The following is a 49135-nucleotide window of genomic DNA, read 5'->3' on the forward strand; positions in this document are numbered from 1 at the left end:
AATACTAAGTGCGATTTCCTTTTCTTTAAAACCATTCCCCATATTTCCAGGATCTTTTCCTCCATGGCCGGCATCTAACACCACTACAAATCGATCTCGCGGTTTATCGTTAAGCGCAAATATGCCTTGCAAGCTTACAAGAAAAATGAAGAAAAATACGAAAAGTTTAAGTAGGTTCGTTCTCATAAAAAGGTAACGCTAAGTTTAGGCTAATTATTTTAATTACTTTTTTCAGGAAATCTCAAATCTAAGCTGAAAAAATATATGTAATTTTGAATTTGCAAAAAGCAAGCCATTCTTTACAAAAATAGCACTTAGAGCATTGCAAACAAACATACCTAATATACTTTTTCGCTGTATTTTTATACTGCTTCCTTTCGTTTGTCTAAACGCTCAGGAAATAGGAAAGAAGCAGGAAATAGATATTGACGCCCGGGAACGCGATTCACTGGTTACTGTTGGCGACTCCTTACCACTCGCCGAGACCATAAGGCTAACCGATAGTATTATTGGAGATTCTTTGCAAACCCCACAACAGGGAAATCAATTAATCACAGATGTGGTTCAATACCAGGCTAAGGATTATATGCGAATTAGCCAGAAAGAAAATCGCATGTACCTTTATAATGAAGCGCAAATTATCTACGGAGATATGCAGATTAATGCCGGCCTGATTATAATGGACAATGAAAAAAATGAAGTTTATGCCTACGGAATCCCAGATTCTACAGGTGCATATTCTCAAAAACCGGTTTTTGTACAGGCAAATCAAACTGTGGAGCCAGATTCTATTCGGTTTAATTTTGATACCGAAAGAGCGCTGGTTTACAACTCCAGAACACAACAAGCAAATTTTAATGTAAGAGGTGAAGTAACCAAGCGGGAAAATGATTCGGTATATTTTATGCAGAATGTTCGTTTTACCACCGATGAAGATTTAGATAACCCAGATTACTACTTCTATGCCCGGAGGATAAAATTTGTTCCAGACAAAAAGATTGTAGCGGGCTTTGTAAATATGTATCTCGCCGATGTTCCTACTCCTTTAGGTCTTCCGTTCGGATATTTTCCCTTAACCGAGGAAGAAACATCAGGTTTTATTATTCCCAGTTTTGGGGATAGCCAGCGTGGTTATTTTCTTCAAAATGGAGGCTATTATTTCGCGATTAGTGATTATGTAGATTTGCTAACCTTAGGAGATTATTATACCAACGGAAGTTATGCGGTAAGATTGGAAAGCAACTATGCTAAACGTTATCGCTATCGCGGAAATGTAAGAATACGTTATGAAAACCTTTTTCAGAGTGAACGCGGTTTCCCTGATTTTGCAGAACAATCGGTTTACAATATTCAGTGGTCACATAACCAGGATGCCAAGGCAAATCCTAATTCCAGGTTTAGTGCCTCGGTAAACTTAGGAAGTAGTACTTATTATCAGAATTCTGTAAATCAAATGAATACAGGTAACTTCTTAACAAATACTTTAAGTTCTTCGGTTTCGTATAGTAAAACCTTTCCCGGTGAACCTCAGATTAATTTAAGCCTTGCAGCACGGCATCAACAAAATACAAGGACGCAAACTATAAATATGAGTTTGCCTACGCTACAGGCAAGTATGACACGTATTTATCCTTTTGCTCCAGGTACCGGAGCGAAAAAAGGTATAATTGAAAATATAAACTTTCAGTATAACATAAGGGCAGAAAATCAAATTAGAACAACAGATTCCTTGTTTTTTAAACCTGAGATGTTTCAAGAAGCAAATTACGGGGCGCAACATTCTATACCGGTATCTACCAACTTTAAATTATTCAATTACTTAAGTGTTAGCGCTAACGCCAATTATGAGGAGAATTGGGTTTTTAAGACTTTTGATCAATCTTACGACGAATTTAATAACGAAGTGGTAATTGATACCGTTAGCGGATTTGATTCTTACCGAACGTATAATTTTGGAGCGAGTGTAGGAACTACCTTATATGGATTAAAGAACTTTGGAAAGGATAAAAAAATTCAGGCCATCAGGCACGTAATGCGCCCGTCCATAAGTTATAATGTTAATCCTGCATTCGATCAGTTTTACGATACCTATGAGCGTATTGATCCGGCAAATCCTATTGAAACCAATATGGTAGATTATTCCAGATTTGATGGGACATTATATGGTGCTCCCGGAAACAGGTTTTCAAGTTCTCTTGGGCTTAGTTTAAGCAATACCCTGGAAGCTAAAGTACGTTCTAAAGACAGTACGGCAACCGAACCTGAAAAAATCACCCTATTAAATAACTTTAGCATGAGTACTGCTTATAATTTGGCGGGAGAAGATGGGCAGCCTAAGCTTTCTCCTATCGCCCTAAGAGGTAGTATTCCCATAGTACGCGATAAACTGGATATTAACGTGGCCGGAAATATGGATATATATGCTTTAGATAATAATAATAGACGAACAGATAAACTGAACATCAATAATGGAGGTAGCTTATTTAGGTTTACCAACGCAAACGTAAGTTTTGGTTATTCTTTTTCCAGTAAAGATTTTGATGATGAGGGCGAAGATGAAAGTGAAGATGAAGTAGACAATGATACCTATCGCGGTGGCGGAAGACGAGACGACCTTTTTGGTAAAGGATCTGACTTGGAAGGGAAATTTTATGATGAAGAAGAAGATCCTTTTGCTGATGAAGATCGCGAAGAAAGAAACGATAACTGGTACAATTACAAAATCCCATGGGATTTGCGAGTATCTTATACCATGACTTATAATAATACTGCTCGACAAAACGAGATTACCTCCCACTCTATTATGTTTTCCGGAGATATAGAACTTTCTCCAAAATGGGCTGTTGGAGCCTCTTCGGGTTACGATTTAAAAGAATTAGGATTTACTTATACCCAATTAAGATTTCAGCGTGATTTAAATACCTGGCGACTAAGTTTTAACTGGGTGCCTTTTAGCGAACGTAGGTCTTGGTATTTCTTTATCGGGATAAAATCGGCTATCTTAAGCGATATCAAGTACGACAAACGTAATGAACCGGATCGTAGATTATAAAATTTAAAAGTTTAAAATGATGAAAAAAATAATTAAAACCGATAAAGCCCCGGCTCCCATTGGGCCTTATAATCAGGCTGTTTTAACCGGAAATATGCTTTATATTTCAGGACAAATAGCGCTGAATCCTGAAACTAACGAGCTGGAAACCGGCGAACTTCAAGCCGAAACCACGAGAGTAATGCAAAATCTAAAAGCGATTCTTGCCGAAGCAGGAATGAATTTCGAAAATGTAATAAAGACGTCAATTTTTATTAGCGATATGAATAATTTCGCTAAAATAAATGAAGTGTACGGATCTTATTTTAATGCAGAGACCGCGCCAGCCAGGGAAACTGTAGAAGTTGCGAATCTTCCTAAATTTGTAAATGTAGAGATTAGCGCAATTGCGGTAAAAGACTAATAATTGCTGAAGAGATAGGCTTCCCGTTCAAAATAATTGGAATAATAACCTTCAAAAGATTGTTGGTCTTGGCCAAAATGTTCCATTTTATATAAACCGGCAAAAATGAAGATATTAAAATCATAATGAAAGATTTTATCCATTTTCTGGAAAAAGCCTGAGCCTTCCTTAAATTTCTCCAGAGGGTTATTTAAATAGGCGTTTAGCACATTAAAATCGTGATATTGAAAAACGTGAATTAATTCGTGCGAAACCGTGTTATAGTTGAATCCGCCGGTGTCAGGATTAAGTAATATGGCGGTGCTTATTGCTCGTCCCAGATAGTAGTCATTACCATCCTCATATCCAAACGTATTGTTTCCGGAAAAAACGAATTCTCCAAGTCTTAAACTTAATTTTGGTTCAAATTTGTTTTGAACGGCGGTGTAGGCAGTTAAAAGAAAAGACACCGGTTGAATTCTGTATTTAACCTGAAAACGATCCCTGGTATGAAACTCTATTCGGTTAAAACCAATATTTAAATTCCATTGTTCCCAGAAATTTCGGTTTGAAGCAGCATTTTCTATAATTGAAGTTCCTGCAGAGTTCATAAATTTTGCCGGCCAGCCATAAGTGAGATTTTTCTGTTTAGAAATTCTCCCGGCAAGAAGCTTACTCTCATAGACCAAATAACCACCAAGAGCGCCCTGTGCCATTCCTTTAAACAGCACTTTCCCTAGTTTTTCCTGCGGTTTTTTATTGATCACTGCGCCAATTCCACTAAAAACAGATCCTATTCCTATATTGAAAATAGTCGCTTCAGTATTATTGTTTTGTGAACGCAACGAGGAAGTTGAGATCAATAAAACAACTATGAATAATAGAAGAAAGCGGGGTGACCAATTCAAGAAAAACAGCTTAAGTTAGATTTAGAAAGCCTGCATCAATAACCTGGCGCTTGCCGGGTTTGTAGCCAGCGGAATATCATGTACATCACATAAACGCATCAACATAAAAATATCGGGTTCGTGAGGGTGCTTATCTAAAGGATCTCTAAAGAAAATTACCATATCTACTTTACCTTCAGCAATACGGGAAGCTATTTGTGCATCTCCACCTAAGGGTCCCGAAAGTAATTTTTCAACTTCAAAACCGGCGGATTCTGTTTTAGCTCCGGTGGTACCCGTGGCAATTAGTGTAATATTTTTAGCCTGAAGGGCTTCCTTATGGTTGTTTAAAAACTGAACCATTTCGGCCTTTTTACCGTTGTGGGCAATAATTGCAACTGTTTTCATAAGTTAGACAGATAATATATCAGAAATGCGAAGCAATTCTTTATTAATAGTTGGTTTTGCTTTTAATGCTTTTTCGAGTTCAATAGGTTGGACTTCATTATTCATCATTCCAACCATAATATCTTGTTGACCATCCAGGGCGAGTTCTACCGCTTTTACACATAATCTACTCGCCAGAACACGATCAAAACAAGTGGGACTTCCTCCCCGCTGAATATGGCCTAAAACAGTAACTTTAGCATCGTAATAGGGTAAATTTTCCTTAACGTAAGCTGCTAATTCAAAAACGTTTTTACCTATTTTATCACCTTCAGAAACAATTACTATACTTGAGGTTTTCCCTGAACGGCGGCTACGCTCCAAAGAATTTAGTAAACGATCTAAACCAAGGTCTTCTTCAGGAATTAAAATCTCTTCTGCACCAGCGCCAATTCCACTGTTTAGAGCAATAAAACCGGCATCCCTTCCCATTACTTCCACAAAAAACAATCTATTGTGGGAACTGGCTGTATCCCGAATTTTATCTACTGCATCAATAACCGTATTTAAAGCGGTATCGTAACCAATGGTATAGTGTGTTCCAAAAATATCGTTATCTATAGTCCCGGGTACACCAATAACAGGAATATTATGTTCTTCACTAAATATTTTTCCGCCTCTAAACGTGCCGTCACCACCAATAAGGATCATCACGTCAACATTTGCCTTTTTTAGATTTGCAGCAGCTTTTTCACGACCTTCCTTAGTGAGAAATTCTTTAGACCTGGCCGATTTCAGGATAGTTCCGCCCAAATTAATGATATTTCTTACGCTACGGGCATTAAGTTCTATATAATCATTTTCTATCATCCCCTGAAAACCCCTCATAAATCCAAGACATTCAACACGGTAATAGGCACTGGCTCTTGCTATGGCTCTAATTGCAGCATTCATTCCGGGGGAATCTCCTCCAGAAGTCATTACTCCAATTTTTTTTATTCTTTTTGTCATATTTTCAATTTCTTGCCTAAAATTACAAACTCAGAAGCTACCTGAAAAGAAAAATGATTAAGTTTTAAAGTTTTCTTTCCAATTTTAGTTTTCATCGGGAAAACGAATATAATCGGGAGAAACGGGGCGTGAAGCCTCGCTATTTTCAGTTTCACTATTTAAAGACTGAATCTCGGTATTTGCAATTTTTCTAATCAATTCTTTAAAAGTATCGAAATCTACAGAATAAGATATACCAATACCCTGGGTAAAGCCTATTTCCTCTCCTATAAACTGAATATTATTTTCCCTGTTAAAAACCTTGGCTCTTAAAGTCCCATCTTCATTTAATAAGAAATCGATTTCCAAGTCACCAACAATAACAGATTCGGTTACTCCGCCAATGGGCACTCCAACCTGGCCGTTTATAATTACCCGATCGCTAATTTGGGTAGAAAGCGTTAATCCAAAACGATCTACGGTTTGTTGATCTGGGGTGCGATCGCCCTGTACATAATTAACACCCACCTGGAACTTACCATCGTCCCCGGCAAAAATATCGTTTACTATACTTGACGCCCTTTCTGCCAAAGTTCCCGTAATCGCATTTTGCCTCAAACCAAATTCACTATAAAAAGCTCCCTGGGTAACCAGGAATAATGCCTGTAATTCTTTACTGGAACGGTCGTCCATTCTATATTCTAATTCAGATCTCACCACAGAACTGGCATTTGGGAAAGCAATATCAAAAGTAATATCTGGTTGTTCTATTTCTCCCTGAAGATTAATAACTACTTCAACAGGGATTTTTCTGTTAATCGATGGGTTTTCCAGTAAAACTGCGGGATTGGCATTTAAAGCATAAATGGCGCTTACATCCAGTTGCGCATCTGTAGGATCCCCATTCCAGTTAATGCTACCCCCAGATTCTACATTAAAAACTTTTTGGACCAGCCCGGCATATTTAAAGTTATACACGCCTTCATAAACAACGAAATCACCCCACATATTAAACTTGCCACTGGTATTAATTTCCAGAAGCAAATTCCCTGAACCACGTCCCCTTAAAGTGCTACCACTGGTTTGGTCTACCACTACTTCTACTTCAGCATCATTTGTGATATCCAGGTCAAAAATAAGTTCTAAACCGGTCACTTCAGGAAGTTCTATGGTTTCTCCGGCTTCACGGGCTGCTTTTTCTTCAGGGCTTAAGAAATGAATGTAAGAGTTATCTCCAACCGATTCAGTATCACTCAAAGGAATTTTAAAAACGGTTCCACGCTCGGTTGTGGCTGTAACATCTATGACTAATTGATCAGTAGGGCCAACGATACTTGCATCGCCGCTAATAAACGCTGTCCCATAATAAAGAGCATCTTCATCCCCTTCAGTATCTAAAACCAGAAGCCTGTCGGTATCAATATTAAGGTCTAAATCCCATTCGGTAAAATTTGTATGACCTATACTACCATTAAGAATTCCGGTTGTTTGGTATTTGGTATCTACGATTTCAACATCATCAAATACAAATTCCTGCTGAGTTAAATTAACTACGGCTTCATCTTTAAAATCCAGGTCAATGTTAAGGTAAGGGACTCTTAAACCTGCATTTTCGAGACTTAACTCTCCCGCGAAATCGGGATTCTTATAATTTCCGGAAACCTGGGCATTTCCCGAAGCAGCACCCCTAATATTGCTAAGTACTTCCCCTCCTAAAGGACTAAAAGCAGCGAGATTTAATTCATCTAAATCAATATCCATATCAATGGTAGGTTCATTTCCGCTAACATTTATACTTCCAATGGCATTTAAAGATTCATTCCCGTTTTTACGCAAATTTGCATTTATAGCGTAATTCGTAAGGTTTTCATTTCCTTCTACCTCAAGAACCAGGTTACCCAGCAAATTATCATTAATATTTAAAGAATCTACCCGTAGGTTTGTATTAGGATAATAGGCCCCGCTTTCCTGTAGTAAATCAAATTTACCATTAAGTGTTCCGGCAAGGTCAAGGCTATCTATATGTGGGGTGATTTTTCCAATATCAACATTGTCAAATTCCATTTTAAAATCCTTATAAGTGGAATCCCGCATCACACCGCTAAGCCTTATTTCCTCATTTTTATGATTCATTACTAAAGAATCTATGGCAAAATCTTTAAAATCGAGGTCAAAGACTATTTTATTGTTTTTGTTGCCTTCTTCATTTATATACCAGGTATTATTTTTAAAAGTAAGATCGGACCGCTGAACACCAACTACCGATTTATTTTCTTCGTTAATCGTGTGAAAGAGATTGAGATTAAAGAAATCTTCATTGTTCTTTCCTCCCTGAAATTCAGATCTTATAAACAGTGTGTCACGCTGTGTTACGTTAATGAAGCTGAATTCTGAAAAATTGTAAAAGTCTGTTGAAACGCTATCAGCATCAAAATAGGTGTTATATATAGGGTTTGTGTTATCTACGTTTAGATTAACGGTTTCCATCATATTTCCGAAGATATCTATCCTGGGCGAACGGAAATTCACTTTAAACTCAGATTCATCTGAAGCTAAATGCCCGCGAATAAAAGTATTTGGTGCCAGGTTAATTTCCGGATAAAAAACTTCTATAATCTTATTATAAATATCAAAATCGAATTCCAGGTATTGGTTATTGGTAATTGTCCTAGGTTGATAATTAGTATAAATACTTCCCAGGGAATTCTCGATTAAAGGTCTTATTTCTGAAAGCTTAAAATCTCCTGTAATTTCCCCGCTTATCACATCGGGAGAGTTAATACTTAAGGTTCTTTCCCTGCCTTCAAAACTTGAAGTAACACTGAAATCATCGAAATAATAAAGATCGTTCTGATTTTGATAAGAAGTATTCAATAATAAAATTTCACCAAAAGCATCATCGATATCAGTTCCTTTCATATTCATAATCACATCACCTTTAAAAATAGAAAGGCTATCGCGAGAAACAAAATTGAGCGCATTAAGATCGGCATAACCTATAGATGCTTCAAAATCGTAGTTATTAATATCTTCAGAAAGGTCGGCTAACCCATTGAATTCCATTTGCAGGTTAGGATCTCTAGCCATTAATAACCCATTAAAAACAGGATTTCTAAGATTCCCTATAACTCTAATACTTTGATAAGTATACCCGTTGAATTGCAATTTAGAAATTTGCCCTTTTAATTCGGCATCCAGGGTTTCAGCGTCAAAACCGGTACCATCTATATCCAGATTGAAACTGGTTTTCCCCAGACTTTCATTATTGGCCAGTTTTCCAATATTTACATCTTCAAAAATTAGTTTTCCCTCGTAGGTAACGTCTCTGGTATTATTAAATCCGCGTAGAACCACATCAGCTTCAGCTGAACCTAATTGGGTATTTATAATCACATCGGCATCTAAATTTGAACTGGTAACTAAGGCGTCTCCCTGCATTCTTAAATTGCCAAATTCGCGAAGGCTTTCAGGTAGTTTTCCCTGAAGGTCACCGGGCAATAAATTCACGAGATCGTAATAATTAGTAGTGAAATCGCTAAAATTTCCGGTAAGTTTAAAATCTTCCCCACCTTTGGAAAAGGCGCCTTCAATATTAACATGTCCAACTACCCTGCTACGATCCATCCCGGTTAGCTCTAGATTTGGAAGAACAAAATCGTTTAAAGTACCATTTATATCGGTATTTAATTGCATAATCTGGTCCTCACCAAAATTGGCATAAAAAGTCTGTAGATCGGTACTAGAAATAATACTTTCAGTAAAAGTTCCTGATATTTCTACTTTATTTACAAAATCAGAAAAATACTCGGTTTCATAATTAAATTCAAGATCTCCTTTAACTAAAGATTGCGGAGTTTGGATAGCGAGATTATCCATTATCATTCGCTGGGGACTATAGAAAAAATTTGTACTCAAATTATCTATTCTTAATCCGCGCTTTTCATAGCCTTTAAGTCCTTCGATATTAACATCTATCTCAGGTCCATTGATTTTTAAATCTGTGGCATAAATATTTAGATCATCCAGGACCACGAATTCAGGGTTTTCACTCTCTTCGTTTATAAAACTGTAATAGCCATTGTTAATTTCAACCCTGTCAACCAAAAGCTCAAACTGCGTAGAATCTCCTGTAGGTTCTGTGCTTAACTGCTGAATAAAATAGGCAAGATTATCCCTGTCTTCTCCTTTATATTTCCGCATATTTAATTCTAAACCATCTAAGTAGGTTTTGCCCAAATGTGGCTTATTGCTAAAGAGATTTGAAATTCCTAAAAGGGAAGTGCGTAATTCTTTTGAAAAAATTAAGGTATCTTTATGATGGTCTTCAATGTAAATTCCGCTAATTTTCACTCTCCCAAAATAAGTTAAACTTACCCGGTCTACAGAAATATTTACATTATTGTTTTCGTTAATAGAAGTAGTAATTCGGCTAGCAACACCTGTTTGAACAGCAGGAATGGAGAAAACGATCAAAATTATGATAAAAAGTAAAACCAGCGCAACCACTGTTCTAGTTAATATTTTCCAGAATTTTTTGATACGCTTTTATATTTTAACTTTGTACACAATATTAACAATTTCTATGCCCCTTATTTCTTAATGGCCTCACAAAATATTTACATATTAGGGATCGAATCTTCCTGCGACGATACGGCTGCTGCTGTACTGCATAACGGCAAAATACTGTCTAACATTGTTGCAACCCAGGAAGTTCATCAAAAATACGGTGGTGTGGTTCCAGAACTCGCTTCCAGAGCTCATCAGCAAAATATAGTTCCTGTGATCCACCAGGCCATAGCCAGGGCAAATATCGGGAAAAAAGATATATCTGCAATTGCTTTTACACGTGGTCCTGGTCTTATGGGATCTTTGCTTGTAGGCACCTCATTCGCAAAATCTTTATCACTTGGTTTAGGTATTCCGCTTATAGAAGTAAATCATATGCAGGCGCATATTCTTGCTCATTTTATTGAAGAAGAAAACTTTAAAAAACCTACTTTTCCATTCCTGGCATTGACTATAAGTGGCGGGCATACCCAAATTGTAAAAGTTTCTAATTATTTTGAAATGGAAGTAATTGGCGAAACTACAGATGACGCCGTAGGCGAAGCTTTCGATAAAAGCGCTAAAATTTTGGGTCTACCCTATCCTGGTGGACCTTTAATCGATAAATATGCGCAGGAAGGTAATCCTAAAGCTTTTCCATTTCCGAATCCAAAAGTGCCCGATTTGAATTTTAGTTTTAGCGGTTTTAAAACTTCTGTGCTTTATTTTGTACAAAAGCAAACCAAAGAGAATCCTGATTTTGTTGCAGAAAATTTAAAGGATATTTGCGCTTCTATTCAGTTTTCTATTGTTAGGATCTTAATGGATAAGCTTAAAAAAGCCGTAAAACAAACCGGCATTAACCAAATTGCTATCGCCGGTGGGGTTTCGGCAAACAGTGGGATTAGGAACGCACTTATGGAAGCTGAAAAGAAATATGGTTGGACCTGTTTTATTCCGAAATTCGAATACACTACAGATAATGCTGCAATGATTGCCATTGCTGGACATTATAAGTTTTTAAAAAAAGATTTTTCAGATTTTGCTATTACCGCACAGGCACGCTACAAATTTTAACCGATGCAACTTTTTTATACCCCGAATATTGAAAAAACTGATAAACAAATTGTCTTTCCCAAAGATGAAAGTCGACATATTGCGAAGGTTTTACGAAAAAATCCGGGTGATACTTTAAAAGTTACTAATGGAAAAGGTTTTCTTTTTACTGCGGAAATCATAACAGCTGACCCAAAACAATGTTTAGCTAAAATAGTTGATGTTGAGGAAGAAAATTCGAAAAAATATCGTTTACACCTTGTGGTTGCACCCACAAAAATGAACGACAGGTACGAGTGGTTCCTGGAAAAAGCAACCGAAATTGGAATTGACGAAATCACACCCATAATTTGCGATCATAGCGAAAGAAAAACAATAAAGCTGAATCGCTACGAAAGGGTTTTGCAAAGCGCGATGAAACAATCCCTGCATTTTAGCCTACCGATTATAAACGAAGCGATTAATTTTTCCGATTTTATAGCAGCTAATACTGAAGGACAAAAATTTATCGCTCATTGCGAGGACGGAATGGAACGCTTTTCATTGAAAAATGAAGCTAAACCAAAAGAGAATATAACTATCCTAATTGGTCCTGAAGGTGATTTTTCTCCTGAAGAAATAAAATTAGCGATGGGAAATAACTGGAAAGCTGTAAGTTTAGGCAAAAGCCGTTTACGAACAGAAACAGCAGCCTTAGTGGGCTGCCATACTGTTGCTCTTATTAATGAGGATTAATCAATTTTTTCACCCTGATGTTGCATTTAAAAAAATATTCTTTTCTATTCCTTTTTTTTGGTTTTTGCCAGTTTTTAACTGCCCAGGAGATTGCACTTTTAAAATACAACGGCGGTGGCGATTGGTATGCAAATCCCACATCGTTACCTAATCTTATAACTTTTGCAAACAATAATATAGGGACCAGTTTAAATGCCAAACCCGTCACTGTCACCCCGGGAAATTCAGATATTTTTCAATATCCATTTGTCCATATGACGGGCCACGGGAATGTGATTTTCAACGACAAAGAAGCTGAAAATCTTAGAAACTACTTGTTAAGCGGTGGTTTTCTTCATATAGACGATAACTACGGAATGCAGCAATATTTAGAAAAGGAATTGCAAAAGGTATTTCCGGAGAAAAAACTGGAAGAACTGCCAGCAAACCATCCTATTTTCAATACTGCTTTTAGTTTTCCTCGCGGTTTACCCAAAATTCACGAGCACGATAATAAACCGCCACAGGCTTTAGGAATTTTTGATAAAAATAGACTGGTACTTTTGTTTACCGTAGAAAGTGATCTTGGCGATGGTTGGGAAAGCCCGGAGGTTCATAACGATCCTGAAGAAGTAAGACTAAAAGCATTACAGATGGGAGCCAATATTTTAAAATATGCATTTGAAAATTAATGGAACAACTCTCCCATTTTGATAAAAAATTCAGCAAAGAAAAATTTCCGGTAATTCTTCTGTTAGACAATATTACCGGTGAAGCCAATATAGGCAGCATCTTTAGACTCGCCGATGCTTTTAATGTAGATAAAATTGTGTTTTCAGGAGTTGAACCAAACCTTAACAGCAGAAGGCTTCAAAAAACTGCCAGAAATACACATAAAACGGTTGCACACGAATTTACCGAGGATGTGATTGCTTTTACTCAAGACTCAAAAATTAACTGCAAGGTTTATGCACTGGAAATTACTTCAGCCAGCATTCCAGTTGAACATTTTCAATATTCCGAAGAGAAAAAAGGTATCGTCTTAATTTTGGGAAATGAAGCGTCAGGAATAAATAAAGAATTATTAAAAATTTCAGATAAACATTTGCATATCAATATGTTTGGGCAAAACAGTAGTATGAACGTTGCACAGGCTGCAGGAATAGCATTATACGAAATATCAAAAACAATATTTGCTTTCGCTAAGAAATAATATATTTACCTCGTGAATTCAAAATCAATTACTTTAGGGATTTTAAGGGCAACAGGAATAATGATTGGTATTATTCTATTGCTGTATTTTTTATGGGAAATCCAATCGGTATTGGTTTATATAGCTATCGCCGCTGTAATTTCCCTGGTTGGGCGGCCTGTGGTTATCTTTTTAAGACAGCGGTTAAAAATACCCAATCAGCTTTCAGTAATTATAGTGCTTATTCTTGTTCTCGCTATATTCGCGGGCATCATCCTTGTTTTCGTACCTATTGTGATTGAGCAAAGTCAATATCTAAGTCGAATAGACATGGAAGCTTTTAGAAGCGACGTTTATGAGCTAAATAATCAGATAAATAATTATTTAGGTGTAGAAGAGATTAATTTAATTGAAGGCTTAAAACAAAGTGAATTTATAAGAAATTTTGATATTGGTGCGGTACCAAGGTTGCTGAACAATCTTTTTAGTATTTTAGGCGCCACTTTAATCGCTATTTTTTCTATACTTTTTATTTCATTTTTCTTGCTAAAAGACAGTAAATTAATGTTGAATAGTATCCTGGTTTTTGCCAACCAGGGAGACGAGAAGAAGTTTCAGCGAGTATTTAATAAAATTAAAATATTATTATCTCGTTATTTTGTGGGGCTAACGCTACAAATCACTGTTTTATTTGTGCTTTACGCTATTTTACTAAGTGTTTTTGAAATAAACAATCCTATCGCGATTGCCTTTATTTGTGCTTTTCTGAATCTCGTACCCTATTTAGGGCCTCTTTTTGCCGGGATTTTAATGGCGCTTTTCGTAATTTCCAGTAATCTTGGAGCCGATTTCCAGTTGATTATTTTGCCTAAATTGGGTTATATTATGCTTGGCTATGCTATTTGCCAACTTATAGATAATATGATTTCTCAACCTATGATTTTTGGTGCGAGCGTGAGATCACATCCTTTAGAAATTTTCCTTATTATTCTTATTGCCGGTATTATGTTTGGCATTACAGGGATGGTTGTCGCTGTTCCTTTCTATACAGCTCTAAAAGTAATCGCCAAAGAATCTTTAAGTGAATACAAGATCGTAAAACGACTTACCCGAGACCTTTAAACTCTGCATTTTGAATAAAGCGCTATTAAATGAAGAGGTTGAGGAGTTCTTAAGGAAAAACCTGAATACAACTCCAGCTGAATTAGCGCTGCGCCGAAGTCCATTTCCTGATATTTCCTCTTCAGAATTGGCACAACAGTTAACCGGATTGCAAAAGGCTGAAAAGAAATTACCAACCTGGTTTAAGCAAGCCCGAATTTACTATCCGGAAAAGCTGAATTTAGAGCAAACTTCCTCTGAAACTACGGCGAAATACAAAGCTTCACTGCTTAAAGGCGATACACTAATCGATTTAACCGGAGGTATGGGAGTAGACGATTACTATTTTGCTGAAAATTTTAAAGAAGTCATTCATTGCGAGCTGAATCGCGAATTATCTGAAATTGCAGCACATAATTTCAAACAATTAGGGCGAAAAAATATTTTTTTTAGAAATGAAGATAGCATTGCGGTTTTAAAAGATTCTGATCAAAGCTTCGATTCTATATATGTAGATCCCGCTCGTCGGGACGATGCGGGAGGAAAAGTCTTTAAGCTAGCAGATTGCTTACCGAATGTCCCGGAAAATATTGATTTGTTATTTAGTAAAAGTGCTGCGATTCTCATTAAAACCTCTCCTCTGCTCGATCTACAGGCTGGAATTTCAGAATTAAAATTCGTAGCTGAAATTCATATCATTGCCGTTAATAATGAAGTAAAAGAATTACTGTGGATGCTAAAAAAAGATGATACTTCAGCAACTAAAATAAAAACGAGGAATTTTACTAAAACCGGCCTTGAAGAATTTGAAGGAATTTTTAAAAAAACTGCTTCTGAAATAAACTATTCCCTACCTAAAAATTTCATTTACGAGCCCAATGCAGCCATAATGAAAAGCGGACTTTTCGAAGAAGTTACGCATCAAACGCAAACTTCAAAACTACATCCCAATTCTCATTTATATACTTCAGAAATGGAAATTAATTTTCCCGGTAGAAAATTTAAACTAAATGATATTCAAGAATATAAACCTGGTATATTAAAGAAAAAGTTTAAGGGAATAAAAGGTAATATTACGGTTAGGAACTTTCCTGAAAGTGTAGAAATTTTAAGAAAAAAGCTAAAAATAAAAGATGGTGGCAAAAACTATTTATTCTTTACCACCAATACTAAAAACGAAAAAATCGTACTATTTTGTGAAAAATGCTAAGCGCGCTCTTGCAACCTATCTTTCACAAATTCTACCTTAGTTTTCCCGTGCGGTGTTGGTTTACCATTTTCATCTAAAGTCACCATAATCACTTTATCTATAGTAATAATAGTATGCCGTGTCATTTTATTTCTAACCTCACATTTTAAAGTTAGTGAGGTAGTACCAAATTTTAGTACTTCAATTCCAATTTCAACAATATCGCCCTGTCTCGCAGAATGCTGAAAATTGATCTCACTCATATATTTAGTGACACACTTTGAATTTTCCAGCTGAATAATGCTATACAAAGCACATTCTTCGTCTATCCAGGCCAATAAATTCCCTCCAAACAAAGTTCCATTTGGGTTTAGGTCTTCAGGTTTAATCCATTTTCTGGTATGAAATCTCATATTTTTATTTTAAAAATAACCATAAATTACGGGCTGGTAAAAGCTTTTCAAAGTTTTACCAACTCCTTAAAATTAATCAGATTATTTTAGATTTTAATAAAAAAGGACTAAGGAATTTTTAATCCTATAAATAATTTTTAGCAGCTTCAATGATTTCAGCGTGATCAAAAGCCAATTCTGGTAAATCCTCAATACTAACCCATTGAGCTTCTGCAGCGTCATCAGCAGCTTTTAATTTTTCCTCATTAAATATTCTGCTTACAAAGGCTATAGATATCGTTCTTCCCCTGGGATCACGACCGGGAGCTCCAAACGCCCTTACCTGCTCCATAGTTTCTACTGCAACGCCCGTTTCTTCTTTCAATTCGCGTTTGGCAGCGGTTACCAAATTTTCTGTTTCTGAAATAAAGCCACCTGGTAATGCCCATTTGCCTCCAAACGGATCGTTTTTTCTTTTTATAAGCAAGACTTTAAATTCATTATTTGCATTGCAAAACACTACACTATCTACGGTTACTGCTACTTCTTGTTGTTTCATTTTAATTTAAGGTTTTAGGTATTTTTATATCTGTTTTAAATCTTTTGTTGAATTTCTCTATAAAGTATGCCGAAAGTAATGGAGATGCTTCCTCTACATTTTGATGCACAAAAAAGTAAACATTCTCCAGGCCTTCTTTATGCCATTCCTCCAGCCTATCCAACCAATCGTCTAATCTTGTATAATCTGAGCTATGATTGGCTCCGTTGTATCTTATAAATGCAGTGGTATTGCTTAATCGCATATGAATTAGATCGCGTCTTCCAGCGGTATCGGTAATTACGTGCGCTACATTTCTTTTTTTAAGGAACTCATAAAGTTCGTTGGCTGCTTTTTCATCTGCATACCACTCTTTGTGTCTCAATTCTGCTGAAAGCGGAATTTCCTTTGGCCAATGGGTAAAAAAATTGTTCAACCTGTCAATAAACTTTGGCGCAAAGTTTCCTGGCATTTGCAGAAAAACCATTCCCAATTTCTCCTTTAACTGAAACAGATTTTTTACAAAATCATCGGTCAGCTCTTCGGTTTCGTTGAGTCGTTTTAAATGGCTTATAAGCCTTGGGACTTTCGGGAAAAACTTAAAATCATCATCGGCTTTTCCATACCATTTTTCAAACTGCTCTTCAGGATACATTCTATAGAAAGAACCATTGAATTCTATACTATTAAACTGCGAAGAGTAGTAAACAAGCTCATCTTTCGTCCCCCTTGGGTAAAAATTCTTTAGGTCCTTCCTACCCCATTTCGCACAGCCTATACGAACATCTTTAAATTCACCTCTATTTTCATTCTTGTTTAGAATTTTAATGGTGTCAGGATGAGTTTCAGGCAGTGTATAATCAATATCCTCGGGGTTTTCTACTTTTCCAAAGTCCATAGTTTCCGACTAATATTTGTTAAAGTAAACGGTTTTTCTATTGGTAAATTCCTGAATTCCGTGATGAGATAATTCCCTTCCGTATCCTGAAATTTTGGTTCCGCCAAATGGTAACCTAGGATCGCTTTTCACAAGCTCGTTTACAAACACAGCCCCATCTTCAAATCGTGGAACTATTTTAAGCGCGAAATCTTCGTCTTCGGTAAAAATGGAAACTCCAAGACCAAAACTTGAGGAATTAACCAGGTCTATCGCTTCTTCTTCATCTTTAAATTCAGTTACGGAAATCGCCGGACCAAAGGTTTCCTCATCAAAAACAGGCATTCCTTCTTTTGCGCCGGTAATTATTGTTGGTTCAAAGTAAGTACCGTCTCTTTTTCCGCCTAAAACAATCTTAGCACCCTTTTTTACCGAATCTTTAACCTGGTCTTCTAAATCTTCTGCCAAACTTTCCTTAGCCATTACACCTATAAAAGTATCTTCATCCATTGGGTCGCCACTTTTCAGTTCGCGCACCTGGCGGGTAAATTCTTCTAAGAAATCTTCAGCTATATCTTTTTGCAGCAGCAAACGTTTCCCGGCAATGCAACTTTGTCCCGTATTTTGAAAACGGGCCTGTACGCAGGTTTTTACGCTTTCAGCAAGGTTGGCATCTTTAAAAACCACCAGCGCATTGCTGCCCCCAAGTTCTAAAACCGATTTCTTGATCTCTTCTCCGGCAATAGAAGCTACACTGCTGCCTGCTCTTTCGCTACCGGTTAAAGTCACGGCTTTTACTTTTTTATTTCGAATTATACTTTCTACTTTCTTGCTACCTATCACAAGATTTTGAAAACAATCGTCTGGGAAACCTGCCTTTTCGAATACTTTCTGAATATTATTAGCAGAAAGCATTACGTTACTGGCGTGTTTTAAAATACCGATATTTCCCGCCATGAGCGCGGGAGCGGCAAACCTGAATACCTGCCAGAAAGGATAATTCCACGGCATTACGGCCAATACTACTCCTAACGGCTCATAAGCAACATAGGAGCTTTTCGCATCGGTTTTTATCTTTTCATCTTTTAATTGAGATTCAGCGTTTTCAGCATAATATTCGCAAACCCAGGCACATTTCTCAACTTCAGCGATGGCCTGGGAAATTGGTTTTCCCATTTCTTTGGTAATCGCTTCAGCGTATTCCCGGGAATTGTCTTTAAGTTCTTTTGCGGCTTTCATCATTAAATTACTTCGCTCTGCAAAAGAAGTTTCCCGCCAGGACTTGAACCTGGAATGAGCTCTTTTTATACATTTTTCAACTTCGGTATCAGTTAATTCGTGGTGGCTGGTGATTTCTTCTCCGGTATATGGATTTCTTGAAACTATCATTGTTTGATTAAAGTTTTTAAATTTTGGTTGATTTAGGCTTCCAACTAAAGATAAAAAGAAGAATAGGCTTAGACAGGGCGATTAAGACGATTTTAACGTGCAGAATGTTTATAAGTAGTTTACAAGTCTTTAAACAGGCTCGAATTTTGAGGTTTAAAGTTTATTAAATTTAAGAAAACTAGTTCTTATGATACCACGTGACCTTCAATTAGTAGCACTTAGGCCAGAAATTCCTTCGGCCAGAGTTTCAGAAAACATGAGTTTAGACGAACAATTTCAGAACAAAACTTTACGGCCTATCGCCAAACTTCAGGATGAACTCCTGCTGGAAGTTTTTAGAAATTACACTAAAAAGCACAAGAACAAATTCTATGAATTAAAACTTGAAAAGCGCTTTATCTACATTGAAAATGCTATCCAAAAGGATATAAAATTTAGAAATAGCTTAAAGGGAATAATAATAGGACAATTCACTTTAAAAGAATATGCTACTTATATCGAGAATTCTTCGGCCTTGAATAAGCGAATGATGAATATTGTTAAAGAGCGCTTACAGAGTAATATTCAACTTTTAGAAGAGGAAGTAGCGTACTAGGATCCCGATTAGGATAGTGATTGCGAAACTCATTAGCGTTCCTATGAGCACGTATTCGGTCTGCTTTCTCGCACTGGCATCGGTTTTATCGCTAAAGCGTAAAATAGATTTTGCGGCGATAAGAAATCCTATTGCCGAAAAATTTTCAGTGAGAATAAAAGTTAGTACCAGAATTCTTTCAAAAATACCTATATACCGGCCTGCAGCTTCCAGGCTATGACTTTGGCCATTAGGTTGAAGTTCGTTATGCCAACGTCGGGTGGCTTTGCCAATTAAAAAACCCGTTGGAAAAATAACCAATAAATATCCTATTATAATTGCTAAAATTACCGGAGTAGAAAAGGCTTCAGCAATAAAAGGAATCAATTCTGAAAAGCCTTCAATGAGATAAATCCAGACCAAAATTATAATGAAAATATGCCAAAACTGATCTATTAAAAACAATTTTAAAGTATCTCTTTTATGCTGAAGTTTCCATAAATCGATAAAAAAGTGACTAACACTAATCACTATTGGTATATACCATAAGTGCCATTCCTGCAGAAAAAGATAGGTAAGAAATCCTGCTAAAAAAGAATGGAAATATAAAAACCAAGAACCCAACTTTTTCTCCCTTTTTTGTTTTACCAGTTTGGTAGGTTGCAGCACAAAATCGGTTAAAATATGTGCCAGGAGGAGTTGAAGCAAGATTAGTGTATTTTCTTCCATAATTAAAAACTCTGGGCAGTTACATTTTTAAAACGTTTCATCAAAACCGAAATTGCTTCCCAGCCACAAGCCTTTTTACGCTGATTTACCGCCGATTGGCTAATTTTCAATATCTCTGCGATCTCGGTTTCTTTCATTCCTTTTAATAAATAATAAACCACTTCTGCAGAAGCCTGGCTCCATTTTTCCATCACGGCATCTAATAAAAATAAACTCGCATTAAATTCAGAATTTAAGGTTTCTAAAGGGGTTTTTAAACGGATTTTCCTGGATTCATTTTTCATTTCATCTAAAGTTCTTCCTGAAAATTGAAAAGCCTGCCCGTTAGATTCAGCCATAGAATTTCCTTTATAATCAAAACTACCAATACCTATAGCTATTTTTACGTCGGCTAAAGGGCTTGCGGGTTTTTGATCTTTCAGTTTCACTTTATTTATTAAACTTTTTAATCTCAATGCGATTTGTAATGAATCCTTAAACTGAGAAATAACACCCTGAAAACTATCACCCCTGTAAATTTTAAAATCTATTTCGTCTTCAGGATATTCCTGCTGTAATTTTTCAAATTCTGAATTTAGATTCTTTAGAATTTCATCTAAAAGAGCTTCAGAATAATTTGAAGAATCTACTAAATCGGCTGTAATTACGGCTATCATAATTCCAAATATATAAAAAATATTAGTCTATAAACTTATATTTGCTATTTATAAGCCTTAAGACTTATGTTAAAAGTTTATAAGTCTATATCCTTATAATGAAAATTGGGAGTGTTATTAAATTTTTGCTAAAAGTTCTTTCAGCCTGTTTAGGTTATTTAATTTTAAAAAAATCAACAAAAAATAATATGGTAAGTAATAAGAAAGAACTTTATCTAAACTGTTTAGATGCTGTAAATAAGAAAATAGAAAGATACCAAAAGGAAATGGATCTCATTAAAGAATCTATGGAAGCCAATGATGTGAAAACAGATTATGATGAAGATAATAAAGGACAATTATTAGGTGATTTTGAAAAATATGCCGGTCGTTTAAGCGATGCCCAGGAAATGAAAGAAAGTTTAAGTAAAATAGATCCAGATCATTACAGCGAAGAAATAAACTTTGGCAGTGTAGTGGAAACCAGTGGGAACTATTATTTTATCTCGGTTCCTATAGGTGAAATCACGATGGAAGATGGAAGCAGCGTATATGCAATTTCAACTGAAGCCCCAATTTACCAGGAAATGGAAGGTAAAAAAGAAGGAGATACTTTTAACTTTAATAATGAAGAAGTAAAAATTACCGCAGTAGGCTAAACCCTATTCCGGGTATTCTACCCTGAGGTGAAAAATATTCTTAAGTTTACGCTTAAGGATTTTTTTCACCACTTGTATTTCTTTAAAAGTAATATTAGCGTTTAGGAATTGCTCTTCCTTCATTTGCTTATTTATAATCTTCTCTACAAAATTATCTATCACCCCGGCAGTAGGCTCTTTTAAACTTTTACTTGCAGCCTCTACACTATCACACATCATTAAGATCGCTGTTTCTTTGCTAAAAGGAATTGGCCCCGGATATCTAAAATCATCTGCAACGGCATTTTCATTATTTTCTTTCTCCTTCATATAAAAGAAATAAACCGTAGTGGTCCCGTGGTGTGTTCTAATAAAGTCGATCACCCTGTCTGGTAAATTATGCTTTTTGGCTATTTCAATCCCATTAATCACGTGATCTGTGATGATTTGGGCACTTTCTTTAGGTGCTAATTCATCATGAGAATTTACCGCCGAAGTTTGGTTTTCAGAAAAATAGGTAGGATTCTTCATCTTACCAATATCGTGATAAAGCGCTCCTACTCTAACCAACATTGCGTTAGCATTAATCTCATTAGCAGCAGCTTCAGCAAGATTCGCCACATTAAGGGAATGGTGAAAAGTTCCCGGAGCTTTTTCTGAAAGTTCTTTCAGTAATTTCGCATTGGTATCTGAAAGTTCCAGCAAAGACATATCTGAAACCATTCCGAAGATTTTTTCATAGATATAGATCAATGGCTGTACAAATAGCGTGGCCAGACCTCCAAGGAGAAAAGTAAGTAAGACTTCAGCTTCAACATCAGCAATATTTCCTTCCTGTATTACCGTAAAAGCAAAATAGGAAATAATATAAACCAGGGTGATCTGCCCTACTGAAATAAAGAGGTTTGCCCTTTTATAAAGTTCAGAAACCGTGAGTATGGTTACAATCCCCGCAATAATTTGCAGGAACATATACTCGTAACTGTTGGGCACAATAAAGCCTAAAAGTAAAACCGTAATTACGTGGGTAAACATTCCCAAACGGGCATCAAAAAATGCTTTTAAAGTAAGCGGTAAAATACACAGTGGTACCACATAAACGTAATCTATATTGAAATTGACTACCAATTTGGTGAGCAGCACCATAAAAAGAATGTTGAAGAAAATAAAAGTGACCTTTACATTGTTCTCAAAAATTTCTTCCCGGTATTTTCTTATAAATAATAGAAGCATTAAAAGTGCCAGGGCAACCAAAACACTATATCCTACAATTATCCATTTATAATTACTTTCACTCCAAACCTGCGATTCGTATTCATTTTTAAGCGATCTAAGAATATTGTATTTATTACCTTCTACCACTTCTCCACGTGCAATCACCCTACTCCCCTGCTCAATATTGCCACGGGTATAAGAAATATGGTCTAATTTACTTTGGAGCTCTCGCTGGGTGAATTCACTATCAAAACTTACATTAGGTTCTATAAGGTTAAAGAAAACTTCTAAAAGCTCATTTTCAAACTCTGAAAGATTAGATTCTTCAATCTCAGAATTCAAAAAATCCCTTACCTGATCCTGTTTTAAAATGTTTTTATAGGAAATTTCAAAAGCCTCATTCCCTTTACGTAAATAAACAAGTTGATTATCCTCAATGCGATTATTGACTTGCAGTAAACCAAATTCATAAACGTCTTCCAGGGTTTCATTTACAAAATTAAGAATTTGAGTTTCCCTGTTATTTAAGATACTATCAGGAAAAACTTCGGGTACCACCTCAGGTACTTCAGATTTTACCTGGGTAGGAATTTCCTGGTTAAACTGAAAATATGGAGTGTGGTTATTTATAATTTGCTGACGCTCTTCCTGTATCTCTTCTTCAGATTTTAAGATCGCAAAATCAAAAGGCGCATACAGATTTTCATACTGCCAGGGCTTTCCTTTAGGAATTTCGTATTTAAAATTTCCTCCTTTGGGTAGCAGGTAAACAATTAGCACCGCAGTAAGCGCAAATAAAAATACCTTGTAAAATAACGCCTGATTTTTATACAGGTTATTTACGAATTTCTTCATATAAATCGTGCTATTGCTCAAATGTACTAAAAAATAGCGGCCGAATGAGCGCTCTTGCTAAGTTCCTTATAAAATCACTAAATTCGCAAAAGAAGAAATAACTAAAACATAAATGATGAATAACGAAGTAGTAATTGTAAGCGCCGCAAGGACTCCAATTGGGAGTTTCTTGGGTAGCTTATCTACCGTAGAAGCTACCGATCTTGGTGCTGTTGCCATCAAAGGAGCTTTAAATAAAATTAATTTGAAACCTGAACTTGTACAGGAAGTTTTAATGGGAAATGTAGTGCAGGCCGGCGTTGGCCAGGCACCGGCACGACAGGCTGCTTTAAAAGCAGGAATTCCTGATTCGGTTCCATGTACTACCGTAAATAAAGTGTGTGCCAGCGGGATGAAAGCCGTAATGCAGGGTGCACAATCTATTATGCTGGGACAAAATTCTATAGTGGTTGCCGGTGGAATGGAAAATATGAGTTTAATTCCACATTATTTATACCATAGGAAAGGACAGAAATTTGGTCCGGCAAAAATGGAAGACGGAATGCAAAAAGACGGATTGGTAGATGCTTACGATCATAATGCAATGGGCGTTTGCGCCGATCTTTGTGCTACAGAACATAATTTTTCCAGAGAAGATCAGGATGCTTTTGCCATAAAATCTTACGAACGTTCAGCACAAGCCTGGGCCGACGGGAAATTTGATAACGAAGTTGTTCCTGTTGAAGTTCCGCAGCGAAAAGGAGATCCTATCGTTGTAAAAGAAGATGAGGAATTCAAGAATGTGAGAATGGATAAAATAACCTCACTTCGTCCAGCCTTCAGTAAAGATGGAACTGTAACTGCAGCCAATGCTTCTACCATTAACGATGGTGCCGGTGCCGTGGTTTTAATGAGTCGTGAAAAAGCTGAAGAATTAGGTTTGGAAATTCTTGCAAGTATTAAAGGTTTTGCAGATGCCGCCCAGGAACCAAAATGGTTTACCACTTCTCCAGCCAAAGCTTTGCCTTTAGCACTAAAAAATGCTGGCGTTGCCCAGGATGATATAGATTTCTTTGAATTTAACGAAGCTTTCTCTGTAGTTGGACTGGCTAATATGAAAATATTAGGAATAAGCGACGAAATCACCAATGTTCACGGTGGTGCTGTTTCCCTTGGTCACCCACTGGGTTGCAGCGGAGTGAGAATTCTAATCACTTTATTAAATGTGTTGCAGCAAAATAATGCTAAATTAGGAGCAGCCGCGATTTGTAATGGCGGTGGCGGTGCATCTGCAATGGTAATAGAGCGAAACTCTTAATTTTATATTTTTTATTGAATGCAATACGGAATTTGCCCCCTAAGCATTGTACCACTTCGCGAAACCACATCAAATAACAGCGAAATGGTATCTCAGGTTCTTTATGGAGAACATTTTAAAATACTTGAAGAACGCGCCCAATGGAGCAGGATTCGTGTTGCATTCGATAATTTTGAGGCCTGGATCTCAAATAAACAATTGCTTAAAATACCGGAAGAAACCTACTATCGGTTAGACGAAGCAATTCCAAATTATTCTGCCGATCTTTTTGATTTTGTAACCGATCAAAACGGCCATCTTATCACCGTACCAATTGGAGCTTCACTAAATGCCACAGATTTATTAAATCATCACTTTGAAGGGCATTCTGTTTCGGGTGAAAAACTTAAGGTGGAAATTGTAAAAACCGCACTATTGTATTTAAACAGCCCATATTCCTGGGGTGGAAAATCTCCATTGGGCATAGATTGCAGCGGACTTACGCAAATGGTTTACAAATTAAACGGCTACCAGTTAAATCGAAATTCAGCCGATCAGGCTAAACAGGGAGAAGCGCTAAGTTTTATTGAAGAAAGTGAAGCCGGTGACCTTGCCTTTTTTGATGATAAAGAAGGAGTGATAGATCACGTGGGCATTATGATGAACGATAATTACATTATCCACGTAGACGGAAAAGTGCGAATAGACCGAATTGACCATTCCGGGATCTTTAATGCTGAATTAAAACGGCACACCCACAAACTCCGGGTAATCAAAAAGATTATATAAATAAAATTATCGCTTCGAGCGCAGTCGAGTCGTCTTTGTTGAGGGATAAAATCTAGAAGTTTTACCTAAAATCGTGGAAAAGCTTTGGCTTTCTACTTTCTCTGGGAAATTTTAGTTTTTCAATTTCTTCTACAGAAGTTTTTTCTAACGCTACTTTCACTTTTAAGCCAGCTTGTAAATGTTCCTGAAGCTCACTAAATTCAGTAAAATCTTCTGGAATCCTAATCAGGATTTCATCGGTTTGAGTTTTATTTAGTCTTGCTTCAATTACAAAAATTTTCAAGGACTGAAATGCCGTAAGTAAATTTATAATTTGCTGCGGATAAAGCGTTGTGCCTTTTAGCTTGATCATTTGCTGTTTGCGTCCCACCGGTGTACTAATTCGCAATGATTCTCTTCCACATTTACAATTTTGCCCATAGAATTTCACCATATCCCCGGTAGCAAACCTTATTAAAGGCATTGTTTGAGTTTGCAATGGAGTGACGATCAATTCCCCGATTTCTCCCTCATTTACAGGTTCCTGATTTTCATCTAAAACTTCAGCAAAAATAAGTTCCGGAAGGCTGTGATTCCCGGTGTGAAATTCACATTCGGTAAAAGCAGTACCCATTTCGGTACTTGCGTAAGTAGAAAACAATTCGATATCCCAAAGTTCTTTTATTCTTTGTCCAAGAGAATTGAGGCTGAAATCTGGGTTTCGTAAAGGTTCACCAATACAAACCGCTGCTTTAACCGAAGAATTTTTATAGTCGATACCGTTTTGAATGGCAAAATCGATCAACTTTAATAAAAATGAAGGAACCGCCACCAGGAATTCGGGTTTAAACCTTTCTATAGATCCCCATTGCAAACCCGGAAGCCCACTGCCGGTTCTTATAATTCCTGCTCCCAATTTTCGTAAACCAAGAAAATATGCCATCCCGGCCATAAATCTGCGGTCTAACGTGGTGGTGACTTGTACCACGCTGGATTTCTTAACCCCAAGCATCTCAAAAGATCTGCGCTCATTTTCAGCCAGTCTATCCAGATCTGCATCATTTAAAGCAAAACTCACGGGGTTTCCCAAAGTTCCGGAAGTTGTTACATAATCTATGATTTCATCTTCGGGAACTGAAACAAACTCTTTATTATAATGTTGTAAATCTTCTTTTGTGGTAATTGGAATCTGCCTGAAATCTTTATAAGACTGAATTTCCGCAATATTTATTTTATTACTTTGAAAATGCTTTTTGTAGAATGGAGAATTTGCAGCAACATAATTTAACTGCTTTTTCAGCAATTTTTCATTATTATTTATTTCGTAAAAATTCGTCATTTAAAGTCTGCGGTAAGATTTTTTAATCATTTTATCCAAATATTCTTCGTCTGGCAAGGTAGTCACTTCCCTCCTTTTAGCCTGTTTATAATCAATCACCGCTTTTTTATATTCTTTTTGCTGAAAATAATAATCTCCGGTAATTTTATAAACTTCCCAGAAATGCGGATTTAAAAATTTAAGCTCATTGATTTTTTCTTCGGAAACCTTTTCTTCAACTAAAATTGCTTCATTAATTTCCCGACTTAATTTTCTATATTTTTCGTAATCTTTATAAGCCTCGGTATTTACAAAAGGATCTTCGGCAATAGTTTCATCAGTCATAACACTTCCTGAAATATTCCCTCGCTCAAAACTTTTAAAAGCCTCATCCAGATCATAAGAAACAAACGCACCTAATTGATAAGGATTAGCTGAAACCCAAACTTTTCGTTCTTCCGGCTTAAAAATGATACCGTGATGAGCAAGCAGCTGATTTATGGCCATTTCATTTCCCATCCCTAATTTTGAACCTTTTAAACCTTCTTTATTCCTTAAAATATCAGCAGCTTTTTCAGGCGTCAATTGCTCCTTTTCAGAAAGTAATTCCTGCATTTTATCAAATCGATATTGCGTATGACTTTCCTCTATGGTTTTTAAGTTCCGATTATCTTTCGCATAAGCTTCACTTTGAAAATGGTTGCTACACACTAGTTCATTGGTGTTTTCAACTTCGTAAACACCGAAATTTCCAGGCGCTACTTCTATTAAAATTGCCTTCCGTTCATTTGCACTTCCCACCATAATAGATTCTGAAACAAAAACTTCTCGCTTTCTAGCGATTTCTATGGCTTCTGCAGTTGAAGATGCATATTGCAAGATCTCACGAGCAACCAAACTAATTGGAGTTTTGGCCTGCAACGGAATTTTACTTTTTCCTGCATTTATCGTTACACTAATTCCTTCCTGGTTCATCCCGCTTACAGATCCAATCATTCCGGCCCAGGTGTACATCATAAACTTATAGCCATTATCAGGATTGACAAAAGCAGCTATTTTTTCCTCGGCAAATTCATCTCCCGCATAAAAATCGAAATTTCTGCCTAAAAGCAATTGGCCATCTTCCGTTTTATCGTTCCATGCGGCAAAAGAAGTACAGCCCACCAGCATTAAATCCTGTAGTGCGTGGCCAATATCGTGTGCCCCATGAAAATAGAGCATTCTTATATAAGCCGGCGCAAAATCGTTGTATTTCTCCAACCCAAAAAGGGAAGTCCCGTAAATTTCCTGTTTATATTCTTCCGGGACGTGCAGGTACATTTTACGGTTAAACCAGGCTACTGTCTTTTTTAGAAAATTGCGATAACCGGTTTTGGGAACCAATTCATAGATTTTCTCCATAAATGCAGTTTCCTGTTTGTGCATCAATTCTCGGGTTAAGCTTCCACTTATTACACCCCGCTCCAGGGCATCACCTTCAACGTAGAGCTCCCAAATTCCGTGTTTATTTTTATAAAGGGAATTCTTCCCAATTTTATAATGATTGTCGCTAATTTTGGTTCTGGTAGTATCTATTTTTTCTATGCCGGTAATATCGGGCCGGTCTTCCATAGATCGTTTTACTCCGCAGGAATTTAAGAGGATTAGAATCCCAAAAACAACCGATATTTTGGATAAAATCAACTTCACTTAATCCATTCTTTTTAAAACCAAAATATTATTTTGTCGATAAATAATCTCGAAATTTAAATCGATAAGCCACCGATTTTCATATTCTGAACTCAAAATAATCACTTTCTCAGCATACCGGGTGATATTTTCTTTTAAAGTTGAAGTGATTTCTTCTGAAGGTTTTTTACTAATAATAAATACAGGATATTTCTTCAAATCTTCGGGCCATTCTTTACTGAAATTTATATTCTCAGCATTGCTTTGACCAGTATTATTCGAAATTTTCCGGTTTTCTTTATTTGTATCTAAAACAAAGAATTTGTTTTCAGGATTTTTCAGGCTTAAAAAGACAGGGAGAATTCCGTAATTGGAATTCAGCATAAAGATTTTTTCACCTGGATTTATAAACCCGGAAACCTTTAAATATCGTTCCCGATTTTGAATAAATTCTTTTTTAGCAGCAGAATAAACCGACTTATACCTGTAATTTCCTAAAAGCGCATTTTTTAAATAGAGCTGCTCTTTACTTCCAGATTTTTTAATCAACGAATAAAAACTAAAAGGAGCTTTCTGCGCTAATTTTCTTCGAAAAAATAAAAGATCAAAAAGTTTTGTCTGGAGTACAAAAGCCACCAGCACCGCGGTTAAAACCCCAATCACCGAAACCACAGAAACCGACTGGAGTGCGGGATGTTTGGCAAAAACCAGGGCTCCAATTCCAAGTAAAGTGGTTAATACTGAAAGTAAAATAGAGGCCTGATAGGTTTTTAAAGCTGGTTTTCCGGTTTCATATTCTTTTAGACAGGCGTTGGTAATAAAAATGCTGTAATCCAGCCCAAGCCCGAAGATAAATGTTGAAATAATAATATTTAAAATATTGAATTCTATGCCTAAAACTGCCATAATTCCAAGAGCGATAATCCAGGTAATGGCAATGGGCAATAAAGTGAGTAAACTAAGCAGCAAATTCCTGTAAAAAAACAATAAAACAATAAAAACGGCAATTAGAGAGAATAAAATAAGTTGGTTGAATTCACCCTTTAAATCCCCCAAAAAATCCTGGTTCATTTGCTTTCGGTCTATTGCGATAATTCCCTGCTTTTCTTCAAGTTCCTGTAAAACCTCCGAATTAATTTTATCAAAACTAAGCGTACTGGTTACCGCAGAAAAACCCGGACTTCTGTTTATAAAATCGTCTAAATAAAGTGTTGAAACATCACGATAATCGTCCAGGAATATGCCGTTGAAATTTTTGTTTAATTGCTCGTAGAATTGGTTAAAACTCGCTGCTTTAAAACCAAGTTCAGAAGATTCCCGCAAGAGATTATTTTTTAGGTTTTCCTTTTTAGAATCACTCCAAAATTCTTCCCAGGTTTCAATTCTTTCGGTTTGTTTATCGGTAGAAAGCACTACTCCGCCAATACTACTGAAACTTTTGACCTGCCCGTCCTCTTTCAAAGTTCTTAGATCCAGGTAAAGCTCGTTATTTCGGGAAAGGGCTTCATCTATATCTTTTCCATAAGAAACCAAATAGGTGGTATTCGCGGCATCACCTGAAATTCGTTTTATATTTTCTTCAGCCTTTTTTATGCTTTCAGGTTCATAATTAAGCTTCGAAATATCTTCGCTAAACCCAACTTTGGTAAAGAAGAACAATCCGCCAAGAAATAACAGCAGCACAAAACCTACTAAAACTTTGTTCAGATAAAATCGTTGTGCAGCGAGTTTATCTATCCAGTTGCTTTTTTCATTTTCTTCATCATTAGGAGGATTATAAAATTGAGGAATAAGGATTAAAGCAAATACTGAAGCCGTTACCACACTAACTGCTGCAAAGATCCCCAAATCGTTCAGGGCTTCACTTTCAAGGAAAAGCAGGCATAAAAAAGCGATAGCCGTGGTAAAACTACTCATTAGAATAAGCTTGCTAACTTCCTGATATAGCGTTTTTACATCGGCATTATTTCTAAAATGAGTGAGGATATGCAGCGCATAATCAAGGCTTATTCCTAATAAAATCGCGCCTATTCCCAAAGAAATAGCCGATACACTTCCTTTAATAAAATACAATAATGTAATTGCGGTTAAAGCTCCTAATAAACTAGGAAGGAAAAGCAATAGCGGTACGTAAATTCTTCGGTAAAATAATATTAATAGGATTAGCAAAATGGAAAAGGCGATGCTAAGCGTAAGCTGAATGTCGCTTTTAATCTGTTTTGCGTTGGCAATGGCGTATAGTACTCCGCCAAAATATTCGGCTTTTACTTCAGAAGTATTATTTAAATCAGAAATAATTTGATCCAATTGCTCTATAAAAACCTCGTTGTTCTTTGTTTCAGAAGCTGGATATTCAGGGGTGATAAAGAGCAGTAAATGCTGCTCGTCTTTAGTTAACAGGTAATTATTGTAGATCTTAAAATTATCGTCTACCTGAAGTTCCTGCAGTTTTTGCAATCCAAGGCTTGTTATAGAAAGTGGATCTTTAAAAAGAAATTGCTTGGTTACAAAGCCGGTTGGGGAAATCAAGTCCCTGTAGGAACTTTCCAATCTTTCCTGGATACTGTCTTCCTGCAATCGGGAATTTATTTCCTCATAATCCCGCGCATTAAGGAATAGCGGCAGGTTTTGATAAACAAAGTCATAAACTTCTAAAATACCTTCATCAGGAATTTCTCCTTGGATTTTGGTAATATACTGAGGCAGTTCTCTATTTAAGGAATCGGTGAGTTGGCTGGCGAATTTAGTAAGTGCTTCCGGATTTTTCTCTTCCGAAGAAACCGCGATAATAAGTTTATCCGAAAAATCGGTATTATACAGAACTTTTCTTAAAACGTTCTGTTTTTCTCCGGAAGGGATCAGCTTGGTAATATCTTCTTCCAGCTGAATTTTAAAAGCAAAATATCCGCCAACAAGCACAAAAAGTAGCAGGAGCAAAAAACCAATCGTTTTTTGCCTTCGAAAAAAATAATAAAGCTTTAGGAAAAAGTTGTGCATTTAAAGTTTTACCACCTGTTTTTGGTTTGTCACCGAAAATAAGAAATAAAACACAATCCATAGCAGTAGCGCGACGATTCCTGCCAGGGCAAAACTACCAATGATATACTGCCATAAGCCAAGAAAAATATCGGCTGTGGAATCAAAATCTTCCGGCCTTAATTCCCACGACAGTCCGCGGCCGGTGAGCAGAGACCCTGCTTGATAACTAGCGTAAATAATAAACGGAATTAATGGTGGAATGCTAATATTGCTGAATAAAAAAGCTACTACTTTATTCAACTTAAACATTGCGGCCAAACTAAATACCAACAAGGTGTGAAGCCCCCAAAATGGTAAGATTCCAACAAAAACGCCCAGGGCTATCGCAGCGGCCTTTTTGTGAGCCGGCTCCTGACTTTTAATAATATTTTCTTTCCAGAAACGCTTGTAACCTTTCTTTCTAAAATCCTGGTACGTATCTCGGGGATGGATATAGAAAAAACTCACCAAAACAAACCAGATATAAAGTAACGTGATCCTGGTGATATCCCAAAAAGGTCGAAAATGCGTCACCCGGTTTTCTTCGTAAAAAACCTTTATTGGCACGTTTCTCACCTTAACTTTGCGCCAGGCAGCTTTTACAATAATCTCGATTTCCAACTCAAATTTATTGGTGTAAAGCTTAATTTCATTAATAACTTTTAAAGGATAAAGTCGGTAACCGCTTTGAGTGTCGGTGAGCTGGGTACCGGTTACCACCAAAAACCAGAAGTTGGAAAATTTATTACCAGTTGTACTTTTTCCGGGAATCCCATCCTGGCCCATATTACGGTCTCCCACCAGTAAAATTTCAGAATCAGGATTTTTCTCTTCCAACTGACTTAGAAAAACCTCCAGATCATCAGGATAATGCTGCCCGTCTGAGTCTATAGTTATTGCGTATTCATAACCAAGATCTTCAGCAATTTTAAATCCGTGCTTTAAAGCTTCTCCCTTTCCCCTATTTTCATCAAAATGGTGAATATTTATTTCAGAAAAATCTTTGAGTATTTCTTCAGTAGTATCGGTAGAACCATCATTAATTACCAAAAGATTAGAGGTATATAACAGTAAATCCTGTAAAACGCTACCTAGACTTTTTTCGTTGTTATAAGTAGGAATTATAATACAACAATTTAAAGCTTCAAATCTAGAATGATGTATTGGTTTGTGGTTCAAATCAAAATGGCTTTACTTGCAAAAGTAAAATTAAAAATCAAAGCGCAAACTCCTATAGGCTCAAGATTCCAATTTTTTATAAATAGAGTTGATTTTTAGCGAGATACCGGCAGAGTTCTTAGCTATTCCTTTAAGTTTTATTTCCTGGTTATCTTCCGTGATTTCGGTTTCCAGGTTTAGCACAGCATCGGTATTGGGATCTACCACAGCCATAAATTTCACGTTGTTTCCTTTTTTAAACTGAAGTTTGCAAGCACAACGACGCTCGGCTTCTTCTTTAAATAAGTTCATTAAAATAACACCGGGGGTTACCGGCCTGCCGGGAAAATGCCCCTCGTAAATCTCGTGATCTTTATTAATTTTTATCTGGGTATGCTGTTTTCCGTTTTCTTCGGAAGAATTTATTACTGAATAAAAATTCTTTAATAACATGTATTGGCTGGTATTGGTGTCTTACTAAATTACGTAGAAATTTCAGGAATTTAAGCGTTCAGGAGGATTTTATGGTTCAAAAACCGTAGCGGGTATTTCCTGGTTAATTTTAATATTGCTAAACTCAATAGTCGTCATATCCCCGGCTTCCTCTTTTAAATCAACCTGTTCCACGATATTTTCTTCATTAAAGGATAAGTGAATTTCAGCAAACATCGCTTTTAAATTTTTATCTTTCGGAATTATTAAAGCAGCGATCAGGTTATTTTTATGGGTATAGGAAATATCAAAATTCTCATTATCCTGAAGTAATTTGCCGTTCACGCTTCCTGTAATAAGTTTGGCAATTTTGTCAAAAAGTTTGTTAGAACTGGTATTTCTCACACTTTTATCACCGTCATAGTCTATATGAAGCTCACCTTCTATAAAGAGAATTACATAATCCTGGGGCTCGGCATATTCCCATTTTAATTTTTCGGGATTTTGGTAGTAAAGTTTGCCGCGGCTCACAGATTCGTCTGTGATCATTTCAATTTTTTTGGTCTGAATAAAGTCGGCTTCCAAGGTGGTGAGCTCATTAGCTTTAGTCAGCATCTCCTCCTGAAATAGGGAAATTTCTTCTTTAGAAAGCTCTTCCTGAGCCGCCAAATTCAGGCTTAAAAACAATAATAGAATATTAAGAATACGCATTGATTTCCAGTAATTTATCAGGTCTTACCACCTCATAATGATTGTTTTTCAAAAATAGCAACAACTGTTCCAGTATGTTGACGGTTTTAGCATTATTATCGTGCAAAAGGATAACCGCTCCCGGCCTAAGTCTTTTTTTGATTCGTTTTAGAATAATTTCTTCAGAAGAAAGCACCGCATCAAAAGACCTGATACTCCAGCCTATAGATTGCATCCCGGTTTTTTGAAGGGCCTTCTGCGTTTTTGGGCTTACAATTCCAAAAGGCGGTCTAAAGAGTTTCATTTTTATCCCCGCTGTTTCTTCGGCTATTTTGTTACATGCTTCAATCTCACTTACAATTGTTGAGACGCTTAGAGCACCCATTTTTCGGGTATGGCTATAGGTATGGTTGCCTACAAGATGTCCTTTCTCTATAATTTCCCTAAAGATTTTCGGATGTTCTTTAATGTTTTTGCCGATACAGAAAAAACCGGCTTTTACATTGTACTTTTCCAAAACCTTCAAAATTTCAAGGGTATTTTCTACCGGACCGTCATCAAAACTAATGGCGATTTGTTTTTCTTTAATTTTCCGATTTTCACTAATAGAGTTTACAAAGAAATTAAACCGAACATTTGTAGATACAGTCAGCAAAAAAAGTAGGTAGAAAAGAATAAAAGTCAATACGTACCAAAATGAGGCAAAACCAAAAAACGCAAGGACTAAAGCCGCAGAAAGCAGCAGGATAATAACTGTATTTATAATTTTAAACTGCACTGAGTAAGATTAAACTGTGATCCCTACCAAGATACTGATTGTAAATAAGAATATTTTTTGGGGTTTTACTATCTATGTCATTTAATTTAAGAACCGAAGGTATTTTGCCGGATTTAAGAATATTAGCAGCCAGGTAAATCGCATAGCCCGAAGCCGTATCAAAATCACCCACCAAATGTTTATAGGTTAGTTGCATTGTATTTTTCAATAGATTTTGCTGAAGGTTTTTATAGTAATGATCATACCGGTTATCGCCATTATTCCCCAAAATCACTACATCTATAACTTCTGAATCAAGGTTGTTTTGCTTCAGAAAAGCTTCAATTTCTTCATTAATGTTTTCTGGTTGAATCGTATTTTTTATAAACAGGGTTTGAAATTCGGCATAAGTATTTTGCTTTTTTTCTTTTGAAAGGGCAAAAAAGTGTGCCCCTTCTGAGGTAATCGTGCCTGTAGAATCTTCCTTCAGTAAATCGAGATTTTTAATGGATTTCGATTTTAACTGCCCATCGAGTTTTCTGAAAGAAGTGATTTTTTCTGAAATTTCATCTACTCCCCCAACCAAAATTGAATATATTTCAGGATCCTCATCAAACTGCATTTGGGCATCCAGCAAAGCCGTTTCCAGGGAAACAGAATTTTGGGTATAGGTTACATTATAATTTTTACAGCTTAAATTTAAAGCGATTTGCCCGCCAATAGTATTGTGGGTAGATTGAATAAAGGAAGTCGGGGTCAATAATTTTTCATTCTGATCCAGCAAATTCTCCAGGAATTTTTCGGTGTCCTTTTTACAACCTTCGCCGGTACCGGTAATTATCGCATCGGGAACTTCAGTTTCAGCCTCTTTTAAAGCAATTTTAGCTGAAGTAATCCCCATTTTAGTCGCTTTAGACATTCGTCTTAAAGCCATAGGCTTAATAAATTCCCTATAATTTGGCGAAATAGCCTGAAAAATATTTTCCTGATAAATCCTTGCCGAATCCCCCGAAAATAAATCCCCCGACTGTGCCGAAATACTCCCGATCCCGTTTATATAGATTTTAACCTCCATTCTTACTAAAAATTAATGAAGTACAATTCCCGCCAAATCCAAAGGAATTTGAAAGAACATAATTGATCGGTTTTTCTTTCAATTTAGTCACCGGCATAAAACCTGAAGTTTTCATTGGATAGGAAAAATTGAGGTTAGGAAAAACCTGTTCGTTTTGTAGCGACAGCAAACTATAAACCGCTTCCAGCGCTCCCGCCGCAGCCAAAGTATGCCCGGTAAAAGATTTGGTAGAACTAACATCAGGCAAATTTTTAGAAAAGATACGCTTTAAAGCTTCAGTTTCTGCACTATCATTATTTCTTGTGGCGGTACCGTGAGTGTTTATATAATCTATGCTTTCCGAAGAAATCCCAGCGATTTTTAAAGCTTTCTGCATCGCTAAAAAAGCCCCTTCCCCATTTTCTGAAGAGGCGGTTTGATGGAATGCATCATTGGCATTGCCATATCCTGAAATTATGCCTAATACCGGTTTTCCCTTTAATTCTTCTTCGGCTTCTAAAACCAGGTACGCAGCGCCTTCTCCAAGATTTAATCCGTTTCTGTTTTCATCAAAAGGTTTGCATTGTTCATCAGATAAAATCATTAAAGAATTAAATCCATTGAGGGTGAATTTGGTAAGACAATCTGTTCCGCCCACAATCACACGCTTTAGTTTTCCGGCTTTAATCATCCTTGCGCCCAGCATAATTGCGTTAGCTCCCGAAGAACAAGCCGTGCTTATAGTACTTACAAATCCGGTGATCCCGAAGTGTTCAGCGATTTTTTCCGTAGTAAATCCTGGATGTTGAGCGCGTACATATCGGCTGTTCTCCGTTTTTCCCTGCGTAAAATCCTTAAAATAAGTTTCTGTAGTATCCATTCCGCCAACGCTGGTTCCAGAAATAAACCCGGTCTCGTTATCGATTTTCAAACTAGATTGCGTAACCGCTTCTTTTACGGCAAATGCACCCAATAAAGCAGCCCGTGTAAAACTATGATTTTTGGGAAGTTTTAAATCCTCAGCGAGCGATTCGTTAGAAATCTTAATTTCCCCAACCGGTAAATTTTTGTGGATCGTTTCAAGAATTTCAGGAGAAGAAATTCCGTGTTTTCCTGAAATTAAAGAGCGATAGTTCTCCCCTGTGTTGTTGCCAATAGCAGAAATAACCCCTATTCCGGTAACGGCAACACCTTTATTCATAAACTATTTGGTTCGGTTTTCTTCTATATAGGTCGCCATTCGATCAATGGAAACAAAAATCTCCTTGCCCTGCGAAGGATCTGTAAGTTTAATCCCGTAATCTTTTTCCAAAAGCACAATAAGCTCCAGCGCGTCTATAGAATCCAGGCCAAGACCGTCGCCAAAAAGCGGTTCGTCGTTGCTTATATCGGCAGGATCCATATCTTCCAGGTTAAGTTGCTCGATGATACTTTCTTTAAGTTCAGTGTGTAGGTTTGTCATTTTCAGCGCAATATAATTTTCTGAGGTTTTCTTCGGAAAATGGAATATTTCTCTCCTTTGAAACCAGGCACAAAAATACATCATATTCGCCATTTTGCAAGTCTAACCAGCCACAAAGCACTTCGGGGGCTTTTTTTGAAAGCAATAAAGATTCGGTATAATTTTTAAGCAGCTGAGCATTAAACCTTTCAGAAATAAAAAAACCATTCTCGCTTTGCACCTTATATTTAATGCTTATTTCTCCCAAAACAATGTTGGGCAGGGTATAAACGAAAAGCGAAGGGGACGCAAAGGTTTCTGTGCTTTCTTGAAATTGCCTGTCGATTTCCAGGCTGGAGGCATTGTTAGAGATTACCAGGGCGGTGTCTTCTGTTGGTTTATTTTTTCTAAAAATAATTTCAGAAGCCAGAATTCCCAATTTAGATAGTCCGTCCATTTTATGGAATTTAGGATATTCCAGCTTAAAACAATCGTATGCAGCTTTTAGAAAAGGATTTAATTTATCTTCCGAAGATTCAAAAACCAGCCCTTCTGAATTAAAAATTTCACCATTTTTAACCCTTACCCAATCCTGTATATGAAATTGATTTGGCATTTTATTTCTTTTCCGCTTTAAAAACCAAAGCCAGGTTGCAGCCACCAAAACCAGATGCGGTTTTTAATGCATAATTGATTTCTTTTTTTTGATTTTCCCTAATAACATTTAGCGGTTTCGAAACCCCCAATTCACCGAAATTTTTAGAAGCAAATAATTCATTATTCAACATCGAATGTTTAGTGATAATACTTTCTATCAAAGCCGAAGCCCCTAGCGTATGCCCATAATAAGCCTTTAAGCTATGAAGTGGCGTTTCCTGTAAACCAGACCTATGAAAAGCCATACTTTCCATCTCGTCATTATACACCGTAGCCGTGCCGTGCGCCGATAAAAACCCGATTTCTTCTGCGAAAATAGAAGCTTCTTTTAATGCATTTTGAATACTCTTGTACAGCCCTTCGCCGGTCCGGGAAGGTCCTGAAATATGGTTGGCATCATTTGCTGAAGCATCACCAATCAAACTGATAACATTTGAAATCTCGGGTTTTTCAGTACTTACCAAAATAGCTGCTGAGGCTTCTCCCAGGCTAATTCCATCACGATCTTTTGAGAAAGGCTTACAGGCTTTGGTGCTTAATGCCTGGAAAGAATTGAATCCAGAAATCACAAAATCACTCACCAGATCAGCTCCTACAACAATAGCATTCTTTATTTTTTCTGAATTCCCCAGTCTTCTCGCTACGGCAAGTCCTAAGCCTCCGGAAATACAAGCATTGGAAACAATTATAGGAGTTTGTGTAAAACCGAAAAAATTGGCAACAACTTTTCCTAATTCACTTAATTTTAAACGATTTTCAGGAAAACCTCCGGGTTCTTTTAAAAGATCAATGTTCCCTTTGGTGGTAGCAATAATTAAGGCGGTTTTCGTTGGGTCCAGGTTTTTATTTTTATCCAGAATTAGCTTTACTGCCAGGATAATCAATTTTTCCAACTTGGTAAATTTTTCAGAAGATCCAATTTCTGAAAAAGCCTGGTTTAAAAGAGTTTCATCAATAATTCCGGTAAAAAACGGGTTTTCGGTAATTTCTGGTCGTTGCTGAAGCTTTAAACCTGAGTCTCCCTCACGAATTGACTGGATATTTTCTTCGGTAGAAAATCCCAATGGAGAAATAATCGCATCGTCTAACAGGTAGAGTTTCTTCATTAAAGCAGCTTCATTTTCTTTTTCCAATCTAAGAAAAACGGCGGATTATTTAACACTAATTCCCGCTTTTCATCTAGGAAAACCTGCAAAGTCTCGCCGGTACAAATCAGATCTTCGCCTTTAAAAATTTTATAACTGAAATTTATTTTTGCCGCTTCAGAATTCACAAAAGTGGTTTCTACCCAAAAAACATCGCTATATTTTAATGGTAATTTGTGCTCACAAACAGATTTTACGATGGGGGTCGTATAGCCTTCAGCCTGAGCATCTAAGTAAGAAATACCGTGTTCGCGGCCAAAATCTTCGCGGCCTTCTTCGAAATATTTTAGATAGTTGCCGTGCCACACGATTTGCAAAGGATCGCATTCGTTAAAACGGACCCTAAGATTCGTAATTGTGGTCAGGGATTTCTCCAGCATATTAATCTACAGTAACAGTTTTCATTTCAGAAGTGGCTAAAAGATTTCCATCTTCATCAAAAGTACGTGCCCCCACAGAAGTCACATTCATAAATTCCTGTAGGATTTCTACATAGGTCACAAGTTTACTTCCTGCTTTTGGAAGTTCCAGGATTTCCACGGCTTTAATCGCGCCGATAAAACCCGTCTTTGGTTTATCGAGTCCGCTTAAAAATCCCTCGTAACCACGCCACAGCGACATACTCTGTGCCATATGTTCAATAAGACCTGGTTCAGAAAAAATAGTGCCTTCTACCAGAACATTATCTTCGGGAATTGTAAATCCGGTGGTTCCGGTCTTATCGGTGTATTCCAATAAACTGTCTACCATTACAAATGGAGGTTTTTGCGGAATTAATTGTAAAATTCGGTCTAATTCTAAAATCGGTTCTTTGAGTAAATTTTCTGCCATAAGCTGTTTTTAGCTGAAATCGTTCCAGTAATCGTAATAATTATACCATTGGTGCGGATACTTTTTTAGCATAGTTTCCAGGTTTTCAAGATAAGCTTTTAATAGATTTTTTGCATCATTTTTGTCAGGATTATAAGGCCTGGCATAGAAATGATAGTGAAAATTCCTCTCTCGCATAATGTGCACGAACAACACGGGGATTTTATTACGGGCCGCCAATTTAAAAGGTCCCTGCGGAAATTTCACCTTTTCTCCCATAAAATTATGCGTATAAGTTTTAGAATTTTCGGTATAGCGATCGGCGGCAAAAACCAGAAGCTCGTTGTTTTGCAGCGCTTTGTTCATTTCAAAAATATGGGAAAGATCTTCTTTTAAAACAATGAGTTTAATAGCCGATTTCCCGGTTACCGAATCCAGGTAATTTTTAATTTCCTCGTGTTCTAAATCGGTCACCACAAGGTTTACAATTTGATGATTGTTCTTGTCATCAAAAAAATGTTTTGCAAGATTAAAATTGCCAATGTGCGCGGTAAGTAAGATTCCTCCTTTATTCCTTTCCAGTAAGTTCTCAATATGGTGAATACCGTCAAACTCAAAGCTATACTTATGTTTTAAGCCTGAAGCAATTGCAATGCGATCCAGTTGAATTCTACCAAAGGTGAAATAGCTTTTATAAACATTCAGGGCTGCTTTTAAACTGGAATAGCCAAGACGTTTTCTGAATAAATAATAAACGCTTTTAGTAGAATTAAAGGCGAAAAAAACAAAATAAAGCGCCACAAATAGAAGAACAAAATAAGAAGCGTAAAGCCCGAAAGTCTTGATGATGAATACATAAATCCTCAACCCCAGAACGGTTCCACGCGATTGTCCCTTCCAATTCGCCATAATTTAAGAATAGAGTCCGCCGTTAATATTTATTACCTCACCGGTAATGTAAGAAGCTTTTTTTGAAGCCAGGAAGCTAACCAAATCGGCAACTTCTTCTGCATCGCCAAAACGGTTTAAAGGGATTAAGTTTTTAAGTTCATTTTCATCAAAACCGGCAGTCATATCTGAAGTTATAAAACCCGGTGCCACGGCATTAACGGTGACCTTTCTTTTCCCGATTTCCTGCGCCAGGGCTTTAGTAGCAGCCACCATCGCTCCCTTTGCCGCCGAATAATTCACCTGCCCGGCATTTCCTTTTAATCCGGAAAGGGAAACGATATTGATAATTCGCCCATAACGTTGTTTAAGCATATTTTTAATTAGTGGCTGAGTAACATTATAAAAACCATTTAAGCTGGTATTGATAACCGAATGCCAATCTTCCGGTTTCATCCACATAAAGAGTCCGTCGCGGGTGATGCCGGCATTATTTACAATGACTTCAATTTCTGCATCGGGATTATTTTTGCTGAAATCTTCCAGCGCTTTTTTAGTTTTTTCAGCATCTGAGACATCAAACTGTAGTAAATCGCATTTGACGCCTTGAGCTTCTACAAGTTCTTTAGTCGCTGTAGCAGCTTCAGTATTGGAATGGAAATTCAGCAAAATATTATAGCCCAGCTCCTTTGCCAGGTTTATGGCAATAGCTTTTCCAATTCCACGGGAACCACCGGTGATAAGGGCGTATTTCATTGAATTTTAGGTTTCAGGTAGGTCTCGACTGCGCTCGACCTGACATTTAATAAACTTCATTATTCTTGAGGTAATCCTTTACTTCAGCATTGGTTTTATATAATGGGAAATCTTCTTTTATTTCAGGAATTATTTTGTTCATTTCTTCTAAAACCTCCCTGGTTTTTCGCGAAAGTTTTTCATCAAAATCCAGATAACGCAAAGCCTGAACAATGGTCATAATCTCTACCGAAAGCACTTCAAAAGCATTATCGATAACGGTTTTTGTAATATTTGCAGCGTTGGTGCCCATACTCACAATATCCTGGTTGTCGTTATTGTTGGGAATACTATGAATATACATTGGATTAGAAAGCGTCTGATTTTCGGCAGTTGTAGAAACCGCGGTAAACTGCGCACCCTGCATACCGAAATTTAAGCCCAGTTTTCCCAAATTCACAAATGGAGTTAGAATATCGTTGAGTTTATTGTTCAGTAAATAATTGAGTTGTCGCTCGGCCAGCATCGATAGTTTTGTGACCACGAGTTTTAGCTTATCCATTTCCAGGGCTACATAATCGCCGTGAAAGTTTCCACCGTGATATACTTGTTCGTTTTCCACATCTATAATAGGATTATCGTTGGCAGAATTCACTTCTTCAATTAGGATTTTTGCAACATGTTCAAGGGTATCGTAAACCGGGCCAAGAATTTGCGGAACACAGCGTAAACTGTAATATTCCTGCACTTTTTCCTTAAAATAGGTGTTTTTATCGGCCGCATCATTATACAAATGTTCATTACGGTCTCGCGTAAGTTTGCTGTCTTTTAAATGATCTCGCATTTTTTCCGCGATCTTTTGCTGGCCATTGTGTTTTTTTGCTGCATTGAGTTCTTCAGATAAATGATCATCATAAGCCTGCACGATTTCATTAATCGCTGCGGAACAAAAAACTGACCAGTTCAACAATCGCTTAGCATAAATAATATTTACAATTCCAATGCCGGTCATTGCTGAAGTACCATTCATTAAAGCCAGGCCTTCTCTAATTTCAATCTTTATGGGATCAATATTTTCTTCAGCAAAAATTTCTTTGGTTTCGCGACGTTTACCTTTATAAAAAACTTCTCCTTCCCCGATTAATACCAGTGCCAGATGTGCCAGTTGCACCAAATCTCCTGAAGCTCCTACCCCACCGTGTTCAAAAATTAGAGGTGTAATATTTTTATTTATAAGTTGATGCATCACTTCAGCAACCGATTTATGGACTCCAGATTTTCCTAAGGAAAGCGTATTCAAACGGGCCAGCATCAAAGCTTTAACATAGAGTGGCTCCATTAGTTTTCCGGAACCAGAGGAATGACTTCGAATTAAATTATATTGAAGTTGAATGCGGTCCTTATCCTTAATTTTATATTGCGCCATAGGGCCAAAACCTGTGTTCACACCATAAATAACCTTATTCTGGGAAAACTCTTTTAAAAACTTAAAACTGGCTTCGATCTTTTCAAGGCTTTGTGAGGAAGACTGAATTTCAGTATTTTCAAACAAAACATTATAAAAATCATCAAGGTTAAGGGCATCATTAATCTGGAGCATAGACCGCATTATTCTTAGGAATCTTAACAAATGTACTATATTTAGACCGTATTTAAAATTGTTGATTTTAGATTTAGAATGAATTTGTATTACTAAGAAAAAACCGGCGAAACCTTTAAAATGAAACAGCTTAGCACCCAAATCTTAATTATTGGCGCCGGACCTTCCGGAATGGTCGCTGCCGGATATTTAAAAAAACATAGGGTTGATTGCTTGGTAGTAGAGAAAAATACCTTTCCGCGTTTTAGCATCGGGGAAAGTTTACTTCCGAAAAGCATGGGAAATTTTAAAGAAGCTGGCTTACTGGAAGCTATTAAAGCAGAAGGATTTCAGAAAAAATACGGCGCAAGGTTTATAAATGAAGGTAAAGTCGGGGAATTTGACTTCAGCGAAAAGTATGGTGAAGGTTGGGATTGGACATGGCAGGTTCCCAGAGCTGATTTTGATTTGGTTCTGGCTAATGAGATTCAACGAAAAGGAGTAGAAATCCTTTTTAATACTGAAGTTAGGAATGTTAATTTTTACCGAAAAAAATCTATTACTGAAATAGTGATCAATTCTGAAGAAAGAGTTGAAATCAAAGCTGATTTTATAATTGACGCTAGCGGCAACGGAAGGGTTTTAGCTAATCAATTAAAACTGAACACATCTCCTAAAATAACAGGGAATTCATCCATTTTTACACATATTAAAGAAACGAACAGGCCAAATGGAAAAGAAGGTGAATTGATCACTTTTGAAGTTTTGGATACTAAAACCTGGTTCTGGTACTTTCCATTTTCCAACGGAAATTCCAGTCTTGGTTTTGTAAGTAATAATAACTGGTTTGGAGATTTCAGCAGTGATAATTCAACAGCCTTTAAGGAAATGCTGAAAAAACTGAAATATTATAAGAATAGATTTGATGATGAGCCTTTTCTATTTGAACCCATAAAAATGCCAAATATTTCCCGAAACGTAAAAAAAATCTATGGCGAAGGATTTGCTCTAACCGGTAATAGCGCTGAGTTTCTTGATCCTATTTTCTCATCGGGAGTTGCGTTTGCAACCGAATCTGGTTTACAGGCAGCGAAACTTGCCAGCCTAGAAGTTGCAGGACAACAAGTTAATTGGGAAAAAGATTATGCGGAATATATGAAAGCTGGAATTTCTGTATTTAGTAGTTATGTAAAAGAATGGTATACCGGGAATTTGCAAAAACTGTTTTTTCACGAAATGCCCATAACTGAAATAAAAGAACAAATTTGTGCAGTTCTTGCCGGTTATGTTTGGGATAAGAGCAACCCGTTTGTGAAGAATCACCAAAGAATTATTAAAAATATAGCTCGCTTAATAGACCGGGAAGAGATAAATGTTTAAAAACTTTTAAACCTAAAATTCTGATGACAAAGCTTTTAAAAATTAGTCTTCATTTTATTGCATTCTTTAGCCTAAAAAGTTTGGAAGGTAAGTAAGTAAAAGTTACATTTGCAACCGCAAAAATGTTTGCGAGTTCTTAAATATTGGAGAGGTGGCAGAGTGGTAATGCAGCAGCCTGCTAAGCTGTCATCCTTTTTGGATGCCCGGGTTCGAATCCCGGTCTCTCCGCAAGATTTTTTAGTCTGCGGATTTTTATTCTCCTTTTCTTCTTGAAAAGATAGGGATAATCTTCCTCCGTCTCCCGGACTGCTTTTTGAAAGAGTATTTTGGATCGGAAAGGCTAAAATTTTTAAGCTAGTAAGCTACGGGGTGTAGCGTAGCCCGGTTATCGCGCCTGCTTTGGGAGCAGGAGGCCGCAGGTTCGAATCCTGCCACCCCGACTTTTACAAGTTATATTTTAACATAAAAAAAGGGTAATTGTATGGTTTTCATATAGTTACCCTTTCTTTTTGTGCTCAAAATTTAACAAATAGTGTTAAATTTTATGTGAGTTCATCGTGAGTTCACTGTGAATTTGTGAGCTTATCGTGAGCTATTTTTTTGTATTTTTAGCTTACCGGTACTCCATAATTTCGTATTGGTAGTTTGACTTTCGCCTTAATTAATTGTTTCATTTAAACAACAAAGCTATGCGTACCAGTCAAACCTTTTCCATTTCTTTTATTATCCGAAAAAAGAAAAAACAACCAGACTTAGCTATTCTCTATGCCCGAATCACCGTAAATGGTAAATCCCTTGAAATTAGTTTAAAACGCACTATCCCGGTGGACAAGTGGAATCAAGCTGCCAGTAAACTTATTGGTAACAGTTCTGAAAGCCGGCTAATCAATAAAAAAATTGATGAAACCAAGGCGCAGCTCTATAAAATCCAGGACAGTCTTTTAAAAGAAGGACTGCTAATAACGGCACAGACGGTCAAAGCTAGATTTCTGGGGAGTGATCAGCAACATTATACGCTTATCTATTTGATCAACTATCACAAGGAGAAAATGGGTAAGGTTTTAAAGTATGGAACTATGAAAAACTATACTACTACGGAAAACTACCTCAAAGATTTTTTAAAAGCCCAGTATCATACTTCGGATATTTATTTAAAACAGGTTGATTACCAGTTTACCCTAGGGTTTGAAAGTTTTTTAAGGGGCTTGCCAAGTCTTCAAAATAATGGAGTGATGAAACATATGGAACGCTTTAAAAAATTGATGCGCCTGGCTGAAGATTTAGATTGGATTGAAAAGAACCCAACCAAAAGGTTTAAACTCCGTTTTGACCAGGTGGATATGGTGTACTTATCCAAAGCAGAATTACAAAAGATAAAAGACAAAAAATTTAAAAGGTCTACTCACAATATCAACCGAGATATTTTTGTGTTCTGCTGTTATACTGGACTGCCATATGGCGATGTCAAAGAGCTAAAGAAAAAGCATATTCAGATAGGTGTTGATGGGAATAAGTGGATCTACACCCGGAGGATAAAAACTAATACGATGCTGAGAATCCCACTGTTAGAAGAAGCTGAACGAATTCTTGAAAAATACCAGGACCATCCAAAGGTTTGTTCCAGTGATGTTTTACTTCCGGTCTATTCCAACCAGAAAACCAATCAATACTTACGCGAAATCACCAAAGCGGTAAAGATAAATAAAGAACTTAGTTTCCACGCCGCTAGGCATACATTCGCGACAACGGTAACCTTAGCCAATGGTGTTCCCATAGAAACGGTATCTAAGCTTTTAGGACATACAAAATTATCTACTACTCAAATTTATGCCCGGGTGATTGATTCCAAAATTTCTAGTGATATGGACTCTTTGAGAATTAAATTAAATAATAAAAATTAAAACTTCTTTTAAAGAAATGCAGTTGGTGCAAACCAAGATGTATGAAAATTTTGTCCCGCCCACGGGACGAAAATGAATAGCAAGAGGGTAACGGGCAGAGCCCGTTTCATTTTTAACAAACCATTCATTTTCAATACTTTAGATTTTAAGTTGATTGGATTATTATGTAGATTTGCGACAAATGACCTGAAAAGCCCCATAAACAGGTTGCAATTTGCGACAAATTGTAAAAAATGACAGGAGTAAATGGAAATTTGAGTTACTCCTAAATTGACTTGTAAATCTAGTTTATAAGAATACTTAGACTCTAATCTACACCACTCACCACTTTTGCTTTCACTTCGCAAAAGCTTCATTTCAGTAAAAGAGGTTCATTACTAATTGTCTTGGACACGAGCCAAAAAGCTTAGAATATTTAAGACTGTAAGAATAATATCGAAAGCTTTTTAACTCAAGTCCGCTAGGCTGTAACTTAAATTCACCGATCAGGATTTCAGAAATTCTTTAAAAATCCTTCTTACATCACCTTACCTTTGGATGCAAAAAATCAAGTTTTAAAATTAACCGGAGCGCATAAACCGCTTTGCTATTTATAGCTCCTCTATAATTTTAAAACTTGAAGATGATGGAGCATCAAAAGGTAATGCGATGGCACTGGAAGAAGTAAATAAAAATTGAGAATAAACCATTTCATCCTGATCTACACTATTTTTTCTTTTCGCCGGCAAAAGGAAAATGCTCCAGATGAAAAAAGTAAATGGTTTTTTTGTTCTAAACTTTCCAGATTGACCAGGTTCGATGCAATAATCTATAAATTTTATTGAGTCGGAACTTTTAATTTCCTTCAATAGATTTGAGAGGATTAATAATCCATTTATTTGTATATTTGGTTAGGTCAGAATATCAAACTGCACCAATACGTTCTATTTAAATTGTGAGTTAATCGTGAGTTCAAAAATTGGAACTGCGTGAAACCGTATAAATACTGGGGTTTTCAGCGTTTTAAAAGCGTTCTGCCACCCCGACGAACCTTCTTTAAAAGAATATAAAAACACTGTTAATCTATTGATTTTCAGTGTTTTTTGTTTTTACGATATCATTTGATATGGATTAATATCACCCTATTCAGTGAATGATTCGGTGAATACTTTCTTTCCAGCATTTTACTATCTTAGAATGATCATTAGATTGATTTGACTTTCGTCTTTAATACTTATTGTTTAACTTAAAGACATTCAAAATGCCTGATTTTACTACATTCTCCGTGCTTTTCTTTACAAGAAAACTCAACCGGAACAAAAAAGAATTATCTATTTACGCCCGTATTACGGTCAATGGAAAATGCGCTGAAATGAGCCTCAAAAGGAAAACTTTAGTGAATGAATGGGATAGTTCTAAAGGACGACTTAAAGGAACTTCCCCCCGGATTAAAATACTAAACAGTTATTTAGACCAGGTTTATTCGAAATTACTGGACACTCAAAAGAGAATTCTGGATAAAGATACCTTAATCACTGCCGATAAAGTCAAAGCTTCCTATCTTGGGTTAGATGAAGAGCATAAAACCCTCAAGGATATTATTAAGTATCATAGCCAGACAATGAAAGGAGTCCTTAAATGGGGCACGCTTAAGAACTATAATACCACAGCCAAATACCTAGACGAATTTCTAAAAAAGGAAAAGAAAACAAATGATGTCTACCTAAAGCAGATCAATTACCAGTTTATTACTGAATTTGAAATGTTCCTTAGGAATTACCGGGCTAAAAAAGAGCGAAAAACCTGTGGTACGAATGGTACGATGAAACACCTGGAACGCTTTAAAAAAATGATTAACCTCGCCATTAAGTTAGAATGGTTAGAAAAGAGCCCTTTTCAGAATTATAAAATGAAGTTTGAAAAGAACGAGCGTCAATTCTTATCAGAGCGGGAACTAAAAATGGTCGAAGGAACCTATTTTAAGAGTGAATCTCTGGAACGGGTCAAAGATATGTTTCTATTTTCCTGTTATACTGGGCTTACTTATGGTGAGCTTAAGGAACTCACCAAAGATCATATTGTTAAAGGAATGGATGGCAAAAACTGGATATATACTAAAAGGGAAAAAACTAATGAACCTGTAAAAGCTCCACTACTTCAGAAAGCCGATGTTATTTTAAAAAAATATCAGGATAAACGGATTGACCTAGTTAGTGAGTATTTATTTCCGGTAAGATCCAATCAAAAGATGAATACTTATGTAAAAGAAATAATGAAAGCAGCAAAGGTGAGAAAACACATTACTTTTCATTCTGCGCGGCATACCTTTGCCACCACCGTTACCCTATCTAATGGGGTTCCCATTGAAACTGTGTCGAAGCTTTTGGGTCATACTAAATTATCTACAACCCAGATTTATGCAAGGGTGATGGAGCATAAAATCAGTAGTGATATGAGCAACCTGGAAAAAAGAATGGCGAAGAAGGAAAGAAAAACTACAAAAATTAAAAAACTTAAAAGGTGGAGCTAATTACACTATTATAGTGTTTAATTTAGAATTATGTCCGCTAAGGAAAAAATATTTTAAAATGATTATCTACATTTTATCCTTAATTAATTAACGCTCAAAAATGGTTTGTACTCGATAAAAATTAAAAACATGTTTTTAAATAATACCTTACGCTCTATAAAATGGAGGTCAACTTTAAAAAAACTTTTATTCAAACCTTACAAAATAATATATACAATAATACTCTATTTTTTAATTATCTTATGAGTCTCTTGTCTTTCTTCCGAAATAATTTTTAAAATATAGATACCTTTTTTTAAATCGGAAACTTTTAATTCCATATATGAATTTGGAATGCCGACCCTTTCTTGTTTTATTTTATGTCCACTTAAATTATAGAGAACTAAAATAACATCTTCACTTTTATTAATTTTTACCTCATCTTCAAATTTAACTTTAATAATATCGGAAGCCGGGTTGGGTGAAACAGAATAATAACCTCCACAATTGGATATCTCGGATCGATTTGTGCCAGTGATTTCGGTCGGTTAGTGCCAGGCATTTCGGTTCAAATTGTGCCACTTTTGGTTTTAAGTTGAGCCTATATCGGTTCGTTTTGTGCCAGTTGTTTCGGT

45 protein-coding genes and 2 tRNA genes (1 of these 47 running past the window's edge) are annotated in these 49135 nt (G+C 36.6%); 17 read left to right on the top strand and 30 right to left on the bottom strand.

Annotated elements, in window-relative coordinates:
• Window positions 1-186: the beginning of an N-acetylmuramoyl-L-alanine amidase family protein gene (locus LB465_RS13375; protein ID WP_224470372.1), read on the bottom strand. It extends 924 nt beyond the left edge of the window; 186 of the gene's 1110 nt are visible here — the first part of the coding sequence; it begins with the start codon at window positions 184-186; the stop codon falls past the left edge of the window.
• 136 nt (window positions 187-322) lie between these two features.
• On the opposite strand from LB465_RS13375, the gene LB465_RS13380 reads away from it, so the two are divergent.
• Both LB465_RS13380 and LB465_RS13385 read left to right on the top strand, forming a co-directional pair.
• On the top strand, window positions 323-3052 hold the full coding sequence (locus tag LB465_RS13380) for a putative LPS assembly protein LptD (RefSeq protein WP_224470373.1): 2730 nt from the start codon (window positions 323-325) through the stop codon (window positions 3050-3052).
• A 19-nt stretch (window positions 3053-3071) separates the two neighbouring features.
• Entirely contained in the window at window positions 3072-3455 is a 384-nt protein-coding gene (locus tag LB465_RS13385) for a RidA family protein (RefSeq protein WP_224470415.1), read from the top strand.
• On the opposite strand, the gene LB465_RS13390 is transcribed toward LB465_RS13385, so the two are convergent.
• The 4 genes from LB465_RS13390 to LB465_RS13405 form a co-directional block, all read right to left on the bottom strand.
• Window positions 3452-4279 (bottom strand): hypothetical protein, encoded by an 828-nt coding sequence (locus tag LB465_RS13390; protein WP_224470374.1) that lies wholly within the window; start codon window positions 4277-4279, stop codon window positions 3452-3454. The two genes, LB465_RS13385 and LB465_RS13390, sit on opposite strands and share 4 nt — an antisense overlap.
• Window positions 4280-4363: 84 nt before the next feature.
• The gene (locus tag LB465_RS13395) at window positions 4364-4729 is read right to left on the bottom strand and encodes a methylglyoxal synthase (protein ID WP_079712545.1); all 366 of its coding nucleotides are present in this window, start codon (window positions 4727-4729) and stop codon (window positions 4364-4366) included.
• 3 nt (window positions 4730-4732) lie between these two features.
• Window positions 4733-5719: a 6-phosphofructokinase gene (gene pfkA, locus LB465_RS13400; protein WP_224470375.1), complete on the bottom strand. Its 987-nt coding sequence runs from the start codon at window positions 5717-5719 to the stop codon at window positions 4733-4735.
• A gap of 84 nt (window positions 5720-5803) precedes the next feature.
• On the bottom strand, window positions 5804-10171 hold the full coding sequence (locus LB465_RS13405) for a translocation/assembly module TamB domain-containing protein (protein WP_224470376.1): 4368 nt from the start codon (window positions 10169-10171) through the stop codon (window positions 5804-5806).
• A 126-nt stretch (window positions 10172-10297) separates the two neighbouring features.
• On the opposite strand from LB465_RS13405, the gene tsaD reads away from it, so the two are divergent.
• The 6 genes from tsaD to LB465_RS13435 are packed head-to-tail and all read left to right on the top strand — an operon-like array spanning window position 10298 to window position 15516.
• A complete protein-coding gene (tsaD, locus tag LB465_RS13410; RefSeq protein ID WP_224470377.1) occupies window positions 10298-11320 on the top strand; it encodes a tRNA (adenosine(37)-N6)-threonylcarbamoyltransferase complex transferase subunit TsaD in 1023 nt (340 codons plus the stop codon).
• A 3-nt stretch (window positions 11321-11323) separates the two neighbouring features.
• Window positions 11324-12034, top strand: coding sequence for a 16S rRNA (uracil(1498)-N(3))-methyltransferase (locus LB465_RS13415; protein ID WP_224470378.1), 711 nt, complete (start codon window positions 11324-11326; stop codon window positions 12032-12034).
• 17 nt (window positions 12035-12051) lie between these two features.
• On the top strand, window positions 12052-12705 hold the full coding sequence (locus LB465_RS13420) for a DUF4159 domain-containing protein (RefSeq protein ID WP_224470379.1): 654 nt from the start codon (window positions 12052-12054) through the stop codon (window positions 12703-12705).
• Window positions 12705-13226, top strand: a complete 522-nt coding sequence (locus LB465_RS13425) for a TrmH family RNA methyltransferase (RefSeq protein WP_224470380.1) — start codon at window positions 12705-12707, stop codon at window positions 13224-13226. Before LB465_RS13420 ends, LB465_RS13425 begins: the two co-directional genes overlap by 1 nt.
• A gap of 60 nt (window positions 13227-13286) precedes the next feature.
• Window positions 13287-14327, top strand: coding sequence for an AI-2E family transporter (locus LB465_RS13430; RefSeq protein ID WP_237690527.1), 1041 nt, complete (start codon window positions 13287-13289; stop codon window positions 14325-14327).
• Between the two features lie 10 nt (window positions 14328-14337).
• Window positions 14338-15516 carry a class I SAM-dependent methyltransferase gene (locus tag LB465_RS13435; protein ID WP_224470382.1) on the top strand — a complete coding sequence of 393 codons (1179 nt, stop codon included), beginning with the start codon at window positions 14338-14340 and terminating at the stop codon, window positions 15514-15516.
• On the opposite strand, the gene LB465_RS13440 is transcribed toward LB465_RS13435, so the two are convergent.
• From LB465_RS13440 to LB465_RS13455, 4 genes are all read right to left on the bottom strand, one after another.
• Window positions 15513-15908 carry an acyl-CoA thioesterase gene (locus LB465_RS13440; protein ID WP_224470383.1) on the bottom strand — a complete coding sequence of 132 codons (396 nt, stop codon included), beginning with the start codon at window positions 15906-15908 and terminating at the stop codon, window positions 15513-15515. The genes LB465_RS13435 and LB465_RS13440 overlap by 4 nt on opposite strands.
• A gap of 124 nt (window positions 15909-16032) precedes the next feature.
• Window positions 16033-16446: an NUDIX domain-containing protein gene (locus LB465_RS13445; protein ID WP_224470384.1), complete on the bottom strand. Its 414-nt coding sequence runs from the start codon at window positions 16444-16446 to the stop codon at window positions 16033-16035.
• Between the two features lies 1 nt (window position 16447).
• Window positions 16448-17323 carry a DUF72 domain-containing protein gene (locus LB465_RS13450; protein WP_224470385.1) on the bottom strand — a complete coding sequence of 292 codons (876 nt, stop codon included), beginning with the start codon at window positions 17321-17323 and terminating at the stop codon, window positions 16448-16450.
• 9 nt (window positions 17324-17332) lie between these two features.
• The gene (locus LB465_RS13455) at window positions 17333-18691 is read right to left on the bottom strand and encodes an NAD-dependent succinate-semialdehyde dehydrogenase (RefSeq protein WP_224470386.1); all 1359 of its coding nucleotides are present in this window, start codon (window positions 18689-18691) and stop codon (window positions 17333-17335) included.
• Between the two features lie 187 nt (window positions 18692-18878).
• Between LB465_RS13455 and LB465_RS13460 the strand changes: the two genes are divergently transcribed.
• Complete coding sequence (locus LB465_RS13460) at window positions 18879-19286, top strand: glyoxalase (protein ID WP_224470387.1); 408 nt, start codon at window positions 18879-18881, stop codon at window positions 19284-19286.
• On the opposite strand, the gene LB465_RS13465 is transcribed toward LB465_RS13460, so the two are convergent.
• Both LB465_RS13465 and LB465_RS13470 read right to left on the bottom strand, forming a co-directional pair.
• Complete coding sequence (locus LB465_RS13465) at window positions 19263-19994, bottom strand: DUF3307 domain-containing protein (RefSeq protein ID WP_224470388.1); 732 nt, start codon at window positions 19992-19994, stop codon at window positions 19263-19265. The genes LB465_RS13460 and LB465_RS13465 overlap by 24 nt on opposite strands.
• 2 nt (window positions 19995-19996) lie before the next feature.
• Entirely contained in the window at window positions 19997-20650 is a 654-nt protein-coding gene (locus LB465_RS13470) for a SatD family protein (protein WP_224470389.1), read from the bottom strand.
• Between the two features lie 188 nt (window positions 20651-20838).
• On the opposite strand from LB465_RS13470, the gene LB465_RS13475 reads away from it, so the two are divergent.
• The gene (locus LB465_RS13475; RefSeq protein ID WP_224470390.1) at window positions 20839-21288 is read left to right on the top strand and encodes a GreA/GreB family elongation factor; all 450 of its coding nucleotides are present in this window, start codon (window positions 20839-20841) and stop codon (window positions 21286-21288) included.
• A gap of 3 nt (window positions 21289-21291) precedes the next feature.
• Here LB465_RS13475 and LB465_RS13480 read toward each other — a convergent pair whose 3' ends face one another.
• Entirely contained in the window at window positions 21292-23337 is a 2046-nt protein-coding gene (locus tag LB465_RS13480) for an HD family phosphohydrolase (RefSeq protein WP_224470391.1), read from the bottom strand.
• Between the two features lie 115 nt (window positions 23338-23452).
• Between LB465_RS13480 and LB465_RS13485 the strand changes: the two genes are divergently transcribed.
• On the top strand, window positions 23453-24634 hold the full coding sequence (locus LB465_RS13485; RefSeq protein ID WP_224470416.1) for an acetyl-CoA C-acyltransferase: 1182 nt from the start codon (window positions 23453-23455) through the stop codon (window positions 24632-24634).
• Between the two features lie 18 nt (window positions 24635-24652).
• Entirely contained in the window at window positions 24653-25402 is a 750-nt protein-coding gene (locus tag LB465_RS13490) for a C40 family peptidase (RefSeq protein ID WP_224470392.1), read from the top strand.
• A gap of 61 nt (window positions 25403-25463) precedes the next feature.
• On the opposite strand, the gene LB465_RS13495 is transcribed toward LB465_RS13490, so the two are convergent.
• The 17 genes from LB465_RS13495 to LB465_RS13575 all read right to left on the bottom strand — a co-directional run bounded on the left by LB465_RS13495 (window position 25464) and on the right by LB465_RS13575 (window position 42752).
• Window positions 25464-26720, bottom strand: coding sequence for a phenylacetate--CoA ligase family protein (locus LB465_RS13495; RefSeq protein WP_224470393.1), 1257 nt, complete (start codon window positions 26718-26720; stop codon window positions 25464-25466).
• Window positions 26721-28379 carry a C45 family autoproteolytic acyltransferase/hydolase gene (locus tag LB465_RS13500; RefSeq protein ID WP_394370938.1) on the bottom strand — a complete coding sequence of 553 codons (1659 nt, stop codon included), beginning with the start codon at window positions 28377-28379 and terminating at the stop codon, window positions 26721-26723.
• A 9-nt stretch (window positions 28380-28388) separates the two neighbouring features.
• Window positions 28389-31304, bottom strand: coding sequence for an MMPL family transporter (locus LB465_RS13505; RefSeq protein WP_224470395.1), 2916 nt, complete (start codon window positions 31302-31304; stop codon window positions 28389-28391).
• Between the two features lie 60 nt (window positions 31305-31364).
• Window positions 31365-32564: a DUF2062 domain-containing protein gene (locus LB465_RS13510; protein ID WP_224470396.1), complete on the bottom strand. Its 1200-nt coding sequence runs from the start codon at window positions 32562-32564 to the stop codon at window positions 31365-31367.
• 60 nt (window positions 32565-32624) lie between these two features.
• Window positions 32625-32996, bottom strand: coding sequence for a hydroxymyristoyl-ACP dehydratase (locus tag LB465_RS13515; protein WP_224470397.1), 372 nt, complete (start codon window positions 32994-32996; stop codon window positions 32625-32627).
• 69 nt (window positions 32997-33065) lie between these two features.
• Entirely contained in the window at window positions 33066-33686 is a 621-nt protein-coding gene (locus tag LB465_RS13520) for a LolA family protein (RefSeq protein ID WP_224470398.1), read from the bottom strand.
• Window positions 33673-34443, bottom strand: coding sequence for a polysaccharide deacetylase family protein (locus LB465_RS13525; protein WP_224470399.1), 771 nt, complete (start codon window positions 34441-34443; stop codon window positions 33673-33675). The genes LB465_RS13520 and LB465_RS13525 overlap by 14 nt, the downstream gene beginning before the upstream one ends.
• On the bottom strand, window positions 34433-35497 hold the full coding sequence (locus LB465_RS13530) for a beta-ketoacyl synthase chain length factor (protein WP_224470400.1): 1065 nt from the start codon (window positions 35495-35497) through the stop codon (window positions 34433-34435). The genes LB465_RS13525 and LB465_RS13530 overlap by 11 nt, the downstream gene beginning before the upstream one ends.
• Window positions 35487-36677, bottom strand: a complete 1191-nt coding sequence (locus LB465_RS13535) for a beta-ketoacyl-[acyl-carrier-protein] synthase family protein (protein ID WP_224470401.1) — start codon at window positions 36675-36677, stop codon at window positions 35487-35489. The genes LB465_RS13530 and LB465_RS13535 overlap by 11 nt, the downstream gene beginning before the upstream one ends.
• Window positions 36678-36680: 3 nt before the next feature.
• Window positions 36681-36938 carry a phosphopantetheine-binding protein gene (locus tag LB465_RS13540; protein ID WP_224470402.1) on the bottom strand — a complete coding sequence of 86 codons (258 nt, stop codon included), beginning with the start codon at window positions 36936-36938 and terminating at the stop codon, window positions 36681-36683.
• Complete coding sequence (locus tag LB465_RS13545) at window positions 36919-37533, bottom strand: hypothetical protein (protein WP_224470403.1); 615 nt, start codon at window positions 37531-37533, stop codon at window positions 36919-36921. Before LB465_RS13545 ends, LB465_RS13540 begins: the two co-directional genes overlap by 20 nt.
• A gap of 1 nt (window position 37534) precedes the next feature.
• Window positions 37535-38680: a beta-ketoacyl synthase N-terminal-like domain-containing protein gene (locus LB465_RS13550; RefSeq protein ID WP_224470404.1), complete on the bottom strand. Its 1146-nt coding sequence runs from the start codon at window positions 38678-38680 to the stop codon at window positions 37535-37537.
• Entirely contained in the window at window positions 38680-39099 is a 420-nt protein-coding gene (locus LB465_RS13555; protein WP_224470405.1) for an acyl-CoA thioesterase, read from the bottom strand. Before LB465_RS13555 ends, LB465_RS13550 begins: the two co-directional genes overlap by 1 nt.
• 1 nt (window position 39100) lies before the next feature.
• Window positions 39101-39550, bottom strand: coding sequence for a hypothetical protein (locus tag LB465_RS13560; RefSeq protein WP_224470406.1), 450 nt, complete (start codon window positions 39548-39550; stop codon window positions 39101-39103).
• A gap of 9 nt (window positions 39551-39559) precedes the next feature.
• On the bottom strand, window positions 39560-40438 hold the full coding sequence (locus LB465_RS13565; RefSeq protein WP_224470407.1) for an LpxL/LpxP family acyltransferase: 879 nt from the start codon (window positions 40436-40438) through the stop codon (window positions 39560-39562).
• 3 nt (window positions 40439-40441) lie between these two features.
• Entirely contained in the window at window positions 40442-41173 is a 732-nt protein-coding gene (gene fabG / locus LB465_RS13570; RefSeq protein WP_224470408.1) for a 3-oxoacyl-ACP reductase FabG, read from the bottom strand.
• A gap of 46 nt (window positions 41174-41219) precedes the next feature.
• Window positions 41220-42752, bottom strand: coding sequence for an HAL/PAL/TAL family ammonia-lyase (locus LB465_RS13575; RefSeq protein WP_224470409.1), 1533 nt, complete (start codon window positions 42750-42752; stop codon window positions 41220-41222).
• A gap of 120 nt (window positions 42753-42872) precedes the next feature.
• Here LB465_RS13575 and LB465_RS13580 point away from each other — a divergent pair, with 120 nt between their 5' ends.
• The 5 genes from LB465_RS13580 to LB465_RS13600 all read left to right on the top strand — a co-directional run bounded on the left by LB465_RS13580 (window position 42873) and on the right by LB465_RS13600 (window position 48521).
• Window positions 42873-44111, top strand: coding sequence for an NAD(P)/FAD-dependent oxidoreductase (locus tag LB465_RS13580; RefSeq protein ID WP_224470410.1), 1239 nt, complete (start codon window positions 42873-42875; stop codon window positions 44109-44111).
• A gap of 145 nt (window positions 44112-44256) precedes the next feature.
• Window positions 44257-44339, top strand: a tRNA-Ser gene (locus tag LB465_RS13585).
• A 137-nt stretch (window positions 44340-44476) separates the two neighbouring features.
• Window positions 44477-44551: transfer RNA gene (locus LB465_RS13590), tRNA-Pro, on the top strand.
• 249 nt (window positions 44552-44800) lie between these two features.
• Window positions 44801-46012: a site-specific integrase gene (locus tag LB465_RS13595; protein ID WP_224470411.1), complete on the top strand. Its 1212-nt coding sequence runs from the start codon at window positions 44801-44803 to the stop codon at window positions 46010-46012.
• 1240 nt (window positions 46013-47252) lie between these two features.
• Window positions 47253-48521, top strand: a complete 1269-nt coding sequence (locus LB465_RS13600) for a site-specific integrase (protein ID WP_224470412.1) — start codon at window positions 47253-47255, stop codon at window positions 48519-48521.
• A 224-nt stretch (window positions 48522-48745) separates the two neighbouring features.
• Here LB465_RS13600 and LB465_RS18520 read toward each other — a convergent pair whose 3' ends face one another.
• The gene (locus LB465_RS18520; protein WP_394370939.1) at window positions 48746-49039 is read right to left on the bottom strand and encodes a T9SS type A sorting domain-containing protein; all 294 of its coding nucleotides are present in this window, start codon (window positions 49037-49039) and stop codon (window positions 48746-48748) included.
• Window positions 49040-49135 lie beyond the last annotated feature (96 nt).

This window comes from Salegentibacter lacus, assembly GCF_020164555.1.
Lineage (GTDB): Bacteria > Bacteroidota > Bacteroidia > Flavobacteriales > Flavobacteriaceae > Salegentibacter > Salegentibacter lacus.

Excerpts from the sequence above, each read along its gene's own strand:
- LB465_RS13485 (WP_224470416.1), top strand. The coding sequence starts at position 23,453 with ATGAATAACGAAGTAGTAATTGTAAGCGCCGCAAGGACTCCAATTGGG.
- LB465_RS13540 (WP_224470402.1), bottom strand. The coding sequence starts at position 36,938 with ATGACAAACCTACACACTGAACTTAAAGAAAGTATCATCGAGCAACTT.
- LB465_RS13445 (WP_224470384.1), bottom strand. The coding sequence starts at position 16,446 with ATGAAACAACAAGAAGTAGCAGTAACCGTAGATAGTGTAGTGTTTTGC.
- LB465_RS13575 (WP_224470409.1), bottom strand. The coding sequence starts at position 42,752 with ATGCTCCAGATTAATGATGCCCTTAACCTTGATGATTTTTATAATGTT.
- tsaD (WP_224470377.1), top strand. The coding sequence starts at position 10,298 with ATGGCCTCACAAAATATTTACATATTAGGGATCGAATCTTCCTGCGAC.
- LB465_RS13450 (WP_224470385.1), bottom strand. The coding sequence starts at position 17,323 with ATGGACTTTGGAAAAGTAGAAAACCCCGAGGATATTGATTATACACTG.
- LB465_RS13475 (WP_224470390.1), top strand. The coding sequence starts at position 20,839 with ATGGTAAGTAATAAGAAAGAACTTTATCTAAACTGTTTAGATGCTGTA.
- LB465_RS13455 (WP_224470386.1), bottom strand. The coding sequence starts at position 18,691 with ATGATAGTTTCAAGAAATCCATATACCGGAGAAGAAATCACCAGCCAC.
- LB465_RS13490 (WP_224470392.1), top strand. The coding sequence starts at position 24,653 with ATGCAATACGGAATTTGCCCCCTAAGCATTGTACCACTTCGCGAAACC.
- LB465_RS13460 (WP_224470387.1), top strand. The coding sequence starts at position 18,879 with ATGATACCACGTGACCTTCAATTAGTAGCACTTAGGCCAGAAATTCCT.
- LB465_RS13600 (WP_224470412.1), top strand. The coding sequence starts at position 47,253 with ATGCCTGATTTTACTACATTCTCCGTGCTTTTCTTTACAAGAAAACTC.
- LB465_RS13470 (WP_224470389.1), bottom strand. The coding sequence starts at position 20,650 with ATGATAGCCGTAATTACAGCCGATTTAGTAGATTCTTCAAATTATTCT.
- fabG (WP_224470408.1), bottom strand. The coding sequence starts at position 41,173 with ATGAAATACGCCCTTATCACCGGTGGTTCCCGTGGAATTGGAAAAGCT.
- LB465_RS13515 (WP_224470397.1), bottom strand. The coding sequence starts at position 32,996 with ATGTTATTAAAGAATTTTTATTCAGTAATAAATTCTTCCGAAGAAAAC.
- LB465_RS13440 (WP_224470383.1), bottom strand. The coding sequence starts at position 15,908 with ATGAGATTTCATACCAGAAAATGGATTAAACCTGAAGACCTAAACCCA.
- LB465_RS13535 (WP_224470401.1), bottom strand. The coding sequence starts at position 36,677 with ATGAATAAAGGTGTTGCCGTTACCGGAATAGGGGTTATTTCTGCTATT.
- LB465_RS13395 (WP_079712545.1), bottom strand. The coding sequence starts at position 4,729 with ATGAAAACAGTTGCAATTATTGCCCACAACGGTAAAAAGGCCGAAATG.
- LB465_RS13555 (WP_224470405.1), bottom strand. The coding sequence starts at position 39,099 with ATGCTGGAGAAATCCCTGACCACAATTACGAATCTTAGGGTCCGTTTT.
- LB465_RS13415 (WP_224470378.1), top strand. The coding sequence starts at position 11,324 with ATGCAACTTTTTTATACCCCGAATATTGAAAAAACTGATAAACAAATT.
- LB465_RS13465 (WP_224470388.1), bottom strand. The coding sequence starts at position 19,994 with ATGGAAGAAAATACACTAATCTTGCTTCAACTCCTCCTGGCACATATT.
- LB465_RS13520 (WP_224470398.1), bottom strand. The coding sequence starts at position 33,686 with ATGCGTATTCTTAATATTCTATTATTGTTTTTAAGCCTGAATTTGGCG.
- LB465_RS13495 (WP_224470393.1), bottom strand. The coding sequence starts at position 26,720 with ATGACGAATTTTTACGAAATAAATAATAATGAAAAATTGCTGAAAAAG.
- pfkA (WP_224470375.1), bottom strand. The coding sequence starts at position 5,719 with ATGACAAAAAGAATAAAAAAAATTGGAGTAATGACTTCTGGAGGAGAT.
- LB465_RS13580 (WP_224470410.1), top strand. The coding sequence starts at position 42,873 with ATGAAACAGCTTAGCACCCAAATCTTAATTATTGGCGCCGGACCTTCC.
- LB465_RS13545 (WP_224470403.1), bottom strand. The coding sequence starts at position 37,533 with ATGCCAAATCAATTTCATATACAGGATTGGGTAAGGGTTAAAAATGGT.
- LB465_RS13425 (WP_224470380.1), top strand. The coding sequence starts at position 12,705 with ATGGAACAACTCTCCCATTTTGATAAAAAATTCAGCAAAGAAAAATTT.
- LB465_RS13530 (WP_224470400.1), bottom strand. The coding sequence starts at position 35,497 with ATGGAGGTTAAAATCTATATAAACGGGATCGGGAGTATTTCGGCACAG.
- LB465_RS13565 (WP_224470407.1), bottom strand. The coding sequence starts at position 40,438 with ATGGCGAATTGGAAGGGACAATCGCGTGGAACCGTTCTGGGGTTGAGG.
- LB465_RS13420 (WP_224470379.1), top strand. The coding sequence starts at position 12,052 with ATGTTGCATTTAAAAAAATATTCTTTTCTATTCCTTTTTTTTGGTTTT.
- LB465_RS13560 (WP_224470406.1), bottom strand. The coding sequence starts at position 39,550 with ATGGCAGAAAATTTACTCAAAGAACCGATTTTAGAATTAGACCGAATT.
- LB465_RS13480 (WP_224470391.1), bottom strand. The coding sequence starts at position 23,337 with ATGAAGAAATTCGTAAATAACCTGTATAAAAATCAGGCGTTATTTTAC.
- LB465_RS13550 (WP_224470404.1), bottom strand. The coding sequence starts at position 38,680 with ATGAAGAAACTCTACCTGTTAGACGATGCGATTATTTCTCCATTGGGA.
- LB465_RS13430 (WP_237690527.1), top strand. The coding sequence starts at position 13,287 with ATGATTGGTATTATTCTATTGCTGTATTTTTTATGGGAAATCCAATCG.
- LB465_RS13595 (WP_224470411.1), top strand. The coding sequence starts at position 44,801 with ATGCGTACCAGTCAAACCTTTTCCATTTCTTTTATTATCCGAAAAAAG.
- LB465_RS13385 (WP_224470415.1), top strand. The coding sequence starts at position 3,072 with ATGAAAAAAATAATTAAAACCGATAAAGCCCCGGCTCCCATTGGGCCT.